48 protein-coding genes (2 of these 48 only partly in view) are annotated in these 57671 nt (G+C 44.9%); 25 read left to right on the forward strand and 23 right to left on the reverse strand.

The window, feature by feature from the left end:
* The 7 genes from FEM55_RS03900 to hisS form a co-directional block, all read right to left on the reverse strand.
* Window positions 1-2187, reverse strand: partial view of a response regulator gene (locus tag FEM55_RS03900; RefSeq protein WP_138279986.1) — the 5' portion only. It extends 1233 nt beyond the left edge of the window; the window shows 2187 of its 3420 coding nt (coding positions 1-2187); its start codon is at window positions 2185-2187; the stop codon falls past the left edge of the window.
* A 193-nt stretch (window positions 2188-2380) separates the two neighbouring features.
* Entirely contained in the window at window positions 2381-5707 is a 3327-nt protein-coding gene (locus FEM55_RS03905; protein WP_138279987.1) for a UvrD-helicase domain-containing protein, read from the reverse strand.
* Window positions 5708-5928: 221 nt separating this feature from the next.
* On the reverse strand, window positions 5929-6450 hold the full coding sequence (locus FEM55_RS03910) for a hypothetical protein (RefSeq protein WP_138279988.1): 522 nt from the start codon (window positions 6448-6450) through the stop codon (window positions 5929-5931).
* A 48-nt stretch (window positions 6451-6498) separates the two neighbouring features.
* Entirely contained in the window at window positions 6499-7572 is a 1074-nt protein-coding gene (gene hisC, locus FEM55_RS03915) for a histidinol-phosphate transaminase (RefSeq protein WP_138279989.1), read from the reverse strand.
* Between the two features lie 63 nt (window positions 7573-7635).
* The gene (hisD, locus tag FEM55_RS03920; protein ID WP_138279990.1) at window positions 7636-8907 is read right to left on the reverse strand and encodes a histidinol dehydrogenase; all 1272 of its coding nucleotides are present in this window, start codon (window positions 8905-8907) and stop codon (window positions 7636-7638) included.
* Window positions 8908-8949: 42 nt separating this feature from the next.
* Window positions 8950-9813, reverse strand: a complete 864-nt coding sequence (hisG, locus tag FEM55_RS03925; protein WP_138279991.1) for an ATP phosphoribosyltransferase — start codon at window positions 9811-9813, stop codon at window positions 8950-8952.
* Window positions 9814-9862: 49 nt separating this feature from the next.
* Window positions 9863-11233: a histidine--tRNA ligase gene (gene hisS, locus FEM55_RS03930; protein WP_138279992.1), complete on the reverse strand. Its 1371-nt coding sequence runs from the start codon at window positions 11231-11233 to the stop codon at window positions 9863-9865.
* 222 nt (window positions 11234-11455) lie between these two features.
* Between hisS and FEM55_RS24855 the strand changes: the two genes are divergently transcribed.
* Window positions 11456-11608: a hypothetical protein gene (locus tag FEM55_RS24855; protein WP_166444435.1), complete on the forward strand. Its 153-nt coding sequence runs from the start codon at window positions 11456-11458 to the stop codon at window positions 11606-11608.
* A gap of 26 nt (window positions 11609-11634) precedes the next feature.
* On the opposite strand, the gene FEM55_RS03935 is transcribed toward FEM55_RS24855, so the two are convergent.
* A complete protein-coding gene (locus tag FEM55_RS03935) occupies window positions 11635-12018 on the reverse strand; it encodes a hypothetical protein (RefSeq protein WP_229209079.1) in 384 nt (127 codons plus the stop codon).
* A 58-nt stretch (window positions 12019-12076) separates the two neighbouring features.
* On the opposite strand from FEM55_RS03935, the gene FEM55_RS03940 reads away from it, so the two are divergent.
* Entirely contained in the window at window positions 12077-12847 is a 771-nt protein-coding gene (locus tag FEM55_RS03940; RefSeq protein ID WP_138279993.1) for a class I SAM-dependent methyltransferase, read from the forward strand.
* A gap of 9 nt (window positions 12848-12856) precedes the next feature.
* Here the strand turns inward: FEM55_RS03940 and FEM55_RS03945 are convergent, their stop codons facing one another.
* The 5 genes from FEM55_RS03945 to pyrG form a co-directional block, all read right to left on the reverse strand.
* Window positions 12857-13867 carry a glycosyltransferase family 2 protein gene (locus tag FEM55_RS03945; protein WP_138279994.1) on the reverse strand — a complete coding sequence of 337 codons (1011 nt, stop codon included), beginning with the start codon at window positions 13865-13867 and terminating at the stop codon, window positions 12857-12859.
* Between the two features lie 21 nt (window positions 13868-13888).
* Window positions 13889-15184: a glutamate-1-semialdehyde 2,1-aminomutase gene (gene hemL / locus FEM55_RS03950; protein ID WP_138279995.1), complete on the reverse strand. Its 1296-nt coding sequence runs from the start codon at window positions 15182-15184 to the stop codon at window positions 13889-13891.
* Window positions 15185-15203: 19 nt separating this feature from the next.
* Window positions 15204-16919, reverse strand: a complete 1716-nt coding sequence (locus FEM55_RS03955; protein WP_138279996.1) for an ABC transporter substrate-binding protein — start codon at window positions 16917-16919, stop codon at window positions 15204-15206.
* A gap of 122 nt (window positions 16920-17041) precedes the next feature.
* Entirely contained in the window at window positions 17042-18868 is a 1827-nt protein-coding gene (yidC, locus tag FEM55_RS03960) for a membrane protein insertase YidC (RefSeq protein WP_138279997.1), read from the reverse strand.
* A 79-nt stretch (window positions 18869-18947) separates the two neighbouring features.
* Complete coding sequence (gene pyrG, locus FEM55_RS03965) at window positions 18948-20612, reverse strand: CTP synthase (RefSeq protein WP_138279998.1); 1665 nt, start codon at window positions 20610-20612, stop codon at window positions 18948-18950.
* 305 nt (window positions 20613-20917) lie between these two features.
* Here pyrG and FEM55_RS03970 point away from each other — a divergent pair, with 305 nt between their 5' ends.
* Window positions 20918-21808, forward strand: a complete 891-nt coding sequence (locus tag FEM55_RS03970; protein WP_138279999.1) for a PIG-L deacetylase family protein — start codon at window positions 20918-20920, stop codon at window positions 21806-21808.
* A gap of 91 nt (window positions 21809-21899) precedes the next feature.
* On the opposite strand, the gene nspC is transcribed toward FEM55_RS03970, so the two are convergent.
* Window positions 21900-23057 carry a carboxynorspermidine decarboxylase gene (gene nspC / locus FEM55_RS03975; RefSeq protein WP_138280000.1) on the reverse strand — a complete coding sequence of 386 codons (1158 nt, stop codon included), beginning with the start codon at window positions 23055-23057 and terminating at the stop codon, window positions 21900-21902.
* A gap of 122 nt (window positions 23058-23179) precedes the next feature.
* Between nspC and FEM55_RS03980 the strand changes: the two genes are divergently transcribed.
* The 7 genes from FEM55_RS03980 (at window position 23180) to FEM55_RS04010 (ending at window position 33036) form a co-directional block, all read left to right on the forward strand.
* Entirely contained in the window at window positions 23180-23767 is a 588-nt protein-coding gene (locus tag FEM55_RS03980) for a 3'-5' exonuclease (RefSeq protein WP_138280001.1), read from the forward strand.
* Window positions 23764-24645, forward strand: coding sequence for a bestrophin family protein (locus FEM55_RS03985; RefSeq protein WP_138280002.1), 882 nt, complete (start codon window positions 23764-23766; stop codon window positions 24643-24645). Before FEM55_RS03980 ends, FEM55_RS03985 begins: the two co-directional genes overlap by 4 nt.
* A 315-nt stretch (window positions 24646-24960) precedes the next feature.
* Entirely contained in the window at window positions 24961-25383 is a 423-nt protein-coding gene (locus tag FEM55_RS03990) for a hypothetical protein (RefSeq protein ID WP_138280003.1), read from the forward strand.
* A gap of 742 nt (window positions 25384-26125) precedes the next feature.
* Entirely contained in the window at window positions 26126-27037 is a 912-nt protein-coding gene (locus tag FEM55_RS03995) for a helix-turn-helix domain-containing protein (RefSeq protein ID WP_138280004.1), read from the forward strand.
* Window positions 27038-27220: 183 nt separating this feature from the next.
* Window positions 27221-28570: a TolC family protein gene (locus FEM55_RS04000; protein ID WP_229209080.1), complete on the forward strand. Its 1350-nt coding sequence runs from the start codon at window positions 27221-27223 to the stop codon at window positions 28568-28570.
* A gap of 61 nt (window positions 28571-28631) precedes the next feature.
* The gene (locus tag FEM55_RS04005) at window positions 28632-31892 is read left to right on the forward strand and encodes an efflux RND transporter permease subunit (protein WP_138280006.1); all 3261 of its coding nucleotides are present in this window, start codon (window positions 28632-28634) and stop codon (window positions 31890-31892) included.
* 16 nt (window positions 31893-31908) lie between these two features.
* Window positions 31909-33036 (forward strand): efflux RND transporter periplasmic adaptor subunit, encoded by a 1128-nt coding sequence (locus tag FEM55_RS04010; protein WP_138280007.1) that lies wholly within the window; start codon window positions 31909-31911, stop codon window positions 33034-33036.
* Here FEM55_RS04010 and FEM55_RS04015 read toward each other — a convergent pair.
* Complete coding sequence (locus FEM55_RS04015; RefSeq protein WP_138280008.1) at window positions 33029-33664, reverse strand: DUF6134 family protein; 636 nt, start codon at window positions 33662-33664, stop codon at window positions 33029-33031. The two genes, FEM55_RS04010 and FEM55_RS04015, sit on opposite strands and share 8 nt — an antisense overlap.
* A 224-nt stretch (window positions 33665-33888) precedes the next feature.
* Window positions 33889-35394: a serine hydrolase domain-containing protein gene (locus tag FEM55_RS04020; protein ID WP_138280009.1), complete on the reverse strand. Its 1506-nt coding sequence runs from the start codon at window positions 35392-35394 to the stop codon at window positions 33889-33891.
* 336 nt (window positions 35395-35730) lie between these two features.
* On the opposite strand from FEM55_RS04020, the gene FEM55_RS04025 reads away from it, so the two are divergent.
* The gene (locus tag FEM55_RS04025; RefSeq protein ID WP_138280010.1) at window positions 35731-36894 is read left to right on the forward strand and encodes an MFS transporter; all 1164 of its coding nucleotides are present in this window, start codon (window positions 35731-35733) and stop codon (window positions 36892-36894) included.
* 365 nt (window positions 36895-37259) lie between these two features.
* Here FEM55_RS04025 and FEM55_RS04030 read toward each other — a convergent pair whose 3' ends face one another.
* Entirely contained in the window at window positions 37260-38180 is a 921-nt protein-coding gene (locus tag FEM55_RS04030) for a sugar phosphate isomerase/epimerase family protein (protein WP_138280011.1), read from the reverse strand.
* 230 nt (window positions 38181-38410) lie between these two features.
* Here FEM55_RS04030 and FEM55_RS04035 point away from each other — a divergent pair, with 230 nt between their 5' ends.
* From FEM55_RS04035 to FEM55_RS04080, 10 genes are all read left to right on the forward strand, one after another.
* Window positions 38411-39088 (forward strand): hypothetical protein, encoded by a 678-nt coding sequence (locus FEM55_RS04035; RefSeq protein ID WP_138280012.1) that lies wholly within the window; start codon window positions 38411-38413, stop codon window positions 39086-39088.
* A 22-nt stretch (window positions 39089-39110) separates the two neighbouring features.
* Entirely contained in the window at window positions 39111-40124 is a 1014-nt protein-coding gene (locus FEM55_RS04040) for a hypothetical protein (protein WP_138280013.1), read from the forward strand.
* 46 nt (window positions 40125-40170) lie between these two features.
* On the forward strand, window positions 40171-41199 hold the full coding sequence (locus tag FEM55_RS04045; protein ID WP_138280014.1) for an acetate and sugar kinases/Hsc70/actin family protein: 1029 nt from the start codon (window positions 40171-40173) through the stop codon (window positions 41197-41199).
* Between the two features lie 136 nt (window positions 41200-41335).
* Window positions 41336-41836: a hypothetical protein gene (locus tag FEM55_RS04050; RefSeq protein ID WP_138280015.1), complete on the forward strand. Its 501-nt coding sequence runs from the start codon at window positions 41336-41338 to the stop codon at window positions 41834-41836.
* A complete protein-coding gene (locus FEM55_RS04055) occupies window positions 41818-42480 on the forward strand; it encodes a hypothetical protein (protein WP_138280016.1) in 663 nt (220 codons plus the stop codon). Before FEM55_RS04050 ends, FEM55_RS04055 begins: the two co-directional genes overlap by 19 nt.
* 75 nt (window positions 42481-42555) lie before the next feature.
* A complete protein-coding gene (locus tag FEM55_RS04060) occupies window positions 42556-44034 on the forward strand; it encodes an HsdM family class I SAM-dependent methyltransferase (protein WP_138280017.1) in 1479 nt (492 codons plus the stop codon).
* Between the two features lie 126 nt (window positions 44035-44160).
* The gene (locus FEM55_RS04065; RefSeq protein ID WP_138280018.1) at window positions 44161-44400 is read left to right on the forward strand and encodes a hypothetical protein; all 240 of its coding nucleotides are present in this window, start codon (window positions 44161-44163) and stop codon (window positions 44398-44400) included.
* 19 nt (window positions 44401-44419) lie between these two features.
* Entirely contained in the window at window positions 44420-45682 is a 1263-nt protein-coding gene (locus FEM55_RS04070; protein ID WP_138280019.1) for an MFS transporter, read from the forward strand.
* A 340-nt stretch (window positions 45683-46022) separates the two neighbouring features.
* The gene (locus FEM55_RS04075; RefSeq protein WP_138280020.1) at window positions 46023-46787 is read left to right on the forward strand and encodes a ParA family protein; all 765 of its coding nucleotides are present in this window, start codon (window positions 46023-46025) and stop codon (window positions 46785-46787) included.
* Window positions 46788-46791: 4 nt separating this feature from the next.
* Window positions 46792-47094: a hypothetical protein gene (locus FEM55_RS04080; protein WP_138280021.1), complete on the forward strand. Its 303-nt coding sequence runs from the start codon at window positions 46792-46794 to the stop codon at window positions 47092-47094.
* Between the two features lie 61 nt (window positions 47095-47155).
* On the opposite strand, the gene FEM55_RS04085 is transcribed toward FEM55_RS04080, so the two are convergent.
* Complete coding sequence (locus FEM55_RS04085; protein WP_138280022.1) at window positions 47156-48976, reverse strand: M64 family metallopeptidase; 1821 nt, start codon at window positions 48974-48976, stop codon at window positions 47156-47158.
* Window positions 48973-49473: a hypothetical protein gene (locus FEM55_RS04090; protein ID WP_138280023.1), complete on the reverse strand. Its 501-nt coding sequence runs from the start codon at window positions 49471-49473 to the stop codon at window positions 48973-48975. Before FEM55_RS04090 ends, FEM55_RS04085 begins: the two co-directional genes overlap by 4 nt.
* A 372-nt stretch (window positions 49474-49845) precedes the next feature.
* On the opposite strand from FEM55_RS04090, the gene FEM55_RS04095 reads away from it, so the two are divergent.
* Window positions 49846-52398: a TonB-dependent receptor gene (locus FEM55_RS04095; protein ID WP_138280638.1), complete on the forward strand. Its 2553-nt coding sequence runs from the start codon at window positions 49846-49848 to the stop codon at window positions 52396-52398.
* Between the two features lie 42 nt (window positions 52399-52440).
* Complete coding sequence (locus tag FEM55_RS04100) at window positions 52441-53157, forward strand: outer membrane lipoprotein-sorting protein (RefSeq protein WP_138280024.1); 717 nt, start codon at window positions 52441-52443, stop codon at window positions 53155-53157.
* Between the two features lie 76 nt (window positions 53158-53233).
* On the opposite strand, the gene FEM55_RS24860 is transcribed toward FEM55_RS04100, so the two are convergent.
* A complete protein-coding gene (locus FEM55_RS24860) occupies window positions 53234-53410 on the reverse strand; it encodes a hypothetical protein (RefSeq protein ID WP_171036456.1) in 177 nt (58 codons plus the stop codon).
* 271 nt (window positions 53411-53681) lie between these two features.
* On the opposite strand from FEM55_RS24860, the gene FEM55_RS04105 reads away from it, so the two are divergent.
* Window positions 53682-54419, forward strand: coding sequence for an MBL fold metallo-hydrolase (locus FEM55_RS04105; RefSeq protein ID WP_138280025.1), 738 nt, complete (start codon window positions 53682-53684; stop codon window positions 54417-54419).
* Between the two features lie 81 nt (window positions 54420-54500).
* Here FEM55_RS04105 and FEM55_RS04110 read toward each other — a convergent pair whose 3' ends face one another.
* Window positions 54501-55106 (reverse strand): alpha-ketoglutarate-dependent dioxygenase AlkB family protein, encoded by a 606-nt coding sequence (locus tag FEM55_RS04110; protein WP_138280026.1) that lies wholly within the window; start codon window positions 55104-55106, stop codon window positions 54501-54503.
* 246 nt (window positions 55107-55352) lie between these two features.
* On the opposite strand from FEM55_RS04110, the gene FEM55_RS04115 reads away from it, so the two are divergent.
* Window positions 55353-56276, forward strand: coding sequence for a Nif3-like dinuclear metal center hexameric protein (locus FEM55_RS04115; RefSeq protein WP_229209081.1), 924 nt, complete (start codon window positions 55353-55355; stop codon window positions 56274-56276).
* Window positions 56277-56466: 190 nt separating this feature from the next.
* On the opposite strand, the gene FEM55_RS04120 is transcribed toward FEM55_RS04115, so the two are convergent.
* Together FEM55_RS04120 and FEM55_RS04125 are read right to left on the reverse strand one after the other, a co-directional pair.
* Window positions 56467-57252, reverse strand: a complete 786-nt coding sequence (locus FEM55_RS04120; RefSeq protein WP_138280027.1) for a mechanosensitive ion channel family protein — start codon at window positions 57250-57252, stop codon at window positions 56467-56469.
* Between the two features lie 218 nt (window positions 57253-57470).
* A protein-coding gene (locus FEM55_RS04125; RefSeq protein WP_138280028.1) for a VOC family protein crosses the window boundary here: on the reverse strand, window positions 57471-57671 show its end. The gene runs 243 nt beyond the window's last position; only the last 201 of its 444 coding nucleotides appear in the window; its start codon lies off the right edge, out of view — the gene reads right to left on this strand; its stop codon occupies window positions 57471-57473.

Below are 57671 nucleotides of genomic sequence, written 5' to 3' on the forward strand. Positions count from 1 at the left end.
TGATTCCATGGATTTTACAGGTTCTGCAACAGCTTCCGAGTTATCCGATCCATTCTGAACGGGAATTCTCAGCGTAAATTCGGAGCCCTTTTCGGGTTCGCTGACCAGGGAAATGGAGCCTTTAAACAAGTTGGTCAGTTCGCGGCTGATGGACAAACCCAATCCGGTACCGCCGTATTTCCGGCTTGTGGAACCATCGGCCTGCTGGAATGCTTCGAAGATCGATTGCTGTTTGTCGGCAGGAATCCCGATGCCGGTGTCGGCTACTTTGAAATACAGGTCATTTTCTTTCCGGCTGATGGTCAGGGAAACGGTTCCCGGCGATGAAGTAAATTTGATGGCGTTGGAAAGCAGGTTTCTCAGGATCTGCAGTAACCGTACCTGATCTACATAAATCGTTTCAGGGCAGGAAGCATCTTTCTCTATCTTCAAAACAAGACCTTTGTTTTCCGCTACTTTCTGAAATGTATTTCTTACCTCCGAAAGCAGCAGTTCGGTTTTTATCTGCTCATAAACCAGCTCGATTTTTCCGGATTCCACTTTCGCCAGATCCAGAATATCATTGATCAGTGTAAGAAGATCGTTGCCGGAATTGAAAATTACCGAAGCGTAACGCTGTTCATCATTGCTCAGTCGCGCCTCTTTGTTTTCGCTCAGAATCCGGGATAAAATCAGAATGCTGTTCAGCGGCGTACGCAGCTCGTGGCTCATATTGGCCAGGAACTCACTTTTAAAGCGGCCGCTCTTTTCCAGTTCATCCGCCTTCAGCTGAATCTGATCGCGTGCTTCCTCAATAGTTCTTTTCTGTTCTTCAAGCATGAACGCTTTTTCCTTCAGTTCCGTATTGGTCTGTTTCAGTTCTTCCTGCTGGATGCGGAGTTCCTCTTCCGAAACCTGAAGCAAAGACGACTGACGGGTAAGTTCTTCATTCGTAACCCGCAGTTCTTCCTGCTGGCTTTCCAGTTCTTCGGCCTGAAGCTGTGTTTTTTCAAGCAGTTCATTGGTCATGAGCCTCGCTTTGGAGGCCATAATGGCCACGGCAACATTGTCTGAAATCATTTCGAGCAGTTTGGCCAACTTTGCTCCCGGGTTGTTCAGAAACCCGATTTCGACAACGGCCGTCACAAAATCCTCGAAAATAAAGGTTTTCACAAATACAATTCCTGGCTCGGTACTTCCCGTACCGCTCTGGATTTTAAAATAACCCGGTGCAACTTCCAGCCTTTTTATACTGGTTTTATCCGCAGCAAGCTGCCCGAGCATGCCATTGCCCATAGGTATGATTTCAGCAAGAGGCTCACTTATACCGTAGCTGGCAGAAAGTTTGAGAATTTCGCCTGTCTGGTTCACCAGGTACATGGTACCCACAGCGGCATCCGAAACGCTGACCAGCTTGGACAACAGGTTTTTTGACAGTTCATTCGGTGTGGGTTCACCCCGGATTGCTTCCGAAAGTTGTACCGCAGCGTTGAGAATCCAGTTCTTTTCCTGATCTTCACAGGCAAGCTCTTCCAGTAATTCATTGGCTTTAAGTGCATTCTGCTCGGAAATTATCTGTGCGTTATAGGTTTTCTTAACCAGATAATACAGCATAAACACGACCAGTAAAAAAATCAGCGTTCCGAAAACAATGTATTGCTTGGCTTCATTGGAGCTTGTCAATGCATTCTGCTCGCGTTCGGTAAGCAGCCCTTCTTCAAGGTTTTCCACCCGCCTGAAATAAAAATCAATTTGCGACGACAAGTCTTTGCCTTTCAGGATCAGGGATTTGATCGTATCCTCCGAGTAACTGCCCGTCTTGACCAGTTCATACTGAACATTCATCGTCTGAATACGCGATTGCATCAGCGGCATCAGCGAATCGATTCTGCTGGCCTGCAGGCGGTTATCGCTGACCAGATTGCGCAGTATATCCAGTTGCGACCAGATTTGCTCGGAGGCCGTCTTATAATTGTATTCGAAAGTCGGATTGCGCGTTATCGTAAAACCACGCACATTGGATTCAGCTTTCAGCAAAAGGTTTCTGACCGAAGTGGAAACGAGAATAACCTGTTTGGTGTGATTGACCCATCCGGCATTTTCCTGCTGCATCCGGATGGCATTGTAGGAAGTAAGCCCCACAATAAAGACCAGAATGATCGAAAACGAGATGCCGAACAGGACTTGTCGCTGAAATGTAAGGCGCATAAAGGTTCGAAAGTAGCTGAATGAATTTGATTATAACAGAAATTAAATTGTGAATATCACAAAAAATTTTTCATTACTAGCTTAAATTCGACACATCTTTGTTAAAAATTTTAAGTTTTGGTTGCACGTTTAATAAATTTAATTCGACATACACTAAAATTACTTTATATTATTGTATGCATAATGCAGTTAGCTATCCTTCAATCCACTCAATTGACTCGTCTTCGAGGGTTATCAATACGCCCCGGGATTTCTTGCCGGCATTTTCGTAGGTTTTGATGAGCTTTTTCAAGTGCCTTTTCGGCTCTTCCGAACTGCTTCCTCCGATAAACGTCATAAAAACAAATTCGCCATCCGGGCGTTGAACGACCCGGTCTATATGTAATAACTTTCCGCCGGGTACGAGTAACTGCGTGTCTGTCTGAATCTTATTCTCGTCGCTGTACAAACCCTGCAGCAATGGATCGCTCAGCAAGGCATAGGCCTGTTCTGTAATCTGTCCGCTTTCCGATTTTGTAAACATTCCTTCGCTGACCAGCTTTTCCAAAGCCTGCGGCAACTCGGAAACGGACTTCAAACGGGTTACCAGATGTCTGATCTTTTGCAGCCGGTCATGCTTCTGCTCAAAGGTATGCACGTCGAAAATGCGGTCGGCCATGCGGCGCAGGCGCAACGATTCCGTACGGTCGCTGCTCAGGATATCTTTGACGATGAAAGGTTTGGAATCTGTTTTAACATGGGCATGCCGCGGATTGCTGTCACCTTGTGAAACAATGTATTTTGTTTCGTTCACGCTCCACTCCGATTTGAAATCCTGCGTATGAACATACTCATGCAGCCAGTTGCTCACCTGCTGGCCCGCATCCCACTTCTTTTCACTTTTGGCCAACACATACAGCCGCTGCACCGGCCTTGTAAATGCAACGTACAAGAGATTCAGGTTTTCTACCAGCGTTCTAGTGCGCTCGTCCTGATACTGTGCTGAAACAGAAGTACTTTCAAGATCCTTAACCACGGAAACCAGCGAGCTGCGCAGCCTTTTGTCCGAGTAGGACGGCTGATCCTTCAAAACCAGTTCATCATAGCGGATACCGTTCAGATCAAGCCATATTTTATCGAGCCTGGCATTCGGTGTAACTTTCCAGTGTGCGTACGGAACAATGACAACGGGATATTCCAGTCCTTTTGACTTGTGTATGGTTGTAATCCGCATGGCATCTGTTTCCGCAGGAATGGTTATCGACAGCTTGTGCCGCGCCGTTTCCCAGTGAATCAGAAAATCTCCGAGATGATTGCTTTTCCGGTTTCCGTATTCCAGTACAACATCCAGAAAACGGAACAAATATTCATTTTCATACTGGTTTTTGAACAAACCAAAGCGCTGCATAAGCTGCTCGCTCAGCTCGAATACCGAAAGCTGCCGCATCCGGAACGAAGGAAGAACGATGTTCCACCTTTTGAAATAACCAAGAAAAGAATCCAGCCCGCGTTCTTCACATAAAATCCGGATCTGCTCGTATTCAGACGCAGCCGGATTTTCACGGCGGACTACATGATGAAAAAGATAAGCCGCTTCGTAACGTGCCAGCCGGTTGTCGGAAGTATGCAGGACTTTCATGAAAGAAATGATGAAATGCACGGATCGCGAATAGCTCAGCAGCAATGCATCATCCGAAATCAGCGGAAATCCTGCTTCTTTCATGGCATTGGCAAGTGCAGCGGCTTCGTTTTTCTTGCGGCAGAGAATGGCGATGTCGCGCCAGAAGTAACCTTGCTGCCGCAGCCCGGAAACCAGCTCCAGAGCGCGCAGGATCATGGCATCCTTGGCAATTTCCCCTTCGGAAATTTCGTCGCTTTCTTCATGCATGTTCAGGAATTCGACTTCAACATGTCCGCCACCTTTTGCATGTTCCGGAATTTCCTGCTGAAAATTATGGTCATAAACGTCTTTAACCAACGGAAATTCATTGCCTGTCGTATTGGCTATAAACTCAAAGAATTTATTGTTAAAATCGGTAATTTCCCGGCTGCTTCTGTAATTAACTTTTAAATGACTGATCTCCAGGTAATTGTCAAGGCTCCATAATCTTACAGAATTATAACTGTCGCTTCCAAGCAACTCGGCAATCTGCATCACCTGGCTTTGGGCCATGTGCAGGATCAGGTCCATGTCTCCGCCACGAAAACGGTAAATGGATTGTTTGGCATCACCAACAATGAGGTTGAAGTAACCGCTGCCCAGCGCATTTTCCATTAACGGAAGCAGATTGGCAAACTGCAGTTTGGAAGTATCCTGAAATTCATCAACCAGAATGTGATTATATCGTTCTCCAAGCCTTTCAAAAATGAAGGGCACCGGTTCGCGCGACACAATTTCCACGATTTTCCGGTTAAAATCAGAAATATGGACCTGATTATTCTGTTTCAGAAGTGCGTCAAATTCCTTGCGGATTTCACCCAGCAACGAAAGATTATAAATGTGCCTGTCGAGCTGGCTGAAAAGCATGATCTTTTCAGATTCTGTGAGCCGGATGTTCTCGATCCGATGAAAATGATTTTCAAGTTCCGTCCGGATCTGCTCAATGGAATCCTTGATCAGTACGGCCGTTTTAGCGCCATACCAGGTTCCTTCTCCAATTGTTTTGTACACGTAGGAATTCGGTTCCGCCCAGATCTTCTTCTCTTCAGAACGTTCACGGAAATAGCCGTAAATGCCTCTTCCGCCCTGATGAAAATCTTTCTCCGTCAGAAAAGCGGACTGAATCAGCCCAAATGCTTCTTTGGAATGGCTGACAACCGCAGCTTCTCTTTCGCGCACGAATGCACGCATCTGGTTCCGGATCGCAACCCAGTCTTCCATTTTGAGATCCGCCACACGTTTCATATGCATGTAGCTTTGCTCGCTCAGCAGCGTACCGGAAGTCTCACGGATCTGCATGGGCAGTGCGCCCCAGCTTTTTCCTTCATCTGCGCTTTCACGGTAATATTTTTCAACGATACCCGTCAGGATTTCTTCGCCTTCCTGCCCTATTCTGGCCAGTAACCGGTCCACCGCCTGATCCAGCAGCTCACCGTCAAGCTGGGTTTCAAAAATAAAAGGAATACCGAGTTCGTCCGTAAAACTGCTGATCAACCGCTGCGTAAACTTGTCAATCGTCATCACCGAAAAGTCGGAATAACGATGCAGAATCTGTCGGAAAACCTGATGAGCCCGGCCCGCAATGAGCTGGCATGCGCCTGAAAACAGCGCCGGGTCGTGGATTGCATCCGGATACATTTCCGTTACTACTTCTTTCAGCATGGGATGCGGCGGGACATCGGTATCAAAAGACCCGGCAAACGTTCGCAGCATCAGTAAAATACGGTCTTTCATTTCATTGGCCGCTGCATTGGTGAATGTCACAGCCAGTATATGCCTGAAATACGTTTCTGAGTTGGAATGTAATGCGAGCTTTAGATATTCTTTGGTAAGCGTGTACGTCTTCCCCGACCCCGCTGATGAACTGTAGACTTTAAACACTTTTGCTGAAAATTGGAAAGTACTATAAATATAGTAAACGAACGACAGATCAATTTACATAAAAAAAGCAGGCACAAACCTGCTTTTTTCTGATCAGTAAATGGAAATAAGTAATTACCTGAAACCTGTTGCGGTGATTTGCTTTACAAATTACTCATAATTAGAAATTTATCTTTCCCGCAGCCTGATGCCAAATGCTGAAAGCTGCTGATCCGGGCTTATTACAGATTAAACCGGATTCCGCCCGAAAAATTAGGACTCAGATAAAACGGCCTCGGCAGCAACTCAAGATAAGTTCCGGCCTCGATAAATACCGAAATGCGGTTGTCCGGAATATAATATTCAAACCCGCCGATGGCAGAGCCGCCGAGCGATATATTTTTTTCATAATTCCCGAGCAGGCGTTTCGGATACGACCTGCGGCTGTTGATCTGCCCGCCCAAGCCGTAATAAACATGAACTGCCTCGGAATTGAACAGCGGCGTATGCCATAAATAATGCACCTGAAGAGAAACGCCGGCATTTTTGTAAATTCCTTCATCCCCTCTGTACTTGCGGTCATTGGACAAGATTCCGCCGTACGTTCCGACGGTAATATCCAGCGCATGAATGTTATTGAAGTATTTGCGGATATTTATACCGGTCGGTTCCCCAAGCTTGAAACCGACGGCCCAATTATCATACTGCGCTTGTGCCAATCCAAAATAAAGTGTACAAATAAATGTCAAGGCTAGTTTCTTCATATCAGTAACAGGTAAAATTAGTTGGTTAGAGCTATTATAAAAACCGTACTAGACAGCAACATTCTTCTGCTGGTATTTTTTTAAAGATTCAATCAGGGTCGTGTTTTCTTCCTGCGTACCGATTGTAACTCTGAGGCATCCCTCACAAAGTTGTACTCGGGAACGGTCCCTTACAATGATGGTTTCCTGAATCAGATAATCCATTACGGCCTTTGCATCTTCAAATTGAACCAGCAGAAAATTGGCGTCCGACGGATATACTTTTATCACCAACGCTAGATTTTCCAACATGTTACACAAAGAGGTCCTTTCTTTAAGGATGTCGGCAACCATACGGTCTTTTTTATCAACGGACTGCAATCCTTCCAGCAAGGCTTGCTGCGCGGGCTGACTGATATTGTAAGGCGGTTTGATCTTGTTCAGAATACGGATCAGTTCAACAGATGCAAAGCACATTCCGACCCGGATTCCGGCCAGTCCCCATGCCTTGGAAAAGGTCTGAAGAACAACTAGGTTCGGGTACTGATCCAGATGCTGAATCCACGACGGCGTTTCGGTAAAATCAATATAAGCTTCATCCACAACGACTAAACCGTTGAAATTTACGAGAATGGATTCAATGGCTTCCTGCTGCATGACATTTCCCGTCGGGTTATTGGGCGAGCATATCCAGATGATCTTGGTATCCGGGGTAACAGCGTCCAGTACGGCTTTTACATTAATCTGATAATCAGTGGTCAGTAATACTTTGTCCACTTCAACATCATGAATGGAAGCACTTACTTCATACATTCCGTACGTAGGCGGCATGATGATCACGTGATCTTTCCCGGGCGTGCAGACTGCGCGCGTCAGCAGATCAATGGGTTCGTCACTTCCGTTTCCGAGAAAGATCCTTTCCGTTCCAATGTTTTTCAACGGAGCCAGCTTCTGTTTGATGTCATGCTGGTGCGGATCGGGGTAACGGTTGAAATTCTCCAGAGTAACCGAGCCGTACGGATTTTCATTGGCATCCAGAAAAACACCGACATGCCCCGTGTATTCATCTCTGGCAGAAGAATATGGCGCAAGCGACAAGATGTGCGGACGAAGAATTTTATTTAATTCAAATGTATTACTCATGCTGTAAACGGGCGTTTGCTGAAAACCCTTTTAAATAGATGATGCTAATTAATGGTCTGGAAATTACTGCAGCAAGCTTTCCAGTCTGATACTTACGGCCATTTTATGTGCGTCCAGCGATTCTGCTGCGGCCATGGCCTGCACGGTCGGTCCAATGTTTCTGATCCCTTGTTCCGTAATGCTCTGAACAGTGATTTTTTTCACAAAACTATCCACAGAAACGCCGCTGTATGCTTTTGCATAGCCGTTTGTAGGCAATGTATGGTTGGTTCCGGAAGCATAATCACCGCAGGATTCGGGCGTATAATTGCCCAGAAAAATAGAACCTGCATTGATGATTTTCTCGGAAACCGCTTCTGCATTTTGTATGCTCAAAATCAAATGTTCCGCCGCATACCGATTCAGAAGCAGAATGGCTTCTTCTTGTGACCGCACCAGAATGGCTTTGCTGTTTGCAATGGAGCGCGCGGCCAGTTCTTTTCTTGGCAGTTTTTCAAGCTGCGACTGCAAAGCGGTATTGACAGACTCAAGCAAAGTCAAACTTTCGGAAACCAGAATAACCTGACTGTCCGGTCCGTGCTCCGCCTGTGACAACAGATCGGCTGCCACAAAATCAGGAACGGCGGTATCGTCTGCATAAACGGCTACTTCCGACGGGCCGGCTGGCATATCAATGGCAATGCCTTCCTTGCTGATCAGCATTTTGGCCGTGGTCACATACTGGTTCCCGGGACCGAAAATCTTGTACACTTTCGGTACGCTTTCGGTTCCGTAAGCCATGGCGGCAACCGCCTGCGCACCGCCGATCCGGAACGCTTTGGTAACACCGACCAGTTTGGCTGCGTAAAGAATCGCAGGATGATCCGAAGGCGTACAAAGCACAACTTCCCGGCAGCCGGCAATCTGTGCCGGAATGCCGAGCATCAGTACGGTACTGAACAATGGCGCTGATCCGCCGGGAATGTAAATCCCGACTTTCTCAATTCCCACACTGCGCCGCCAGCATGTGACGCCGGGCATGGTTTCAATTTTTTCGGAAGGCTGAAGCTGTGTTTTGTGAAATGCATATATATTCCGGTAAGCCTGATGAATGGCTTCTTTCAGCTCATGATCCAGTTTTTCTTCTGCCGCCGCCATTTCCGCTTCTGAAAACGCAAGGTCCGAAAGTTCGGTCTGATCAAATTTCCGGGCCAGGATCCTGATTCCCTCGTCGCCCTGTTCTTTCACCTGCGCAAGAATGGGAAGTACTTTTTCTTCAATATCCTTTGCTTCAAAAACAGGCCTTGCCAGTAATGCAGGCCATTGTTCTTTTTCAGGAAATGAAATTATATTCATAAAATAGCAGTCAAATGCATCCGGCGGACAGCCTCATGCATATTACAAAATCATTTTCTCAATCGGTATCACCAGTATGCCTTCCGCACCGGCCTGCCGGATCTTTTCAATATTTTCCCAGAATTCATTTTCATTGATTACCGAATGCAGTGAGCACCAGCCTTCTGTTGCCAGCGGCAGAACAGTCGGGGAACGCATTCCGGGAAGGTATTTAATGATATTTTCAACAGCTTCCGTCGGGCAGTTCAGCAGAATGTATTTATTGTTTTTGGCAACCTGAACCGATTTGATGCGGAACAACAGCTGATCCAGCAGATTTTGCTGAACCTCCGAAAGCTGCTTGCTTGCAATCATAACGGCTTCGGAGCGGAAAATGGTTTCCACTTCCTTCAAACCGTTGCTCAGCAGCGTGCTGCCCGAACTCACAATGTCACAAACGGCATCCGCAAGCCCGATGCTCGGTGCAATTTCCACCGATCCGCTGATTTCATGGATTTGTGCAGAAACGTTGTTTGCCTTTAAATACTGACCCAGTAACCGCGGATAAGTGGTTGCAATGCTTTTTCCTTCCAGATCCTGCACGCCGGTATAATCGTGCTCCCGAAGCACGCCGATGGAAAGCCGGCATTTGGAAAAACCCAGTTTATGAACCGTATCCACATTTCTCGAGGATTCTTCGGAAACATTTTCACCGACAATCCCGAGATGCGCCACGCCGTCTTCAACGTATCCGGGTATATCGTCATCGCGCAGAAAAAGGATTTCGGCAGGAAAGTTGGTGGCGTCGGTTTTCAGTTTTCCGGCCCCGTTATCGAAACGGATGCCGCATTCCTTGATCAGTTTCAGGGAATCTTCGCTTAATCTTCCCGATTTTTGTATGGCAATTCTTAACGTATTATTATTCATATAGTTATACTTCTGTAAACGGCTTTTGGGTCAATTGTCAGGAAAAAAATCAGGAACGTTCGGCAGTCAGCAACGCAATGATGTCGGATGCATTCCGTTTTTGCTGTTCGCCGCTTTTCATGTTTTTCAGTGTCAGCAGGCCCGATTGAATTTCATCCGAACCAATCAGGATCACGAACGGAATATTCTTGCGGTCGGCATAATCCAGCTGCTTTTTCAGTTTTACCGAATCCGGATAAATTTCTGCATTGATCCCGGCATTTCTCAGCTTCGGCAAAACAGACAAACCGTACAAAAACGCTTCTTCATCAAAATTGGAAATCATCACCTGCGTGCTGGTTTTCCGGCTTTCCGGAAAAAGGTTCAGTTCTTCCATCACGTCATAGATCCGGTCAACGCCCAGGGAAATGCCGACGCCCGAGATGCCCGGCACCCCGAAAGTACCCGTCAGATTGTCGTAACGGCCTCCGCCTGAAATACTTCCGATCTGAACGTTATTGGCTTTCACTTCGAATATGGCACCGGTATAATAGGAAAGTCCTCGTGCAAGCGTAACATCAAACTGGATTCTTGCATTTTCCAGTCCGAGCGTTTTCACCAGCTTCCATACCGTTTCCAGCTCGTCAATTCCTTTCATGGCAATTTCAGAACCGGAAAGCCAGTTTTTTAATTCTTTAAAAGGCGCAGTGCCGTCCGAAAGGCTGAAAACAGGTTCCAGTTTTAAAATGCTTTCGCTGGTAAAACCGCGCTGGATCAGTTCTTCTTCCACTTTCTCCTTTCCTATTTTATCCAGTTTGTCAATAGCAACACAAAGCGGTCCTTCCATTCCGTGCGCACCGATCATATCGGCAATGCCGGTCAGGATTTTACGATTATTTATTTTTATCGTAAAATCTTCAATTCCAAGCGCAGGCAAAATATCGTGCAACAGCATAACGATTTCCGCTTCACAAAGCAGCGAATCGGTTCCAACCACATCTGCATCGCATTGGTAAAATTCGCGGTAACGTCCTTTCTGCGGTCTGTCTGCACGCCATACAGGCTGGATCTGGTATCTTTTGAAAGGCATGGCAAGCGTTCCGCGGTTCATGACTACATAACGTGCAAAGGGAACCGTAAGGTCATACCGAAGCCCTTTTTCCGAGATTTTACCGGTTAATGCCTTATAACCTTCGTTCCAGTCGGGGTCTGTCAACTTGCCGCTAAAATCGCCCGAGTTCAGTATTTTAAACAAAAGCTGATCGCCTTCCTCGCCGTATTTGCCCATCAGAACGGACAGGTTTTCGAAAGCAGGCGTTTCCAGCGGGAGAAATCCGTAACGCTGGAAAGCGCGCCGGATCGTATCAAAAATAAAAGTACGTTTTGCCATCTGTTCGGGACCGAAATCTCGGGTTCCGCGGGCAAGGGATGGTTTACTCATTATATATACTGTCAAATATGCGCTGCATCATTGCTGCGGCGTGCCTGAATGTACTAACAAAAACATCAGGCTTTTGCCGGCGTATGTCAGCCTGAAAAGAATGGCGAACACGCCATAGAAACCGTAAAGTTAGGCAGGCAATGCAATATTTGTGATTATTATCTGCATTATTTACGCGGAAATGATTAATTTTGCGGCTCTTTCACAAAACAATATTTTACAATGGGAGTTACGGAATTAAAACGTAAAGGTCGCAGAAACAAGGCAGTAGCAAATAATCGCACAGCGAAAATTAAAGATCTTTTACGCAAACCAGAAGTACGCAACGTTGATGTTGAGGCAATAAAGGCTCAGTTTGAAGCTAATAAAAAATAAGCAAGCCTCTCCGGAATGTTATTCAACTAGTCCCTGTCAATCTGTTTTGGTAGGGCTTTTTGCTTTTTACCGGACTTGGATTTCCCTGAGGATTTGGTGTTTACTTTTCGTAATAACTGACGCATGCTGCGGCGTGCTTCCCGGCGGACGTCCAGCAAAATCCTGAAGCGTAGTGCTTCGCTGAACATAACCAGTCCGCCGTTGATGAGCACAAGGCTGTACAATCCCAGCACAACCCAAACCTGTGCCGGCTCACCGATCCGACGCTGATGCGTAGCTTCGCTGAGTACTGTAAGGCCAAAACTGAACAGCAGCAAACCGCATGGAGCGAGAATCATCCATTTGGTGCGTGTAGACATTTTTTTAATCAGCCTTTTTCCGGGTGGTTTTGGATCAATGGATGGGATCATTTAGTCATCTTTTCCTTGTTATGATCCTAAAATTATTAATTTTTACTCAATAGATTGAATGAAGTCCATTATAAGTTTGGTATTAAGATTTATTCCGCGTCCTTATCTGCAGCTTACCGGACACTGGGTTGCGCGTATGCTTGGTTTGTTTTACACGGGAAATAATGTGGAATGTCCTGTCTGCGAGAGCAAATACCGGAAATTTCTTCCATATGGACGTAATACATCCAGCCGTGAAAATGCCCTCTGCCCGCACTGCCTTTCCCTCGAACGTCACCGGCTGATGGGACTGTACCTGAAAAGGAAAACCAACTTCTTTACTGCAAAGCTGAAAGTGCTGCACGTAGCGCCGGAATACTGCTTTATTGACCGGTTCGAGCAGATGAAAAATCTGGATTACATCACGGCCGACATCGAATCGCCGCTTGCCAAGGTGAAAATGGATATTCACCGGATTCCGTTTCCAGACAATACGTTTGACGTTGCTTTCTGTAATCACGTTATGGAACATGTAGACGATTACATTCTGGCCATGAGCGAACTGCATCGTGTGCTCAAACCCGGCGGATGGGCGCTGATCCAATCACCGCAGGATATGAAATATGCGGTTACTTACGAAGATGCCTCCATTACGGATCCGCGCGAAAGGGAAAAGCACTTTCTGCAGAATGACCATTTAAGGCTGTTTGGAAGAAATTATGGCCGTGAACTGGAAAAAGGCGGTTTTCGTGTGAAAGAAGATCGTTTTGTAATGGACGAACTTTCAAGGGAGGAAGTGGAACGCTATGCCTTGCCGTCGGAAGAGATTGTTTATTTCTGTGAGAAGTAAGATATTGTTTCAGGATGGATATTCGATGGACGCTCCGGTTTCGCGGTGCGTCTTTTTTTCCCATATTCTTTTCCAGCCTTCCTGCAAAAAGCCGGTACCGTAACCAAAAAGCTGAACAAAGGCGGCTGCTATGCTCAGCAATGCCACTTTCGTACTTTCGGTTTTTCTCAATGCATCTATAAACAGTAACAATACATATAAACCGAGCGCACTGATTCCGGCATAAAAAAAAGGTTTGAAAATCAGCAGCCACAGCGGAAGGCTGCATACGCCGAGTGTAAAAAGCAACGGAAATGTATGCACCAGTTTCAGTTCATCGGGATAAAATCGGGCAATGTTGATTCTGGCCCGTCCGAAAAATTTCAGCTGTTTGAAAAACGGGATAAACTTTGTTCTTCTTTTGTGATAAATGAACGCTTCCGAAATCAGTTCGGATTTAAATCCCATGCGTATGGCGCCAATGCTGAACAGAATATCCTCTCCCATTCTGCTCGTCAGAAAACCGTTTGTGCGTTCCCAGACTTTTCTGGAAAGCCCCATATTGAAGCTTCTCGGATGAAAAGTTCCGCCCATATTGTTTTTTTTACCTCGAATTCCGCCTGTTGTAAAGACGGAAGTCATGGAATAACTGATGGCCTTTTGTACAGGCGTAAATGACGGATGATCCGTATCCGGACCGCCGTAAAGATCTACGTAACTTTTGTTCAGCTTGTTTTCGACGATTTGCAAATAGTCCGGCTCGATCAGTGCATCGGAATCCAGCAAAATAAAGTAATCGCCGGAAGCTCTTTCAAAACCGTGATTTCTTGCAAAACCCTGACCGCCGTTTTCTTTGTAATAATACCGTATGTCAAGCTTGTTCTGGAAATTTCTGACAACTTCGTCACACTTTATTCTGGAACCGTCTTCAATGATGATTACCTCAAAGTTCCTGTAAGTCTGCAATGCCAAACATTCCAGCAACTCCTGCAATTCATCGGGACGATTGTAAACCGGAATGATGACGGAATATTTGCGCATTGATTACTGCTGATTTGGTGCTTAGATACTCAGGATTTCTTTAAGGGATTCTTCATTGGCACTGACAATGGTGTCGATATGACCGTCGGTCAATGCTGTTGACAGGAACATGCTTTCAAACTGCGACGGTCCCATGTAAATGCCTTTGTTCAGCATGGCATGGAAATATTTCCCGAAGAGGATCAGATCGGAGGACTTGGCAGCAGAAAAATCGGTTACCGGCTGATCGGTGAAAAACAGCGTGTACATGGAGCCGATCTGGTTGAGGGTATAGTTCAGACCCAGTTTTTGCATGGACGTTCTGAAACCTGAAGCCAGTCTTTTTCCGGCTTCTTCCAGTCTTGTATAAACTTCCGGATGTTCGTTCAGGTAATTCAGCATGGCCAGACCGGCGGCCATCGCAATCGGATTTCCGGAAAGCGTTCCTGCCTGATAGACAGGTCCTGCCGGGGAAACCCAGTTCATGATTTCGGCTTTGCCGCCATAAGCGCCTACGGGCATCCCTCCGCCGATTATTTTCCCCAGCGTTGTCAAGTCCGGCGTTATTCCGAATCTTTCCTGCGCTCCGCCTTTGGATAATCGAAAGCCGGTCATTACTTCATCCAGAATAAGAACGATTCCTTCTTCGTCACAGATTTTGCGCAAGCCCTGCAAAAATCCTTCTTCCGGAAGTACGCAGCCCATGTTTCCTACGACGGGTTCCAGGATCAGTGCTGCTATATGGTTTTTATTCGCGTCAACAAGCTGCTGAACGGCATTCAGATCATTATAGGGTGCGGTCAACGTGTCATTGGCAACGCCTCTGGTTACGCCCGGACTGTCCGGCGTACCAAACGTAACGGCTCCGCTCCCGGCAGCGATCAGAAAGCTGTCGCCATGCCCGTGATAGCAGCCTTCAAACTTGATGATTTTGTCACGTCCTGTAAATCCTCTTGCTACCCGGATGGCCGACATCGTGGCCTCCGTCCCGGAATTCACCATACGTACTTTTTCAATGGAAGGAACCATGCTCACGATCTGCTCGGCCATTTCCACTTCGCGGCGCGTTGGCGCACCGAAAGAAAATGAATGCTGAATCGCGTCCTGAACCGCTTTCTGAATCAGTTCATGCGCATGGCCGAGAATCATCGGGCCCCAGGAATTGATCAGTTCAATGTATTCGTTGCCGTCTTCATCGTAAATGTAAGGGCCTTTTGCCGATTTGATAAAAACCGGAGAACCTCCTACTGCCCGGAATGCGCGTACAGGCGAATTAACGCCACCCGGAATATAATGCTGTGCTTTCTCAAAAAGCTGCTGACTGGTTAAAGTATTCATTTCGTTGATTCAGTTAATTTTACCTGTCTATCGGAACCCATTTGGAACCGTTGAATTTTATTACAGGCGTAATCTGGTTTTCATTGGACCTGGAATAATCGAAGCCGGAAAGCAGGTATTCCTGCCCGCTGTTTCTGCCGGAGCGCAGTCCGCTGCTGAACTTGTCCTTGTAAGTATGCAGCATTCTGGCAAAATACAGCAGCTGATCATAGCCCTGATAAGAATATACGGATGGAAATGTGTTGTTTCTGGCAAAATAATCTTTCTGGAACTGACGGATACTTTCCTTTTCCCGATCCACATAATCCGCATTGATTAGGAACAGTCTGGAACCGTATTTCGAAAGCCTTGATTCCTGCTGATTAAAACTGGTTGAAGTTGCAAGCACCGGAATACTGGAAAGTTTACGACTTTTAAGCACTTCCATGACCATTGTTCCCGTTCCACCGTCCGAAGTAAACAGGGCAACATGCGCCGGTTTCATCGACTCTGCAATCAGAATACTGCTTTCCAGCCATTCCCGGTCAGGCTGGATTTTAATCATTTCCAGCACTTTGCCGCCTTTGCCCGTCCATTCCGCAACATAGGAAAATGCCATAGCTGAATCTTTTGCCGTACTTCCGTAATAAACAGCTGCCGACAAGCCTGAGGACTGTGTCTTGATCCATTGTACTGCTTTTTGCGTCTGAAATGTGACAGAAGGATGTGCAAGGTAAATGCCGGTTGCGGATTTGATCAGATTGCCGTCGGTAGAAAGCGGATTCAGCATGACCATTCCGGAGCGGTTGACAAATTCGGAAGTAACATTAAACGTTTCAGAATACAGCGGGCCTACAACCAGGTCGGATAGCTGGAAATTTTTGTTATCCACAATGGTTTTCATAGACCTGGCATCATTCACAACATCATAAGCCCAGATATTGACCTGAATTCCTTCTGTAGCAAGCAGCTCTCTGGCCATTTCCATACCCAGATAATAATCGTATGCAAACTGGTTTGAACGGCGTTTGGCCGTATTGAATTCATCCAGCCGGAACGGCAGCAATACGGAAACATCCAGATATCCTTTGGTCCACTTGCCTTCAGACCTGGGCGTGCTTCGTTTGCCCGTTTCTTCTGTAACGGCCACTTTCTCCTTTTTACTGAACTTGAACTGCTTCTGAAGCTGCTCGTCCAGGAGCTTATCCGACTGCGTTGCCGACGGGTTATTTTCAATAGCCATGCTCAGGGCCCGTGCAATTTCACGATCGGAAGCATATTGCCTGTGCAGATCTTTCAGAATGGCTATATCACTGATATTTTCAAGATGAAGCTGCTTTAAAGCTGCAACATCTTTATTGAAGGCAGAATCCTTGATTTTCAGAAGATAATCCAGACCTTCCTTGTAACGGCCGTTTTCGAACGCAATCGTGCCAAGCAGATAATACACGTCATTGATCCTGTTCCAGCCGGGATACGAACTCAGCAGCTGCAGGAGCATTTGCTTGCTTTCCGGATACTGTTTCAGCTGATATGCAGAAAGAGCGTAATAATATTGCGAGTAAGTGGAATAAGGTGTTTTCAGATTAGGGTTTGTCAACGGAGAAAGTTTCTCCATCGCAGCGGCATATTTTTCATGCTTATAATCATCTACTGCCGACTTATACCTGCTTTCAGTTTGTGCAATGTTCTGAGCGTTCGTTACATGACAGAAACTGCAAACGGTTATCAGCATCAAAAAAAATATAACTCTCATCAATATAGCGGGTTAAGATTATTTTGACCGGTCAAATTACAAAAACCGTTTAAAGAGAAAAAAACGGGCAATACTTCCTTGCGGAAACATTGCCCTTTATATACTACGAAGTAATAAAACAATTATTTCTTTTTGGTACGTTTCTCGAGTTCAGCCTGCTTCTTTTTAGCTTCTTCGGCAGCCTGCAACGATTTTTCAAGGTACTTCTGAAATTTGGTCTGTTTCTTTTCTCCGTTCGCGTTCTTCTTGCGGTTCTCTTCCAGAATGTTCCGGATCTTGTCTTCGTTTACAAACTTTTTAATAAGCAGCTGTTGCGCAATGGTAACAACATTGGAAACGAAATAATAAAATGTAAGACCTGCCGGAAATGAATTCAGTACAAACATGAACATCAACGGCATGATGTAGCCAAGCACTTTCATATTGACCGGTCCGGGCTGGGTTGGCGTAATCTGGTTGTTATAGTACGCATAACCGATGCTGGAAGCCGTCATCATAACTGTAAAAAGACTGATGTGATTTCCGACCCCGAAAGGAACTGTAAACGGTAGCTTGATGAACGAATCATACGTTGACAAATCACTTGCCCAAAGGAATGACTGCTGCCTCAGTTCTATCAGATTCGGAAACAGGAAAAACAGCGAAAAGAGGATCGGCATCGTAGCCAGCACCGGAATACAGCCACTCAGCGGACTTACGCCGACCTGCTGATACAATTTCATCTGATCCTGCTGCTGCTTGGCCATGTCGTCCGGGTTCTGCTGACGAATCTGTTCCAGTTCCGGCGCAAGCAATTTCATTTTGGCCATGCTGATGTACGACTTGTAAGTAAGCGGTGTAAGCAGCGTTTTGACAAACAACACAAGCAGAATGATCAGAATACCGTAATTGCTGACAAACTTCTCCAGAAAATTAAACAGCGGCACGAGGAAAAACTTGTTGATCGGTTTCAGAAAGGCATAGCCCAAATAGACATTCTGATCAAAATTCTCGGCCTGTACTTTATCGACAAGATGATAATCGTTCGGGCCCAGGAAAAACTGGTAGTTCGCCTCCCCTTTCTGGATTGCTGACATCGGGATGTTTGCCGCAACGTTCATTGTTTTTACAATAGTCGAATCGTTCGGGTTCACGTCCGCACGCATGGCAACGTCGCTGAACGGATGCTTTTGGGCAATCAGACCCGCAAGAAAATACTTGTGCTTGATCGTAAACCATTTTACCGGCTCGGCAGCTTTGGCTTCTTCATTGGCCGTCGGGCTGGTCGGAAGGCTTTGCAGATCGTCCGTAAAGTAATTGATCGTCACCACCTCGCGGTTTTTGTGCATGTCGTTTTCCAGCTGAAGCAGATCATTGTTCCAGTCAAACTGCACCGATTTGTCGCCGAGACCGATTCCATTGCTTTTTATTCCGTAATCAATAACATAACCGCTTCCGTGCACAACATAAGTTTGTTCCACATACTGGTTATTTTTCAGATCGATACGGTACGTAACGATGGCCGAATCTTTTTCAGCCAGCACCTGATCTTTGGAATCAGTTGTAAAAAAACGATCTGTAAGCCTTACATCGCCGGTTTGTGTCGGAAAATCGATACGGAACCGGTTATGGTTTTCGGCGATCAGATACAGCGGTTTGTGGTCAAAGGTTTTGTATTTCTTTAACATCACCTCTTTCATGATACCGCCTTTATTGGAAAAAACGATTCGGGTATCCTGCGTCTCGATGGTCAGATCCTTGGGCGTTTCCTGCGTCACAGCGGCTGAATCGGCTATTCTGGAACCTGATCTGACGGAGTCCGGAACTGTTGATGAAGTAACAGAAGCTTTTGAGTTGTTTTGTTTAACTTGTGCTACAGGTGTTGGTTCCACAGGTTTCGGAACCAGTATCTGATAGCCTATCAGCATTAGCATAATAAGCACTAAGCCGATTATAAAATTTTTATCCATTATTTACTACAATTGTTGAAACAGTTTACCCGAACGGGACGGCAAAGGTAATAAGATTTTCCTTATTGCCCTTTTTAGCTTAATGCATTGATGTGTTTAAAGCCTCTACGGATCTTTTTTCCTGAGAATAAGTCAATGCGGCACTGACGAAATGTACAAAAAGCGGATGCGGGTTCATCACAGTGCTTTTCAGTTCAGGGTGAAACTGAACGCCGACATAGAACGGATGTCCCGGCAGTTCGACCATTTCTACCAGGTTGTTATCGGGATTGATACCGGTGGCCAGCAAACCTTTCTCTTCAAAGTCCTTCAAGTATTTGTTGTTGAATTCGTAGCGGTGACGGTGGCGTTCGCTGATATTGGTTTTACCGTAAATATGGCTTGCCAGCGAATCCTTTTTGATCCTGCACGGATAAGCACCCAGACGCATCGTTCCGCCTTTGTTGGAAATATCCTTCTGATCTTCCATCAAATGGATAACCGGATGATCCGTATTGGTGTCCATTTCCATGGAATGCGCTCCTTCCCAGCCGATGACATTGCGTGCATATTCAATAACGGCCATCTGCATGCCGAGGCATATCCCGAAAAACGGAATCTTGTTTTCACGTACGTACTGGATAGCCGCAATCTTTCCTTCAATGCCTCTTTCTCCAAATCCGGGTGCCACGAGTACGCCGTCCAGGTTTTCCAGCTTTTCAACCGCGTTTTCCGCCGTCAGGTTTTCAGAATGGATCCATTCAATACTTACCTTGCATTCATTGGATGCACCGGCATGAATAAATGATTCCACAATGGATTTGTAAGCGTCATGCAATTCCACATATTTTCCGACAAGCCCGATGCGAACTGAATCAATCGGATTTTTCAGTCTGGACAAAAACATTTTCCATGCATCCAGATCCACGTCTTTGTCGTTGTAAATATCCAGCATATACAATGCGCGCTGATCCAGCCTTTCTTTCAGCATCAGTAACGGAACGGCATAAATGGTGTCCGCGTCCATGGCTTCAATCACCGAATTCACCTGAACATTGCAGAACAAGGCGATTTTCTTGCGGATATCGTAAGGCAAAGGATGCTCGGTGCGACAAACCAGGATATCCGGCTGGATACCCGCTTCCTGCAGCATCCGCACCGAATGCTGTGTCGGCTTGGTTTTCAGTTCACCCGCAGAATTCAGATATGGAATCAACGTCAGATGGATCACGAGTGTGTCGTGCTCTTCCATCTCAAATTTTACCTGACGAACTGCTTCAAGAAAAGGCAGTGATTCAATATCGCCTACGCAACCGCCTATTTCAGTGATTACAATGTCGTAATCACCCGTTTGGCCGAGCAAAAGCATATTCCTTTTCAGTTCGTCCGTAATGTGCGGAACAATCTGAACGGTTTTTCCCAAAAAATCCCCGCGGCGCTCGGCGGTAATGACATTATGATAAATCCGGCCCGTCGTAACGTTGTTGGCCTGCGAAGTGCGAACGTTCAGGAAACGTTCGTAGTGGCCAAGATCCAGGTCTGTTTCGGCTCCGTCGTCCGTTACATAGCATTCGCCATGCTCGTATGGATTCATGGTGCCGGGATCGACATTCAAATATGGATCAAACTTTTGAATCGTGACAGAAAGCCCTCTGGCTTGCAGCAGTTTAGCTAATGATGAGGCAATGATTCCCTTGCCAAGTGAAGATGTTACACCGCCCGTAACGAAAATGTACTTCGCGGTCTTTCGTGCTTTGGAAGCCATAAGACGTTGCTTTTTTTCTATGATTACGGGATACAAAGATACAGGATATCCGGAAGAACTTCAGCAGGCTTTCTTTAAATATTTACAATTTGCACTTTAAGGAGTTGTTGCTCTGGGAGATTGCCTGTTTAATTTTTTGCGCTGAAAATGCCTTTTATCCGTTTAATTCTTATTTTGCGGTATTTGATAGCTTGCAATCACGCCATAAACAGCTTTTGCAGGTGCATTAAAAATCCTTCGTGTCGGTCTTTTCCGTTAAATACTGCCTGGATTAAAATTCTAAACCTAATCTCAATTCCTTTCCGATGAAAATTCTTGTCCTCACCTTTTCCTTGCTGTGTAATTGCCTGGTTTTTGCACAGACGAACAAGCCGCAATCCGGCAATCCTTTAAGAATTATTGTTTTCGGTGCACATCCCGATGACTGTGACCTTGGCGCCGGCGGCGTGGCTTCTATTTATTCTTCTATGGGCCACAAGGTAAAATTTGTTTCGCTTACAAACGGCGACAAGGGACATCAGGAAATCGGCGGCGGCGAACTGGCGAACCGTCGCCTGAAGGAAGCCAAAGAAGCAGCCCGCAGATGGGGAATTGAATACGACGTGCTGGACAACCATGACGGAGAACTTCTACCGACGCTTGAAAACCGCATGACTGTCATCCGTTTGATACGGGAATGGAACGCGGATCTGGTTATTGCACCGCGCACAAACGATTATCATCCCGATCACCGCAATACCGGCGTCATTGTTCAGGATGCAGCTTACTTAGTAATTGTGCCCAATATTGTTAGCAGTACGCCTCCACTGACTAAAAATCCTGTTTTCCTGTACTTCCGCGACCGTTTCCAGCGACCGAACCCTTTCCGCCCGGACATTGCCGTAGATATTACGCAGGCCATTTCCAAAAAAGTAGAAGGGCTTGATGCACACGTTTCCCAATTTTACGAATGGCTTCCATGGACTAATCAGGATCTTGAAAATGTACCGAAAGGTTTGGAAGAAAGGAAAAAATGGCTGCTTGCCGCAACGGAAAAACGCTCTTCTGTAACGCCTGAAATCAAGCTTTCGCTGGATAAACTATACGGCCCGGACAAAGCGGCTGCGATCCGGTTTGTGGAAGTTTTTGAAATCTGTGAATATGGAAAGCAGCCGACAACAGAAGAAATCAAGAGGCTCTTTCCCATGATTCCATAAGTTTTTAGCCTGATAAACCTATTAAATCAAAAAAAGCGCCCGGTTAACCTATTTATCCGGGCGCTTTTAATATTACAAACATTCTAATTTTTCACGAAAGCCGGTCCTTGAAACTTTCATAGCCGTAGGAACGGATCAACTGAAACTGCTGATTTTCCTTCCAGATCCCTATCGAAGGCAGATTGACACCGTTAAAAGTGGTCGTTTTTACCATGGTATAATGGATCATATCTTCAAAAATGATCAGATCGCCTGAATTTAAAGGTTTGTCAAACGAATAATCACCTATAAAGTCACCGGCCAGACAGGTCATCCCGCCGATTCTGTAAGTCGGTTTTCCCTGAACAGGCTCGTGGTATGCACCGGAAATAACGGGCTTGTACGGCATTTCAAGTGTGTCCGGCATGTGTGCGGCAAAGGAGCTGTCCATAATTGCGACATCAATTCCCTGGCTGTCCATAACGTCCAGTACAGTTGTAACCAGCACGCCTGTACGCCATGCAATGGCGGATCCCGGTTCCAGGATGACATCCAGATTATACTTCGCTTTGATGTTGCTAACTAACTTTATTAGTTTGTCGATATCATATCCTTTGCGCGTCATCAGATGTCCTCCGCCCATATTAAGCCATTTGGCCTGTTTCAGCAGATCACCAAATCTGGATTCCAGTGCAGCAAGCGTTCTTTCCAGCGTATCCGAGCCGTTTTCACACAAGGTATGAAAATGGATTCCGTCTATCCCTTCGGGAAGCTGGTCGGGCAACTTGTCGCGTGTTACGCCCAGTCTTGAACCCGGAACACACGGATTGTACATATCCGTTTCCACTTCCGAGTATTGCGGATTGACGCGAATGCCGCATGAAAGTTCGTGTCCGGGATTAGCCGATCTGAAATTTTCCACCCGTTCCCGGAACCTTTCCCACTGGCTTAACGAATTGAATGTAATATGGCTGCTCCTTTCCATGATTTCCTGAAACTCCTGCTCCGGATAAGCCGGCATGTAGGTATGCGCCGGACAACCCATATAATCATTGATGAGCTTCACTTCATTGAGCGAACTTGCCGTAGCGCCTTCCAGATATTCCCTTACAATCGGAAAGGCACTGAACATGGAAAAACCCTTTAATGCCAGTATGATTTTACAGCCGGCTGCTTGCTGTACCGAATCGATCAGGCGAAGGTTTTTACGCAGCAGAGCTTCTTCCAGAACAAAACAGGGCGATGGTATTTGGCTATAGTCGATGGGCATTTTAATATTGAATGATGAATAAAACAGCTGGAATGTAATGTTTATCTAATTTTGTACACAAAAATACCGGTTTGAGTTTCTAAAATCACGATGAAATTTTAATTAACAACACAGTTCACCTTATGTCCTTTCTTGTTTTAGATATAGAAATGACCGGTCCGGAACCGGGCTGGAATGAAATCATACAGATTGGCGCCGAGTTCTTCGACGAGCAATGGCGCTCGCTCGGAACTTATCTGCAGAATGTTTATCCGGAAAATGAAGAAGCTTTTTCGACCAAATCGGAAGAAGTACACGGACTTTCGCTGGACGATCTGGAAGATGCGCCGATGATTTATGATGTTCTGCCGGAATTTGAACGCTGGATCAAGAAAATGAACGCCGGCAAACCCAACTTTTCAAATGTCATCATTTGCGGACAAAGTGTTATCAACGACATCAACTTTCTGCGGTTTGCTTACCGCCATGAAAAAATGAAATGGGGTTTTTCCAATAAAATGATTGATCTGCATACGGTTTCCTACCTGTTTTTTCAAATTCTGGAAAAGAACGGCAAAAATGTGCCGCGTTCGCTGAGCCTGGGTTCCGTAGCCTCCTATTTCGGTTTTGAGCGTGAGGAAGAAACGCATAATGCGCTGGAAGATGCAAGATTAACGGCCAAATGCTTCAAAGAATTCTTCAAATTGATTGATAATGTAAAACTGGTATGATCGATTACAATCCGAAGGAATGGTTCCGTTATATTTTCTACTTTCAAAAAGCGGATACGGTCAGGAAACTGAGCCCGCTTATCATCACCATCGGCGTGTATTCGGCCGTAGTGGCGTATCTGATCCTGATTCACTGGAATCTGGGCCAAAATACGGACCTGAAGAACATTTCGCTGATGCATTCGCTACTCGGATTTGTCATTTCCATGCTGCTCGTTTTCCGGACAAACACTGCTTACGACCGCTGGTGGGAAGGACGCAAGCAATGGGGTTCTCTGATGAACAGCAGCCGGAACCTGGCTTTGAAAGTCGATGCAATGCTGGGAAATGACAATGAAAAAGAACGTGCGTTTTTCCGGATCATGATCCCGAATTTCGCATTTTCACTAAGGAACCATTTGCTGAACCGGTACAGACCGGAAGACTTGACCGATACCGAACTTTTTACCAGAAATGACCTGCACGTTCAGGAACATATTCCGAACCAGATTGCCGCGGCTATATTTGGCAAAGTCATCGAACTGCAGAAAAAGAATGTTTTACTTCCGGAACATACGATATTGCTAAACCACGAACTGGAATCTTTTACCAATATCACAGGTGCCTGCGAACGCATCAAGAACACGCCTATTCCTTTGTCTTACAGTTCTTTCATCAAAAAATTTATTTTTACGTACTGCCTTACCTTGCCGATTGGCTATGTTTTCAGCCTGCATTTTCTGGTAATTCCGTTTGTGATGTTTGTCTTTTATATCCTGGCGAGTCTGGAAGTAATTGCTGAAGAAATCGAAGATCCGTTTGGTGAAGACAGCAACGATCTGCCGATCGAAAGGATCTGCCTCGGAATACGCAATTCGGTATATGCGCTGCTGAAATGACCCTATTTATTAGAGATTGGTTAGAAAAGAATTACAAAGTCATTAAATTTTTATTTTTTTCATTTTTCCTGCTTGCATGCGTTTAACACGCGTTTTTGGATTAAAAACAGGTTCTGTATAAAAGTCGGTTCGTTTCTGAATCTGTAATTGTAAGAAATGAAAATTTACAGTTGGAAAATTGCGATTTTTAAACCTGAATTCTGAAAACTTGCATTTTCAGTAAAAAACCAGCGATTAAACTCAATTGTAAAAAAGTTGTTACTTCATGTATCCAGATATGGATTAATCCATTAATGAAAGTAAAAGATTGCAACCATGAAAAAAGCAACTGTATTATCAGCGTTGATTTTGGCAGCAGGTTTGTTTTCCATGCAGGCAAAATCGCAATCCATTGTTGATCCAGGCGTATCGGTTCACAATTATAAACATCCCAATAAAGCGGCAAAAGCAAAGGCGCTTGAAGCAGACAGAAACACGGTCCGGGTTCCAAGCATGGGCACGGTTGAAAGATACAGCAAGCAGCAGCACCGCCAGCATATCAGTACGACGCCCAAATATGCGCCTCGTCCGGCTGCATTAGTAGTTACACGAAGGTATAATGTGGAAGGAATTGAAATCAATCCGCTGAATTCTCCGAGAAATTACAAAACCCCGCATAGCAAGGTCAAAGTTGCGAATTCGGAAATCGCAGATTACCACAAAAATTCAGACAAAACCATTTACCCGACCGTGGACTGAATCTTGTGACTTTTTTTTATGCTAAGCCGGCCTGTGCCGGCTTTTCTGTTTCACAGACTTTCAAATCAAGGTATGCGTTGAATATTACAATCGGTAAGATCGCACCACCCAGTTCAGGAAAGCTGGATCCACAAACTACATTGTACATTCAACCAGCTGGGTATACTCAAAATCAAATCCTAATAATAGTAATAAGGTTGAATATAACCGTTCAGACAATCTGCAACTTCATCTTTGTTTTGCATCGTTCAAAGCATACTGCTGCTTAAAATAACTCAATGTTTCATTTCATCGTGATAACAAGTTTTCGGATCTATTTAAATTGCATGAATATTATAGCTGAATGTTTGAAAACCATATTTCCAGTAACGGATCGGACTTGTAATTTTTGAAAGACAAGTACAAAATACACAGAATAACTTGGTTATAGAAATCAAGTCACTTCTACCATTAAAATCATTAAACTTCGCTTTTTTCCTGAACCGTCCAATCCTTGCACAAACCATTTGGCCTGCAGACCGGGGCATTTCAGCGCATAACTATAAACAGCCCGGCAAAGCGGCCGTTCAGCATTGCTGAAATCCGGACGAAAAGATTCTTTTGTGGCTGCGCTCTAAACAGGCGAAGCAACTTTAATCACTTATATCCGAAAAAGTATAACAATAATAAGTACAGCAAATACTTAACGACATTTTAACATCATACTGTTGCCGGGGATATTTGAATTTCATAATTTCATCCTATGATACCGAGCGAAAGCATAGAACATTTTTATCAGACACATCCTGCGGCAAAAGGATCTGCAGGTCCGAATAATGTGACTGGGGATGAGGGACATTTCAATGTTTTCTCAAGGGTATTCTGCAGCAAGTATACTTCCTACTCAAGAAGGGATTTTTATAAAATTTCACTCATTATCGGCAAAGGCAGGCTTTCTTACGGAAATCACCAGATCGAAATCAATCAGAATGCACTTGTATTTTTTAACCGGAATGTACCGTATTCCTGGCAGGCAGTTTCCGAGGAACAAACGGGTTATTTCTGCCTTTTTACAGACAGTTTTCTGAATACGATCCATCGTTCGAAAACAGTCAGCGACTGCCCTATTCTTCGCAGCGACAGCATTCCGGTTTATTTTGTCACGCAGGAACAGCAGGATTATCTGCTGGGCATATTCAGGAAAATGTACGAAGACAATGAATCCAGTTACATTCACAAATATGATCTCATGCGTAATTACGTGAATGTAATCGCGCACGAAGCCATGAAAATGCAGCCTTCGGAACTCAATAACGCATATGTCAACGGTTCCGAAAGATTATCTTCTCTTTTTTACGAATTGCTTGAAAGACAGTTTCCCATCGAATCGCCGGAACACAAACTGAAACTGAAAACAGCCAAGGATTATGCGGCCAAGCTGGGCGTGCACGTAAATCACCTGAACCGCACACTGAAGGAAATTTCAGGCAAAACCACTACGGAACATATTATAGAGCGCATTCTGGCACAATCCAAAATCATGCTGCGCCATTCCAACTGGAGCATTGCCGAAATTGCCTTTTGCCTGGGTTTTGAATATCCGGCCTATTTTAACAATCTTTTTAAAAAACAAATCGGGGTTACGCCCAAATCTTACCGCATACACGAACGGTAGATATTTGAATTTTATAGTTTATTGTTTGAAGTAATGAATCTTTGCCCCGTTTTCACGATTACCTTTGTACAATGATTTAAAGAATGCCCGAATGCAGAATGTGCAGTATTCAAACCGCCATTCTAAATTCCAATTACGATCTATATGTGGAATAAACCTAAACCCAGCCTGCTCCTTTTTACAATGTTGTTTTCTTTAAGCCTTTCCTTGTCAGCGCAGGTACTGACTCTGAATGAAGCGGTTGAAACGGCTCTTGTCAATTACGGAACCATCAAGGCCAAGAATAATTACCTGAGTGCGTCAAAAGCCACGTTACAGCAAAGCAAAAAGGAATACTTGCCCAATCTGAATTTATCCGCACAACAGGATTACGGCACGGTCAACGGCCAGAACGGTCCGCTTTACGGAATGGGCTTGTCAGTGGCTTCTTCCGGTCTGCCGCTTCCGCAGCAAAACTGGAATGCTGCATTCGGTGCGCTGTATCTGACCAATGTAAACTGGGACTTTTTTGCTTTTGGACGCGCCAGAGAGCGTATCCATGTTTCAGCATCCATTGTAGAACGTGATCTGAGCGATCTGGAACAGGAAAAATTTCAGCATAGCATCCGCGTGGCAGGCGCGTATCTGAATCTACTCGTTGCACAAAGGCTTACGCAATCGTGGGAAAACAATTTTGAAAGAGCTGCTGCATTAAAAAATGTGGTTGCCACGCGCGCGAAAAACGGGCTGATACCCGGCGTGGATTCGTCTCTGGCCAATGCGGAGGTTTCCAATGCAAAAATCAGCATTACGCAGGCAAGGGATTTCGAGCAGGAACAAGCCAGCGTACTGGCCCGTTTGATGGGGATTACCAATCAGCAATTTACGCTGGATACACTTTTTATCACCAAAATGCCGCAGTCCATTGATGATTCCGCTACGGTTTCCAAAAACCATCCGCTGCTGAAATATTATTCAAACCGGGTGGCCGTGAGCAATCAGCAGGCGAGGTATTTTCAGACACTCGGGCTTCCGGTTTTTTCGCTTTTCGGCGTTTTCCAGGGCCGCGGCGCCGGCTTTTCTTCTACTTACGCTACGGATCAGCATGCTTACACGCAGAATTATTTCGAGGGCATCAAGCCGGTAAGAGCCAATTATTTGCTCGGGATCGGAGCAACATGGAATATGACCAATTTGCTACGGACGCGCCAGCAGGTTTTATCGCAGGAATTTATATCGAGTGCCCTGAAAGAAGAATATCAGGTAATAGACCAGCAGATTCAAAACCAGCTTATCCTTTCCGGAAATAAAATCAGAAATGCTGTTGCCAATTTCCGTGAAGCACCAATTCAGGTACAATCGGCATCGGATGCTTATCTGCAGAAAAGTGTTCTGTACAAAAACGGTCTGAGCAATATTGTAGACCTTACGCAGGCGCTTTATATCCTTAACCGTGCTGAAACCAACCGCGACATTGCATTGAGCAATCTCTGGCAGGCCTTGTTGCTGAAAGCAGCCGCAGCCGGGGATTTCGGTCTGTTCCTGAACCAGTAATACACACCTCCTTTACTGAATTATTCCTTAAACCCTGAGCAAATTCTTTTCCCGGTAAAATATGGATTTAATACGTTTTGCATTACGCAAGCCTATCACCATCATGGTTTTGGTAGCCGGCTTGTTCTTTTTCGGTATCAATGCAGTGCGGAACATCAAAGTGGATATTTTTCCGAAGCTGGACCTCCCTGTGATGTACATCGCGCACCCTTTCGGAGGATATACGCCTACGCAGATGGAAACTTTTTTTGCCAAGCAATACATCAACATTCTGCTGTATGTAAACGGTATCAAAAGCATTGAAACCAAAAACATTCAGGGACTGACGCTGATGAAGATCAACTTTTATCCCGGTACCAACATGGCGCAGGCCTCTGCGGAGCTGAGTGCTTTTACCAACCGTGCACAGGCCATATTTCCGCCGGGTTCCAATCCGCCGTTCATCATCCGTTTTGATGCATCCACTTTGCCCGTCGGACAACTGGTACTGAGCAGTGAAAAACGGACCAATAACGAATTGCTGGACATGGCGAACGTTTACGTTCGTTCCACATTTACATCCATTCCCGGCCTTGTGTCTGCGCCGCCGTTCGGAGGGAACATCCGTACGATTGTCGTAAAGGCAGATCCGGATCTGCTGCGTTCGCATAACCTGACGCCGGACCAGCTTGTGGAAGCGTTGCGGATCAATAACCAGACGGCACCTTCCGGCAATGTGCGGATCGGTGATAAAAACTACATTACGCCCACCAATACAACGGTGCGAAATATCAAGGATTTTGAAAATATCCCGCTTTTTAAAGGTACTGTCCAGAATTTATACCTGCGCGACGTGGCGACCGTGGAAGACGGCGCGGACATAACGGCGGGTTACGGACTGGTAAACGGAAAGCGCTCTGTCTATCTGAGTATCGCCAAAGGTGCTGATGCCTCCACATGGGAAGTGGTGCAAAACCTGAAAAAAGCAATGCCCCGAATCCAGAGCACCTTGCCTGAAGACGTAAAAATCAGTTACGAATTTGATCAGTCTACGTATGTAATGAATTCCGTTATGAGCCTTTTGACCGAAGGCGCAATCGGTGCCATTCTTACGGGTTTGATGGTTTTGCTTTTTCTGGGCGACCCGCGCGGCGCGCTGATTGTCATTTTAACGATTCCGACATCCATCATTTCCGGTGTTTTGTTCCTGAACCTTTTCGGGCAAACGATCAACATCATGACGCTGAGCGGACTTGCACTTGCAATCGGTATCCTTGTGGATGAAAGTACGGTTACGATCGAGAACATTCACCAGCATTTTGATATGGGAAAACCCAAAGCGCTGGCAATCTGGGATGCCTGTCAGGAAATAGCTTTTCCGAAATTGCTGATCCTTTTTTGTATTCTGGCCGTTTTTGCTCCGGCGTTTACGATGGGCGGCATTCCGGGCTCTTTGTTTCTGCCGCTTGCGCTGGCCATTGGTTTCAGTATGATCGTATCCTATTTTCTTGCCCAGACATTTGTTCCGGTCATGGCCAACTGGATCATGAAAGTAAAACATCATAAAAATAAAGACGGTGTCGATATGACCGATGCGGAAGAATTTGCAGCTTCGGGCCTTTCCAGAAATAAAGAAGCGCAGAAAGAAGCATTGCTGCACAAATCGGATCATACCGAAAACGGTAAAATCAGCCGCTTTGATCGCATCAGATTACGCTTTTCAAGATTTATTGCCCGTATGATTCCTTACCGGAAACCGATTGTGATTGCATATCTTGTTCTTTCTACGGTTACGGCCGGGTTCCTACTGACTCACATCGGAAAAGACGTTTTGCCAAAAGTGAATGGCGGACAGTTTCAGGTCCGTTTGCGTGCGCCGGAAGGTACGCGCATCGAAAGAACCGAAGAGAAAACCTTGGCTACCATTCAGGCGATCAAGGATATTGTCGGCACTAAAAATGTTTCCGTTACTTCGGCTTATGTCGGTCAGCACCCGGCCTTGTTTTCGGTCAATCCGATTTATCTGTGGATGGCCGGTCCGCAGGAAGCCGTTCTGCAGGTCGCACTGAAAGAAGGTTTTCATACCAATCTGGATGAACTGAAAGAAAAAATCCGTAAAAGGATCAGTGAAACAGTTCCGAACCTGGCGCTTTCGTTTGAACCCATTGAACTTACGGATAAAATCCTGAGCCAGGGCTCTCCCACTCCGATTGAAGTCAGAATGTCGGGAAGGGATAAAAAACTGAATGAGAAATATGCGCAGCTTGTCATTGAGAAGTTGAAGCAAATCAGCTACTTGCGGGATATCCAGCTGGGACAATCCAACAAATATCCTTCTATCAATATTGAAGTAGACCGGGTTCGTGCCGCACAACTTGGCGTGGATATGAATGACGTTTCCAAATCGCTGATCGCATCTACTTCTTCTTCGCGCTATACGGACAAAAATATCTGGGTGGACGAAAAAGGCGGTTTCAGTTATTCGGTACAGGTTCAGGTCCCTGAAAACAAAATGAACAGCATCAATGAAATCGGAGAAATTCCGTTACTCCGAAATGCAAGCCGGCCGGTTTTGAACGATATAGCCACCATAACGCCCGATACAACATACGGTGAAAACGACAATCTGGGCTCCATGCCGGTTTTGTCCGTAACCGCTAATCTGAACAATACCGATCTGGGCATTGCAAAGTCGGATGTAGAAGCGGCGCTTGCTTCCTTGGGTGAACTACCGCGCGGGCTTACGGTTGAGCTTGTGGGATTGAGCCAGACACTGACCGATACGCTGGACAGTCTTCAGAATGGCCTGATTGTTGCCATTGTGGTTATTTTCCTGATGCTCGCCGCCAATTTTCAGTCATTCAAAGTTTCCGCCATTGTACTTGCAACGGTTCCTGCCGTAGTGCTCGGTTCGCTGGCGTTGCTGATGATGACCGGTTCCACGCTTAATCTGCAGTCTTATATGGGCATTATCATGTCGGTGGGTGTTTCCATTTCCAATGCGGTCTTACTGATTACCAATGCGGAACAATTAAGAAAGCACAGCGGCAACGCCATTGAAGCTGCAAAGGAATCCGCCAGTTTAAGGTTACGTCCGATTGTGATGACGGCGGTCGCGATGGTCGTCGGAATGATTCCGATGGCGAGTGGCCTGGGCGAAGCCGGGGATCAGTCTTCGCCGCTGGGACGTGCAGTGATCGGCGGATTGATTGCTTCCACCTTTGCAGCACTGTTTATTCTGCCGCTTGTATTTGCCTGGGGCCAGGGCAATGCAAGTACACAAAGCGTTTCGCTCGATCCTGAAGATGAAGAAAGCAAATTTTATATTCCTATGACCAAATAATCAAGCATTGAAACAAATGAAAAATCATCTTAAAATCGTGATTGCCTTTGTATTTGCAATCATTGCAGCCGGACTTCAGGGGTGCGGTTCATCCAAGGCTGAAGAGGAGGAAGAAAATGCCAAAGCACCGGCTGAAGCGCCCGCGATGGAAACATTTGCGCTGAAAAAACAGCAACTTTCGTCTAATCTGAAAATTCCGGGTGAACTGATTGCTTATCAGCAAGTGGATCTTTATGCCAAGGTGAGCAGCTTTGTTAAAAAACTGCACGCAGATGTTGGTACCGAAGTACAGCAAGGCCAGTTGCTTGCTTCGATGGAAGCGCCGGAACTTACCGCACAATTTGCAGGGAGCCAGTCCAGACTGGCAGCGCAGGAAGCTATTTATGAAGCAAGTAAAGCTAATTACGAGCGTTTGCTGGAAACAAGCAAAACGCCGGGAACGGTTTCTCAGAATGATCTGGATGCTGCTCTGGCAAAACAAAGGTCAGACTTTGCCCAACTGGAAGCAGCCAAATCGGCAACGCGTGAGATTACGGATACCCGTAATTATCTTGAAATCCGTGCGCCGTTCAGCGGTGTCATCACTGCAAGGAATGTAAGTGCCGGTGCCTATGTAGGTCCTTCCGGAAAAGGTTCGGAGTTTCCGCTATTTACCTTGGTGGAGCAGCGTAAATTACGTTTGGTCGTGAGTGTTCCAGAGGCTTATACCAGTTATTTAAAGAACAAAAGTGCCATTACATTCAAAGTCAAGTCGCTTCCGAATGAAGATTTTTCTGCAAAGGTAACCAGGCTTTCCGGAGCACTGGATACCCGATTACGCTCTCAAAGGACAGAAATGGACATATTTAACGGTGATAGAAAACTTCTTCCTGGTATGATTGCCGAAGTTTCCATTCCTCTGGGCGGAAATTCCAAATCATTTGTCATTCCGAAGACGGCTTTGCTCAATTCACCTCAGGGAACTTATATCATCAAAATAGTGGATCACAAAGCCGTCTGGGTTCCCGTAAAAACAGGAAGCAACAACCAAGACAAACTGGAAATTTTTGGTGAAATCAAGGAAGATGATGTGATTGTCAAATCGGCAAACGAGGAGATCCGGAACAATTCAGAAATCAAAAATACCAAAACAGTTACTATCTGAGCACCGTTTTCGGGGAAGAAGTCTTTTCAGCATTCAGTACAATGCGCAGCTTGAAACCGGCCAGATCCGTTTTGACTTCCTTGCAAAGACCGTTTTGATATGTGTAAATTCCCTGTTTGCCATCCGGTAAAGAAACAGCGTATTTGCCTTCCGAAAGTTTTTTGACGCTGCACATTTTTCCGTACCGCTCGGAATAGACTTCCTGAATGTTAACCGGTTCTTTATAGTACAAACTTGTAATGGTAGAAAGAATCGGTGTGTTCAGCTCGATCTTGGCTTTATCCTCTGCATCTTCTCCGGAAAACATGACTTCATATAATGGTCTGACAGTACTTCTGGTTAAAGTTTTTTCCTTCAGATCACCGTTTACATGATGCGAGCAAGTAGCTGAAACCAGTTTTCCGTGACTGTAATTGGTCTGTGTGGAATATTTCCCTTTATAGAACATGATTTTAAAATCCGATTCAATCCGGTGTGTTTCGGTATCGTCTTTTCCATTGTCATCGAATACTTTCAATGAACCTATTGTCCTGCCGGCAACAATGACATCATAAACGTTTGTTTGGGACATTGCCACATGAACTGAAAGAAACAGCATTCCGAATACGATCAAACCTAAAATTCTCATTTGTATATAGTTTACGCTTTAAGTAGCTGCGATCTATATAACAGTATAACTTTCGTGCCTATTGTCCTATTCTTAAGATAATGAACCCATTATATAGTTGCTGCGCCATTTTAAAGAAATTCTGAAGAACCAAAAAAGAATAGTTCGCAAGTGGCTGATTTTTGACTTACCGGTATTGTCCTGATTTCTTGATTAAAGGTTAATGGCTCAATCAAAGCTGCTTTTTACTTTGCTTCGGAAAAATCAAGCTGCTGAATCAATGCCGGGTTCTCCGGCGACAACGTAAAATACACTTTTATGCTGCCTTTGTTACCGTTCATCCGAAAAGTACCCCGTAACTGGTTTTCCGCGATAATTTCAGAAACTCCGGTTATGGTACCCGTTTGGGCAAGCAACAGATCCAGTTCCTTTTTGCGGTGTGCGACTGATTTGTCGGGGAAAAAATTTTCAGCAAAGATGCCGCTTTGTTCCGCATTTTTCCAATCTGGCAATAATTTGAGCAATGCATTTTTTCTCTGATCCAGAACATTCGATACCTTAACAGGAAGCGGTGTCAGGCCGGCCATTGCAATAATGGTATCCAGCACAGCCGTATTGATCGTCGCCATTCCGGCGTATGTACGGTTTGCATGCGCAATGATCCCGATCCCGTATTCAGGTAAAATTTGCCACTGACTTCCGAATCCCGGCAATCCGCCCGTATGTCCGATTCCGGTTCTTCCTTCACAATCCTTGCTCCATCTCAATCCATAACCATAGGCAGAAACCATTGCACACGGGCGTCCGCCCGGATATTTGTAGCCTGCATTGAGATTATTGAAATTCCACGGCATCTGCATTTCCCTGACATCGCTTCTTGCAACTGGCCCGGTTTCCGGCACTGAACTTGGAGGCCATGCAGACAAATGAAATGTAACATACTTGCTGAAATCTTCAATGGAAGTAATCAGTCCGCCCATGGCGCCGTACGTTCCGTCGTGCAGCAGTTCTTCTTCTTTCCAGATGTCATCTTCGTAGCGGTAACCATGTGCAAGCAGTTTTGAAGGTGCTTTCGAATATTCCCAGATGGTGTTGTTCATTCCCAATGGTTTGAAAATCGCCTCATCGATGTATTGTTGGTAAGGCTTGCCGGAAACATTGCTGATTATTTTTCCTAGCATCGCAAAACCAAGATTGCTGTATTCGTAAGTGATACCCGGCACGTTGGAAAATGAAATTCCTTTTTTGATCAACGCAATCAGTTCTTCGTCCTTCGAATCCAGCTGGCGGTCGCCCCATGGATTGTCTTCAGGGAAACCTGCGGCATGCGTCAGCAGATGCCGTATCGTTATGTCAGGTGCATCTTTTGTCAGCGGAGGCATGGATTCAAGCTCGGGAATATACAGGGACGCCGGATCATCCAGTTTCAGTTTTCCTTCTTTTCGCAATGCAAGAACAGCCATGGCGGTAACGCTTTTGGACATGGACGCTATTCTGAACAGCGATTGTGGCGTAGCCTTTGTCGAAGTTGCAATTTCGGAAAAGCCGCTAGCGCCGGAAAGCAGCAGTTGTCCGTCAACAACCAATCCGAAAGCAAGCCCTGGAAAATGGTTTTTTTCCGCATAATCCTGGTATAGTTTCTCAATGACGGGCAAAGTTGCCTTGATTTTGTTGATTCTGTCTGTTTTCGCAGGCTGTGCCCCAGATGAAAAAAACAGCAGCACAAGCAAAAAAGTAAATCCTGATCTCATAAGGGCCTTTTTTTATGAATGCATGAAAAGTGAATATAGCAATTCCCTGCGATTTTCCAGACACTTTTCCTGAATTCCATAGAGTGCAAGAATAATAAATAATTTCTAAAATCATTTTCTATAAATAATACAATACTTACTTTTTAATATTATTAAAAAAGTACAATTTTCATGAATTAAATATTGATAATATCCGTTAATTTTGAAGCTGGAAGCATATTATTCTGGTATCATATAAATTATATTACCAGCAAATAAAATCAAGAACTTAAAAAAGTTATAATATATACACATGAATTAACAGTCTGGAAATAGCCGGACTTTATTTTCACTCTTATGAACTATTCAATTTTTGCACCCTCCGATTCCAGAAAGTACCTGCGCATGGCCGTTGCTGCTTTCTTTTTTGTCCAGGGCCTGAGCTTTGCAGCCTGGGCCAGCCGTATCCCTGATATCAAAAACATGCTTCACCTGACCGAAGGCGGTCTGGGCACCGTACTGCTTGCCTTACCGATCGGACTGATGGCCAGTCTGCCGATTTCCGGCTGGATGGTTACGCATTACGGAAGCAAGAAAATGGTGCTGATCGGCGCAGTCCTTTATGCCATTACACTGGCCTTCATCGGCTTTGTAACCCGTACAGAACAGCTTGTCATTGCGCTTTTTGCATTCGGACTTTGGGGAAATCTTACGAACATTGCTGTTAATACACAGGCAGTTGCCGTAGAACAGGAATATGGCAAATCCATTATGGCATCTTTTCACGGCTTGTGGAGCCTTGCCGGATTTGTAAGTGCCATGATCGGTTCGTTCTTTATTTCAGTCCATATTCCTCCGTACATCCATTTCAGCGTCATTGCGCTGGCTGCTTTTGTCATCATTTTTACGGCTTACAAGCATACGATGCCGGATAGTGAAAGGAACAACGGAGAAGCGCAGCCGCTTTTTGTAAAACCGGATCGTGATTTACTGACACTGGGCCTGATCGGATTTTGTGCCATGGTTTGTGAAGGCGTCATGTTCGACTGGAGCGGCGTTTATTTTCAGGAAGTCGTACATGTTCCGGCTTCCATGACCACACTTGGATATGTTGCTTTTATGGGAACCATGACTGGCGGCCGTTTTGCAGGCGACTGGCTTGCCAACCGTCTGGGCAGAAAAAAAATGCTTCAGATCAGCGGCTGTCTTATGGGCATCGGACTTGCAACGGCTGTTTTATTTCCTTTTATGATTCCGGCAACGTTGGGATTTCTGCTGGTGGGATTTGGCGTTTCATCCGTTGTACCGCTGGTTTACAGCGCAGCCGGAAAGTCCAATACCATGTCGGCAGGCATGGCGCTGGCAGCCGTTTCATCCATCAGTTTTATCGGATTTCTGATCGGGCCGCCATTGATCGGTATCGTTGCACAGTTTGCTGACCTGCGCTGGTCATTTGCCATCGTCGGAATTCTGGCATCTTTGACCGCTTATTTGTCAACAAAAGCAAAACTGATCAGTTAAGATTCTGATACTTTATCTCCCTTCATTAAAAAAGGATAACTGCATGGTTATCCTTTTTGCATTTAAATAGCTTTTCAATGAAAAAATCTGCATTTGCAATACTCTTGCTGATTTTTGCAGACTGTGTTCAAGCTCAAAAATCCTTGCATCCGAAGAAGTCAGAAAAAACTCGAAAATGACACAGAATTTGGAAAACAGACGAATGTCAGAATTAAAAACGGTAAACCGGTTGAACTTGACCAAACCGGCCAATTACCTCATCCGGAAGATTTCGACAGGTTCTTCGTTCCGCTGAAAAACTTTCTTGCCAAATAAATTTATAGTAAAACAGCCGCCACGTTATGTTCTTTGTGGCGGCTATTTTTTCAACCAAGGAATTGTTTCAGATAGTTTCTGCTTGTCAGAATAGCGCTTTGAACATCCGTAATGTTTCCTTCATAAGCTTTGTCTTCCACTTCAATGACCACAGGCCCGCGGTAACGCACGTCTGTTAATGCCGCGAAAAACCCCCGCCAGTTTACATCACCCAGTCCGGGCAGCTTGGGAGAATGAAATTCCAGCGGATTAGCCAGAATACCGACGCGGTCCAGCTTGTCTTTATAAACCTTGACATCTTTCAGATGGATATGGTGCAAGCGATCTTTGTAATTGTAAATCGGCTTGATTTCATCCATCATTTGCCAGACCATATGCGACGGATCATAATTTAGTCCAAACAAAGGACTTGGAATAATTTCAAACATCCGGTCCCAGATTGCCGGGCTGAATGCCAGGTTTTTACCGCCCGGCCATTCATCATCTGTGAAAAACATCGGGCAGTTTTCAATGGCAACTTTAATATTATTTTCTTCCGCAACCCTGATAACGGATGGCCACACGTCTGCAAACCGCGCCAGATTGTCCTTGATATTTCGGGACTGATCTCTTCCGATAAAAGTCGTAACAACCGGAATGCCCAGCTTTGCAGCTCCGCGGATCACTTGCTTGATGTGTTCGATAAAAAACTCGGAACGGTTCGGATCGGGATCAAGCGGATTGGGATAATAACCCAATGCGGAGATAAAAATATTTGCTTCATGAAGCCGGTGCTTTATTTCAGAAACGCTCTGATCTGAAAGATTGCTTACATCAATGTGCGTAACACCTGCATAGCGGCGGCTATCGGCATTATTGGCAGGCCAGCACATCATTTCCACACAGGCGAAACCGTTGTTTCCGGCAAAATTCACAACATGTTCCATGCCGAAATCAGCAAGGATTGCACTGTTAAAACCTAATTTGAGCATAAGGATTTAGTATTCTTTTATTGGTAATAAATATACAGGCACAATAATTCTGTGTTTGTAAACTTGCGTAAAAATCAGGCAGGATTCAAGAACATGGTCAAATTCATCCAGACATTATGTGGATTTATCAATGCAGGATACCGCTGGTAACGATCACACCACACTATATTCTTTTAATTTTAGTAATATTGACTTAATAAAATCAATGAATCTTAACATTTCACAAGCTTATGGCAGATTCTGAACCGAGTATAGGAAAAAAAATACTCAGCTTTTTTATCAAAGAAAATGAAGAACCTGTAAGACAGGCTGCGATAACCAGTAATGCACCGGAAATGCCTAAAACGGCTGTGGCCCCCAAAGTCCCGAATGTAGCGGGTACGGCAGAAATCGACCGTAAATTTGTTGAACATTTTGCTGGTCTGCTGGAAAAAGCCAACTTGCCCGGCCCGGATTATTTCGAATACAAGCAGGCGCTTAAAAGCATGGAAGGGCTTGGCCTTGGCGAGGAAAAACAGTTTCAGGCAGCATGGGCAAGTTTCAAGGCTATGGGCGGGATTTCTGATTCCACGGTCCTCAGCTCGACGGCTAATCAGTACCTTGCCATTCTCGACAAAGACCGCGAATCCTTCCTCAGGGATGTTGAAAAAGCAATCAAAGATCGTGTCGGTGCGTTGCAGGAAGAACAGAAACGGCTCGAAGATTCCAATGGTGCCATTGCGCAGCAAATGGCTGAGTTACAAAAGAAAATGGATGAAAATAAAAACCGGCTCGGTCAGATTTCCGGCGAAGTTTCAGAGCAAAGCGCCAGAATCAATGCCAACAAGGATAATTTTGAAATTACATACCGGAGTTTTGTTGAACAGATCAAATCGGATCTGATCAAGATCAATCAATACCTGAAATAACCTAACCATTCGATCCACTACAATGGCAACACCAGATTTTTCACAGATTGGCGGTTCTCAGGAAGACGGCTCAAAGCGGTCCTACTGGAGTAAACCCGAAGGAATTACATCCCTGCTTTTCCTTGGCGCCGGCGGAGCTTTTGCTTTATATTACTGGAACAAGATAGCAGCATTCCTGATTGAAGTAACACAAAATACGCTTTACCTCGGGTTTTTGATGGCTATTCTGGCACTCGTCATTTTTCTATTGACGAGCAAGGACGTCCGTACTGCCGTTTTCTTCCTGTTCAAAACGTTGATGCGCAATATCACCGGACTGGTCATCAAGCTGGACCCGATCGCCATTATGAAAATATACATTGACGATCTGAAAGAGAAAAGAGAAAAAATGCAGGGTCAGATCAATACGCTTGCAGGACAGCTTGTAAAACTCAACAAGAATATCAATGAGAACAACGAGCAGATCAAGCAGAAATTTGCCGAAGCCAACAAGGCAAGTACGATGCTCGACAGACCGGGCATGAAAGAAACTGCTTCGCTGGCAACGATTGAAGGAGCCGGTCTTCAGGAAATGAACGAAAAGCTCTTTCCGTTACAGCGTAATATGAAAACGGTTCTTGAATTTATGGAAAAGGTCAATAAAAGCGCCGATTACATCATTAAGGAAACCGAAATCAAGGTAAAGCTGAAAGAAGCGGAATACCGAATTGTAAAGGAAAGCTCCAATGCACTGCGTACTGCGATCAGTATTTTCAAAGGAAATCCGGACAAAAAGTTTTATTTTGACGAATCCATGGAATACATTCAGGACGACATGAGCCAGAAACTGGGTGAAATGAAAAGAGCCATGGACCTTTCGCTGGATTTCATCAACGGCGTGGATGTTCAGAACGGACTGCTTTCGGACAAAGGCCAGGCCATGCTGGAAGCATATAACTCGGGACAATTCAAACTGATCCAGCTGGATTCGCCTCCATCTCCGAGACGTTCCGTTGATGTCCCGAAAGATTCAAGCTACAAAGGGCTGCTGGATTGATTTTATCTCCTGACACTATAAACCATTCATTTTACACCCAATATCAATGAAAAGACTTACAGTTGCCGGCCGGTTAATAATTACCGCCATTATCTTAGGGGCCCTATTCCTGGGTTACAAATACCTTGGCGGCCAGAAAGCTTTAAACCAGATGGCTGAAAATAATACAAATCAGACATCGCAGACGGAGAATACGGGCAATTCGGAAAATACGGAAACGGATGCTGAAGAAAGTAATTCCGGCAATCAGGAAGCCACGGATAATACACCCACTTCGTTCAATTATACACCGCCGGCGCCGGTTAACGGAAAGCTGCGGGGCGTGGTGGAACTTGGCGCCAGCGGCTTCAACTCATTCATCATCAAAGTAGATGACCAGAAAAGATGGAGCCTTGAAAAATCGGAGTTCGGAAACAGCCTTGTAACGGAAAATATGGCAACGGACGAAGATGTACGCATCGGTCTGAAAAAGTACATCGGCGGCATGCTTGACTTTGGCGTAGGCAGCAAGGACATTCACTTTGTTGTGAGTTCCGGCGCAGCAAAAGCAGATGTTACCCAGAAGATTACACGCGTTTTGAAATCCATAGGTTATGTTGTCAATCAGGTTACACCGGAACAGGAAGGACAGCTTGCACTGAAATCCGTGTTGCCGGCCGAGTATTCGGACAAGGCTTTTGTTGTGGACATCGGTTCAGGAAATACAAAAATTTCATGGATGAACGGCAGCAGGATTTCAGCGCTGGAATCGTACGGTGCCAAGTATTTCCAGGAAGGACTGGACGACAGCAAAGTTTATCAGGAAGTTACGGATAAAGCCAAACAGGTCCCGAGTGAACTGACAAAGACCTGTTTTATCATTGGCGGAGTTCCCTTTGAAATGGCGAAAGAAGTAAGAAAAGGAAAAGAGCGTTATACCACTTTGAGTGCACCGCTTGCTTACTCCAAATTATCCAATGCCAAATCAAAAGCCGGTGTAAACATTTACAAGGCAATCGCTGATGCAACCGGCTGCAACCAGTTTGTGTTTGACTGGGACGCCAACTTCACAATCGGTTTTCTGCTTGGCTTATAGCCGATTTTGATTACAAAGTTCAGGAAAGAGGAAGAGGATTTACGATTGTAAAAAACTCTTCCTCTTTTTTATAACGCTTAATTTACTGAATTTTATCGTTTGAATTTCCTTCATTTGCATTCACTTTTTACGTTAAATGACACTATTTCAGCTTTTTCAGTATATATCTGAGAATCCCTGGCCGCTTGTATTCTATTTTTTACTGCTTCCTTTCCTTGCCTGGATCGTCGGCATTCTGGCCAATGGAAGCCTTGATGTAAAGTTCTGGAGTTATGTGTACGCCGTACTTGTTTATGCTGTTTGCATTCCGGGAATTTTTGCAGTAACGCTGAACACATATCTTTTTCTGTTTGAAAGACAAAGCATCTGGCAGGCCAATATCATCATGCAGTTTTTGCCTGTTATTTCCATGGCCCTTACGCTAATGCTGATCAAAAGTAAGATTCCGTTCTCATTAATACCCGGTTTTGGCAGAATTTCCGGTTTTCTGACCTTGATCGCCGCACTTATCGGAGTCATGTGGTTTGTAGACAGAATCCACTTAGTAGCATGGACTTACGTTCCATTTTCTGCCATTTTAATTGGGTTTGTACTCACATTGATAGCGATTAGATTTGCATGGAGCAAACTCTTCTGACCAAAGGTACGTACATTCAAATCTCAGTTGCTGAAAAGCAAAAGCTTTTGGCGCGCGAACTCGTCGAATATTCGCTGAAACATCATCCTGTTTCCAACATTTGGGACCGGCATGCTGAAAAGCTTTCCCAAACCCGCATGTTGCGCTTCACCGGAACTCTTGGTGAAATCCTGTTTGCGGACTGTTATCACCTACCCCGCCCTTTCCGCTCGTTTGGCGCATCGGACGGACAGGATTGGGGACAGGATTTTTTGATAAAAACTGAAGAACACACATTTTCTGTCGACATCAAATCCATGAAACGAAAATCAGGAGTACTTGGTCCGGATTACGTCCTGAACATACCCGCATCCCAACTGAACAAGCACGGCTCCAGAACTTCACATTATTTCTGTATTTCATTTCACCAATGCGAAACAAACGGGACAATTGCATCGCTGCTGGGCTTTGTCGACAAACTTGCATTGGAAAACGGACACATCGGGCAATTTTATAAATACGGCACAAAGCGGGTGCGGACAGACGGAAGCTCGTTTACTTTTAACGAAAGTACTTACGAAGTGCTTTTTCATGAAATGGACCCGCCGGTTATTACGTCATTCATCCGACGGCTTAAAGGTTTCCGGATATGTATGCTGAAGTAATTTATTATGTATATTTGATGTAAGTCCGTACTGCAGACTGATGTCAGTCATTTCGCAAGGCAAAGAATCAAGTCAATGGCTTCACAAACGCGCACTTACCAGAAAAAAAAACTGCTTGGGCAAGTTTACACTCCTTTTCATATTGTAGATAAAATTTTTCTTGATTCGGGATTTTACGATGCTGACCTGACTTCCTGCAAAATTCTCGACCCGGCTTGTGGCGACGGCCGGTTTCTTGTTCCGCTGGCAGCGTATATTTTGAAAAAGGCATCCCCGGAAACGGTCGTTGAAAAATTACAGAATCTGGAAGGCTGGGATATTGATCCGGATGCCATCGAGAGCTGCCGTAAAAATCTGGATGAACTGATCAAGCCCTTTGAACTGAAAGTAAAATGGAACCTGCATCGACGCGATGCACTCAAACAATATTATTCCGGAAAGCGGTACGACTTCATTTTCGGAAATCCGCCTTATATCAGAATCCAGCATTTGTCGGAAAAGCAGCGGAAGTATATTCAGAACAAATATTCTTTCTGCAGTTCCGGTTCGACTGATACGTTTATTGCATTTTTTCAGCTGGCGGTCACATTGTTGTCCCAGAAGGGCATATGCGGATTTATTACACCCAATTCCTATTTTACATCGGAAACCGGAAAACCGCTGCGCTCCTATTTTGTTGAAAGTCAGCAATTGATAAGGATTACGAATTATGCTGCGTATCCTGTTTTTGAAAATGCATCAACTTATACGGCCATTACGATTTTTGGCAAAGCCAAGCAGCATGAATTCCGATATGAGCAATGCATGGACCGTGATTTTTATTATCAGCAAAGAAAAATTGCCTATTCCGAATTAAGTGGCCAAAATCAGTGGAAATTGTCAGTAAACGTTGTCCAGCCTGAAGATGGATTGAAGCTTGGTGAAATCTGCCGTATTTCGGTCGGGATTACAACCCTTGCGGATGGATTTTATTTTTTTACCATCATTGAAGAACTTGACGGGATTGTTTATGCCAAAAGTAAAAACGGCATTTTTACACATCTTGAAAAAGATCTGCTGAAACCTGCTATTAAAGGTTCAAGGCTGAAAACGGCGGATGAACCCGTTACGGAATATGTGCTGTTTCCGTATTACAAGGATGATTCGGATAAGCAGCGGATTATTGCCGAAAACAGACTAGCTGAAAATTTTCCGTATGCATATGCGTATCTGCTTAAAGTAAAACCGGCGCTCGATCGTCGTGATAATGGAAAGCCCAACGCGGTAGCATGGTATGCATTTGGAAGAGCGCAGGCACTGGACACATCTTTCGGAAGAAAAATCATCTTTTCGCCCATGAACCTTTACCCGAATTTTGTTTTGTATGAAAATCCTGAAGTTCTGGTATACTCCGGGTATTTTATAAAATATGAGGGCGATTATGAATTTTTACTTGCGCAACTTAACTCCAAACGCATGGCGGATTTCATTGCCGTTGCCGGAAGGGATTTTCAGGGCGGATACAAAGGTTATAACAAAAAAATTCTGGAAAACTTTATCATGACACATTCCTGATACTCAGCATTAAACGTTCGGCATTATTAATTCAGGGTGAGCACGAACAATTCCCAAAAATACAGATTCCCCCATTTTGATTACTGGCATAAAGATTGGCTCCATCTATAGACCTTTATATTGATTATGAATGACAACCTTCTGAATCAAGCATTTATACTTGTTTTCCGAACGAGTATAAACCGAAAAAAAGATGTACGATTGCTGATGCCAATGCTGAATGCCTGTCCGGAAATCATCAACTGGCATGTGGACATCACAGATATAGACAACGTGCTTCGCATCGAGTCTACGCATCCGGACTGTCTGTCGGTGATAGAAAAAATAAAGCAGGCGGGCTATATGTGTGAAGAACTAAATTATTGAAACTTAACAGAATTTCTATATGACAGACCAAAAAACCAGTGTTTTTACCGGTTATGAAAAATTTATTATCGCTATTATCGCCACACTGCAGTTTACCGTAGTACTTGATTTCATGGTCCTTTCCCCGTTGGGTTACATATTGCTTGACGAGCTTTCCATCAGTACAAGTCAGTTCGGGCTCGTTGTTTCGGCTTATGCCTTCAGTGCCGGAGCGGCCGGATTGCTGACAGCAGGTTTTGCGGATAAGTTTGACAGAAAAAAGCTGCTGCTGTTTTTCTATACCGGTTTTGTTATCGGTACATTTCTTTGCGGCATTGCTCCGGATTATCATTTTCTTCTCATGGCCCGGATTTTCACAGGCTTGTTCGGCGGCGTAATCGGTTCCATTACCTCGGCTATTATTACGGACCTGTTTGCTATTGAAGTGCGTGGAAGGGTAATGGGTTTTGTTCAGATGGCATTTGCAAGCAGTCAGGTTCTCGGCATTCCGATCGGCTTGTACCTTGCTAAAGTGTCAAGCTGGCATGCTCCTTTTTTGATGATTGTCGGATTGAGTATCGTTGTCGGATTGCTGATTTTCAAATACATGCAACCAATTAACGGGCATTTGAAAATGCAGACGAAGAGCAATGCATTCAGTCATCTCGGAAAAACTTTATCGCGGCCGGAGTATCTTCAGGGATTTGCCGCAACGATATTACTTGCTACAGGCGGGTTCATGCTGATGCCTTTTGGTACGGCTTTCGGTGTGAACAATCTCGGGATCAAGGAAGACCAGCTTCCGACTTTATACATGATTACCGGAATCTGCATGCTTGTTTTCAGTCCGTTTATCGGGAAGTTAAGCGACAGGATCGGGAAGTATAAAGTATTTCTGGGCGGTTCGGCCATTGCATGCGCCATGACACTGATCTATTGCAATCTTGGGATTACGCCGTTATGGATCATTATCACGTTGAATGTTTTACTTTTTGTCGGGATTACGGGAAGGATGATTTCTGCATCTGCACTGATGACTGCAGTGCCGGAACCTCAGGATCGCGGTGCTTTTATGGGTGTAAATTCTTCTGTCCAGCAAATCGCAGGCGGGATTGCTTCGCTGATCGCGGGATTCATCGTTACGGAAACAAGTACGGGTTACATTAAAAATTATCCTACTTTGGGTAATGTGGTCGTTTTTGCGATTTTTGTCACTGCTCTACTGATGTACAGAATTCACAAATATGTGACGGCCAAGCTGAACCGGGAAGCAGTTGCTAGCGCCGCCAGTGCATCGGTATAAAAAGAAGTACATCAAATTTGAAATTTCAAGGAGCCGCATACCGGCTCCTTTTTTTGTGGAACTGCGAATTGTCCTTTCTGAAAATGGTAAAATTTGTTCCTCAGCCTTACAGCACGTTTCTGTAAACGTACTCATTATTAATCGTTTATACATTATAAAGAAAAAGAACTATTTACAAGCATTTAATACATTTTAAACTTTTAATACATTCTATATTAATATACTATAAAAAAACTTTTAACACTTATCATTTATAATATTAGCGTTAAAAATATTTTACGTTTATTTACATACCAAACAGGAGATAAACCTTTTACTTTTTATTTATATAATACTTTTAATGAAAATCATCAGTATAGTCAACAACAAAGGCGGTGTAGGAAAAACTACTTCGGCTCAGAGTATTGCTGCCGGTCTCAGCAAATTTGCCAATGCAAGAGTGTTGGTCATTGACCTTGATGCGCAGGCCAGCCTTACCAAAAGTTTCGGCATCACGCATGCGGGACTTAAAAAAGACAGCGGTTCGTTTATCACAGGTGAATTTGAATTTGATGAAATTGTAAAGCGCGTTGGCGACATAGATGTATTGCCGGGATCAGCGGAAATGATCCATCGTGAAGACACGATTAAATCAGCGCCCGTATTTCCTTTTAATTTAAAAATTGCACTCGAGAAAGTCAGGGACCGGTATGACTTTGTGATCATTGACTGCCCGCCTGCGCTTTACGGAAATACAAGGCTGGCGCTGGTATCCTGCCATCAGTATTATGTTCCGCTTCAGGCGGAGTTTCTGAGTTACGAAGGGTTGCGCAACTTTCTAGTCTATTCGGCAGAAATCAAAAAGATCAGTCCGAATACCAACCTGGGCGGCGTTTTTGCAACACGTTACAATCCCAAGATCCGGAAGAAAATCAGCCATGAACTGATATCGGCAACGAAAGAACAACTTGGTGAAGTATTTATGGATTCGTACATTCGTGATAATATTGCCCTTTCAGAAGCGCAGGCAAACGGAACAACCATTTTTGATTACGCACCAAACAGCAACGGCGCCGAAGATTATTACAAGCTGACCAAAGAAATTTTAGAACGAATCAATAACTGATACTATGGCAAAGGAAAGGAAATTTGATTTTGCACCTCTTCCACTGGTTTCTGACGTACATGAAGAACCTGAAATCATCAAAACCAACGAGGTTCCGGAAGGTGCTCCAACCAAAGTTACCTTCGACTGCGACTATATCCTGATGGAAAATATGAAGGATTACGGTTATTGGGAAGGTCTGACACAAAAAGATATAATCCTGGAATCATTGAAGCTTTATTTCCAGGACAAGGAAATACGTCCCCGCCCGGACAAGATCCGCAACCGTACCAAAGTCGGACGCAAGCCGAAATCTGTTACTGAATAAACCTCTGCTTACCTTTTCAGACTGGTTTTAACCCGCTGCATGAAATCTGCTGGCCGGGATTTTAATGCAGCAGAAGTTTGCCTGAAACCTCTTTCGGACCGTTGGTAAATTTATATATATACAAGCCGGCACTGACATTCAGGTTAATTTCTGTTTCAGAATGGAAAGAACGGGAAGCTACTTTTCTTCCGTTCAGATCATAAATATCCAGCTGCGATTCGCCATGCAATGCCGTTTTTACACGAATAAAATCTTTTGCCGGATTGGGTGAAATCCGGACCCATGCTTGCAGATCCTGACCAGTTGCAAGAATGGGATCCACTTTTACTTCCGTTTGCGCTGTTGCACTGCAGCCATTGGCATCCGTAACTTTCACCTCGTAAATACCGGCATTGCGGGCTGTGGCATTTTCAATAACCGGATTCTGGAACAAGGAACCGAATTGCTCCGGCCCGTTCCACAGGAATGCAGTTCCGCCGTCTGCCTCCAGTTGAATCGCAGAACCTTCGTAGTACGGACCGCCGTTGACAGCCGTTGCAGTTGGCAGCGGCAATACGGTGATGGTTGCATCCAGCGTTTGTAAAGGCTGGCCATCCATACTGCAGGTTGCGGTGTACGTGGCATCATGCACCGGCTTAACCGTAATGCTTTCAGCACTTTCACCGGTTGACCAGCTGACTGTTCCCATGCACCCCGCAGCAGTAATCATGCTGTACGAACCCAGACAAATACGATTTTCACTTACTTTTAACCTGAATACCTGCGCTGCATTGCTGCTGGCAAGCTGCCATTGCACAGCATGCGTTCGGATAGTTCGGGCTTCCTCTTGCCTGCTCAAAAAAGTGGAATCAAACACCGTTGCCGTAAGCACGGCATTGTCGGCCGGCAGGTCTTTTACGGACAAGTTCAGTTTTGAATGCTTGTTTCCGATCGGTTTACCGTTCAGTTTCCATTCAACCTTCAGTGTATTTGGTTCTGGATCAAGTAAGCCAAGTTCAAACGTTTGGTCACTTTCCGACAAAATCACGGCTTCCGAAGTATCCGGCAGCACCTTTTCAACCGGATTTACAATCTGAAGAATGCGTTCCGTTGTTCCTTCCCGGCAAACTGCACAAAATGGCTGATCCAGAAATTCCATCAGACAACTCGAACTGGAAGGTTTAAACCAACGTGCGGCGTCCCCTTCCTCCCCATAACTAAAAACCCCAATCCTAGTTTCATTAAGCCAGTTTTTCCATTTTACCGCTTCCCTCCGGCTTTCTGCAGTCATGTTTTGCGCTTCTTGTCCATACGCAGTGCCTGCCCAGTACTCATCGCTGAGGCTGGAAAACGTATGCCCGATTTCATGTACGCCAATGGTATTTGCAAGCGGATGCAGCGTGTACACCGCATAGGAACCGCCGGAACCGCCGTAAAAAGGCGTATTGACCAGTACAACCGTCAGATCAACCTGCGGCATGTTCAATGCAAGCACATTTTCAATTACGGATGACTTTTCTACTGTAACCAGCCTGTGAATAGTTCCGCCAAAACTGGCGCCGTAAAAAGTATCCTTTGTTTCAACAGGCTGATCCGGATACGCGTCCGGTGCTGTACCCGGATTGGTAACACCGCTTTCTTTGGAAGGCGTCGGGATGGCAAAAAAATTGAAGTAATGCTTATAGTGGTTATATGGTTCGTAGGCAAGGATAAAATCGGCAAAGTTTCTGGCTTCGGCTCTAAATTCCGGTAACTGACTTTCGGTAAAGCCATCTCCCAGAATAACCACGTTAATGCGTTTTTCCAGCGGTCCAGTTTTGTATATGGTATCGACCGGGAATTTCTGTGCGTAAGAATGATCGAAGATCAACAAAGCAAAAAGAAAACAAACTGTTCGGATCATGGCTGAAAATACACGGTATAAATTTTGGTAGTTCCTTTGTCGGGAGTCAGGCTGAATAACTCAATCCTGTCCAGATCGGCATTTTCCTGTATCCGCACGGAAAGCATTCCCTGTTTTGCAGCAATGGAAGCTTTACTTAATGTGCCGCCCGGGCTTGCAACTTCGACAGACCTGAAAAGCGGATGTTCATAGTAAAATTCTTTTTCCAAAGCATTGGACCTGTAACGCGGTACCATCATAATCCGGTATGGCCCATGAACCGGACTGTTCAGCCCCTTCGTTCTGCCGTTTCCGGCCACAGCACGAACCAGTTTTACTTTCTCCTGTCGTCCTTTGGCACCTGTTCTGATATCAAATTCCATAAACAGGATATGCTCCTTCACAGCTTTGTCATAATTGGCAACCATCCCTTTTTTCAAGGTGGATTGTACCGGTCGGCAGTTCATGAACTGAAAAGCCATCCAGAATAAAAACAGTGAACTAAGAAACCGCAGCATATTTACCCATTTACAATTGCATATCGGTAAATTTAGCCGGAGTGACCATTGGTACAAGACCAAAATGATTCAATGGTCAGATACTTCGTGAATGGTCATTGCCGCAGCTTGCTTTGTACCTTACACAATAAGTCATGTACTGCAGTTTTGCCGTTTGGACGGGCCGATTGCCTAATGTTTGTCCATCCGGTATTTTGGCAGAACGGATTATTCCAGCCGATTCCGGTTTCATCTTCTTTTCTGCTACGGACCGAAACAGGTTGTCGGCTTCTGGCAATCGTCCATCCGGGTATTTCCTGCATTTGTCATATTTTTCTTTCCGCAGACACATTTACGTGGCAATTTTAATCTGTTAAATTAAAAATCTTCATGATGAACAAATTTTTGCTTGCCACTTCTATCCTTCTGACCGTTTTTGTGACGCCGACTTTTGCACAGTTTCCAGGTGCCGGCGGAACAGCGCAGCCCAAAGCCCTGCCGGGAACTGCCGGTGACCAAAGCCCGAAAGGAACTTCCAGAATCAGTGGTTCCATCGTAGATTCCGTCTCCGCAAATGCCATTGAATTTGTAAGTATTGCGCTATATAATAAAAGTACCGGACAGGCCATTGATGGAACGGTGGCAGATGAAAAAGGAAAATTTGAGCTCAACAAACTTGTTGCCGGCGAGTATAAGATATTGATTTCCTTCATCGGTTACAGCAATAAATCACTCGACAATATCAAACTTGAAAAAGGCCAGCAGCTGGACCTTGGCATTATCAAACTGGGCTCCAACATCAAGACCCTTAATGAGGTAACAGTGACCGGACAAGCTGCGCTGATCGAGGAAAAAGTGGACAGACTGGTTTATAATGCGGAGAAAGACATTGCTGCCAAAGGAGGCGACGCTACGGACATACTGCGCAAAGTACCATTGCTTTCTGTGGACCTGGACGGCAATGTTTCGTTAAGAGGCAATCAGAATATCCGTGTACTGATCAATAACAAGCCCAGTACCATCGTTGCCAGCAGTGTTTCCGATGCTTTGAAACAAATTCCTGCGGACCAGATTAAAACAGTGGAAGTAATAACAAGTCCTTCTTCCAAGTACGATGCCGAAGGTTCCGGCGGTATCATCAATATCATAACGAAGAAAAACAGCCTGCAGGGTTTAAACCTGAATGTGGATTCGGGAATTGGTAACCGCGGTTCCATGCTTTCACTCAATGGCGGCTACCGCAAGGGAAAAGCCGGTTTTACCATCGGCGGGTTCGGACGCGGCATGTACAATACGATTACCAAAACAAGTCTTGAGCAAACCAGTATTGTAGCCGGAAATGCGACCACCACCACGCAGACCGGAGACGGAAACAGCAAAGGGCTTTTCGGAAATTATAATCTTGGGTTTGATTACGATCTTGCCAAAAACCAGAGCCTGACTGCCGGCGTACGTTATGGCGTCCGGAATATGATCAGTGAACAGGACCTGATTACGCGCCTGACCAAAAGCAGTGCGTCGGATGAAATTTCAAAACGGAATGTGGATGCGAAAAACCTTTCAGGAACGGTGGACGTCAATCTGGATTATCTGCATACTTTCAAGCCGCAGCAGGAATGGAGCATTTCCACGCTTTACAGCCGCAACGACCTGACCAACAATTTCGATGCAAACCTGCTGAACGGCAGTGACCAGCTGACCAATCGCCAGCGAAACCTGAACAAAAACCTGAATCAGGAATTTACATTCCAGTCCGATTACCAGACTCCTGTTAAGAAAAACCAGTTGCTTGAATTCGGCGGCAAGGCCATTTTCCGGCAGGTGAACAGTGATTACAGTTTTCTTATTGCTGAACCCACAGGCGGATTTGTTCCTGAAAAAGACCAGCCATCGGGTGAGCTACTTTATCACCAGAACATTGCAGCCGGATATACATCTTACACGTACACTACCAAAAGCCGCTATACCCTGAAAGGCGGGCTGCGGTATGAACACACTTTCATTGATGCGAGCACCAACGAAGGTTCCGTCGGAGTCGGCAATTACGGTGTGCTTGTACCGAGTATGAATGCGTCCAAAACGGTAAAAGGAACGACGATCAAGCTGGGTTACAACCGCAGGATTCAACGCCCGGGCCTTCAGCAGCTGAATCCGAACTTCAATTCGGCGAACCCGCAGAACATTACCATCGGAAATCCGGAACTGCGTCCCGAACTGACCAATAATTTCGAGCTCGGATTAAGCAAGAACATCAAGAAAACGTTTGTAAATGCCACATTCTTCGGCCGCGTGACCAATAATGCCATTTCCCAGGTTCGCCAGCCGTCGGATACGCTTGCCGGTGCCATTGTTACAACGTATGAGAATATCGGAAAACAGCATGCTTACGGTACCAATCTGTTCGCCAACATAGCGGCAACAACTAAAATCAATTTCGGGATATTTGCCAACGCATTTTACACCACACTCACCGGACAAACGATTGAGAACGGCATAAGCAAAGAAATTACAAATTCCGGTTTCAACGTAAGCGGCGGTATATTTTCACAGGCTACTTTCAGGAATGGATGGGGCGCTCAGGCTTTCGGTTTCATGCAGGGAACGCAGGTACAGATTCAAGGAAAGCAGGGTGGCTTCGGATTTTACACGATTGGTGTGAAAAAGGATTTTGCCAACAAGAAAGGAAGCGTCGGACTTGCTGCTGAAAACTTCCTGAGCCGCCGTTTCAATATTCATTCGCAACTGGATTCACGGAATTTCAGCCAGGTTAATGACATTTACCTCTACAATCGCGGCGTAAGGCTGACATTCACTTACAAAATCGGAAAAATGACCATGGACGCTCCGAAAAGAAAGGCCAAATCGGTTAATAACGATGATGTAAAAAGTGAAGGCGGTGCCCAGCAATTGGGCCCTGCTCCCTCCGGTGGAAATGCACCGCGCTGATTTTCAGTAATCCAAAATAATTAACAATAAAACCAAAGCCAAATGAAAACAAACTCATTTTTTTACACGCTGGCTGCCATGTTCATCTATGCCGGCTCTTTCGCACAAACCGTGGACGAGATCGTGGACAAGCATGTTGCTGCACTCGGCGGATTGGACAAAATCAAATCCGTCAATACGCTGGTTACGGAACGTTCGCTTGCGGTAAATGGCATGGAAATCCCTACCAAGACAACGGTTATTATTGGCAAATCGCTAAGAAATGAATCTACAGTAATGGGTAATTCCATGATTCAGGTTGTGGATGATTCCAAAGGATGGATGATCCGTCCTACGCAGATGGGCGGTACCGGAGAGCCGGAAGATATGCCGGCTGACTTGCTGAAACAACAAATGAGCACACTGGATCCGTTTGGCGGCCTGGTCGATTACAAGGAAAAAGGGAACAAAGTGGAACTGGTCGGAAAAGAAAAACTGGACAAGAAGGATGTTTATCACGTCAAGGTAACTACCAAAGACGGCACAAGCTACGATGAATATCTGGATGGAAACACGTTTCTGGTGAACAAGGTCAAAATGGTTATGAACGGTCAGGAAGGTGAAATAGAATTCTCGGATTACAAAGAAACAGAAGGCATCAAATTTCCGAATGCAATGGATATCAGCAACGCGCAAATGGGAACAATTACCTTTATAACCAACAAGATAGCCATCAACACACCGGTGGACAGCAGCATTTTCAAAAAACCAGTAAAATAAAACGCAGTGCGATTTAAGCAGGATTTCAGAAAGGCACCGGCAAGTTCCGGTGCCTTTCCGGTTTATATATGTTTGTTCAGTTACAGTTTCTGATCACTGCAAAGGCTGGATGCTTTTCATAATCTTTTGTAATTCCGGAAGCGGCTATTTCTTTATTCATCTGATCATCCGCAGATGTTTCGGCCAGTTGCTGTGTTGTGTTGCCGGTGTTGATGGAAGTCACTGCAAGCAGTAACAGTACGGTTATTTTCATGGCTAACAGGAACGGGTTATCTTGTTATTTCTGATCAAAAATCCGTCTTTCATGCTTTCAGAAAAAGCAGTTTTCTCATGAACTGGTAATTATGAAACCTGAACTGTTCCAAAATCCGTTTGATTTATTTTAAGGCTTTGTCAAAGTAAAATAAGCGGGTTCCTGCAGGAGTAGAGGAAATACGAAATTTGTATGTTGCACATTCAGGAACAGTATTTTAAACAAATCAATACCATGGGCACGTTGCCGTAAACTAAAATCCTCATGACGGATGAAACCAGTGGAATTGACCGTAATCGGATGTTCAGACGCATTTGGAAGCGGCGGCAGAAGAAATACCTGTTTTCACATTAAAACAGCATCGAACCAGTTTCTGATAGATTGCGGAGCCAGCGCCTATCCGGGGCTTAAAGAATTGAATATCAATCCAGAGGAAATCAGCACCATTATCATTTCACATTTTCATGGTGATCATTATGGCGGTTTGCCTTTTTTCCTGCTCGAAGCCGCTGAAAAACAGAGAACAAAGCCGATAACCATTGTAAGTCCGCCCGGATGCAGCGAAAAGATGCATCCGTTGCTGGCATTGCTTTATCCCGGCAGTAATATCATGGAAAAACTGAATCTGAGGTTTATGGAATTTTCAGATGAGCAAATGATTGTCAATGACGATTTGGAACTGATTGCCAGGCCGGTTGTTCATTCCTCAGCATCGCTTCCGCATGGCATCCGGATTTATACAGCCGGCAAGATCATTGCCTATTCCGGCGATACGGAATGGACCGATCAGCTGATTTCACTTGCTGAAAACGCAGATCTGTTTATTTGTGAATGCACCTTTTTTACAGGAAAAGTCAAAGGACATCTGAATTATGCTGAACTTAAAAGCCATCTTCCAAAAATGAACTTCCGGAAGATTCTGCTAACACATCTGGACAAACAAATGCTTAAAAACCGGCACAAGATTGTACATGCCTGTGCGGAAGACGGCATGAAAATTCTTGTTTAGCAAGTCCGCAACTTCTTTTTTCCACGCACTGAACTCCGGCAATGCAAGTTTAAGTAATCCGGTATAAGCGACATTCTGTTATTACATAATTGTTCTGAAAGTCAAATTGATACGTTCGCCGGTATCTTTGGCTGACTTGGGAATCCGGTGTTCCCAGTGATGCTGAAGATCCCCTTTCATGATCAGCAGCGAACCGTTTTCGAGGCGCAGTGAATATTTGCCGGAATGATCTGTCTTATGCCGGAAATCAAATTGCCTCGGCTGCCCCAGACTTACGGATACAATGCACGGATTGTTGCCAAGCTCTTCTTCATTATCGCTGTGCCACGCCACAGAATCATTTCCATTGCGGTAATAATTCAGTAAGACGCTGTTAAAGTTCAATCCGGTAAATTCCGCTATTTTTTCTTTGAGATTTGACAATTCCGCAGTCCATGGAAGCGGTTCAAATGTTGATCCCGAAAACCGGTATGCTTTGCCTTTGTCACCATACCAGGCTGTTAATCTTGGCGTAAGAAGCTGTTTTCCATACATGCGGATTGTTTGCTGAGTCCAAGGAACCTCCTCGGCAAGCTGGTGCATCAGACTTCTGCCTTGCTCTTCATGCAGAAATGCAGCGTAATATTCCAGCAGGTTCTGCGGGAAAACCAGGTTTTTATCTGATCCGAAAAGATTCAACTGGCTCATACTTTGGTTCTGATACTTTTATTTACCGGACATTTATTTATTTAACAATAGATGAACAGGTAAAATTTCGTAATGGAATGCTTGTTGAATAAAAAAAGCTGCCACAGAAAAGCTTTGTAAACGGGCTTTTGGCGGCTGTCTTTGTACGGTCAGCTTACAGCTGCCTGCTTTAAACTTTTCAGTTCATACATTTATAGTAAAAAATACAACGCATCGTTTCAACTGATTTCAAGAAATTCCATACTCATGAAAAATCCTGCCTTATCCGGATTTTCCGGCCTCACCAGAAGAAACTTTCTAGACAGCAGTTTTAAAGCCGCAGCCGGAATTGCCCTCGCGGGCATGAAACCCGCATTTGCCGCTGAAGAGCAGATTCTGGATAAAACCTTTACGGTTCAGGATGTAATCAATCTTGTTCTGAAAGAAGGTGCGCTGGCACCGATCAAAAATACGGTGGACACCCTGAAATCCGGAAATGCAAATCAGCCGGTGACCGGAATTATAACGACTATGTTTCCCACCATTACTGTGATCGAGGAAGCTGTAAAGCGCAATGCCAATTTTATCATTGCGCATGAACCGTCTTTTTATAATCACCGCGACGACGTAAATCTGGTTAAAAACAACACGGTACTTGCCAGGAAACTGCAGTTACTGGAAAAGCATAAAATAGCGATCTGGAGATTCCATGATTATTGTCATTCCATCAACCCGGACATCATCAGCTACGGCGTAGCCAGAAAGGCAGAATGGCTTCCTTATTACAAAGCCGAAAGTCCGGTACTTACCATTCCGAAAGTTTCCCTGAAGCAACTTGTACAGCATCTTAAAACTACATTGGGAATCAGCAATCTGAGGATAATCGGCGATCCGGAACAATGGTGTGAACGCATTGCTTTGCTGCCCGGTGCAGCCGGCGGACAATTCCAGATCAATGCCGCTTCTTCAGAAAAGCCGGACGTGCTTGTTGACGGGGAAGTTTCCGAATGGGAAACGGCAGAATATGTACGCGATTTGCGCCTGCTCGGTGGAAATATGGCATTGATCGTTCTGGGACATGCCGTCAGTGAAGAACCGGGAATGGAATGGTTTGTGGAATGGCTTCAGCCAAAACTTCCAGCCGTCAAAATCACGCACATTGCATCTGGAAACCCCTTTACATGGATGTGATATACTGACTACCAATCAGAAATATAATGGCAACAGCAGCCTGTGTTTTAATGTAATTTACTTGATCCAAAGCTTATTCTTCTGGATCAAGTAAATGCTAAATCTTATTATCTGCTTCCTCAAACGTATAATGAAGAACGTAAGAATAAAATGTTTCTTATTCCAGATTAATCAGGTTTACCGATGCCACTTACATGCCCGGCAATTTTAGTCCGGATGATTTTAATCCTTCCATAATTTCTTCCTGGATCTGCAGTTTGGAATCCACAAACCCGTGTGAATTAAGCCACACATTAACCAGCACTTTATAACCGTCCGTTTCAATGGATGAAATACCGATTCTTCTTTCCGGCGATTTCAATGCGTGCTGCGAACTGTTCAGCACTTCCTCAATCCTGGCTTTAACGGCTGCATATTCAATACTGTTGCTGAATTTCAGTTCAATATCCAGACGACGGCTGCCTGATCCACTGATATTTACAATGACTTCATTCGAAAGTTTGCTGTTTGGGATCACAACTTTCCGGTTATCGTAGGTAGTCACAATCGTATAAAAAATTTTGATTGCGGAAACGGTTCCCTCCTGCCCTTGCGCCAGAATATTGTCACCGACTTCAAAAGGTTTCAATACAAGAATCAGAATGCCGCTTGTAAAATTCTGCAAAGTGCCGGAAAGCGCAAGTCCTGCCGCCACACCCAAGGCACCGATCAATGCGGCAAACACCGTCATTTGTATGCCTACGATCTGCATGACGGTGACAATCAGCAGAACTCTTAAAGCGGTGATTGTCAGGCTGAGAAAAAAAGGTGTGAGCGAAGGATCAATGTTCTTCCTGTTCATATGGCCCGACATCCATCTTGAAAGAACTTTAATAAGCCAGAAACCGACGATCAGAATAATAATTCCAAGTAAAACAGACGGGCCGGTATTCAGAATCCAGGTGTAAACCTTGTTATAAAACTGATTAATCTTCATTTAGAAACGTTAAAAATTTCAACGCAGAACAAAAAATTTCATACCAGTACAGCTCATTGCCACTGATTTTTCTTTCCTGCTTGTTTTCCGACAACTGGCATGTATGTACAAACCAATAATAAGTACAACGCCTGGCGCAGCAATAAATCCCTGATTATGAACACTAGGATTTAAAAAATCAACATTAGATTTCCTGACTTACTGCCATCAGCAAAAACTTACTTTTTCTGATTTACTTCGATCAGGTACCCGTCTGGATCAGCAAAATAAATCTGTGTTACGCCGTCAAACCGTACTTGTTTGTGGAACGGGGTTTTGCGCGCACTCAGGAACTTTTCAGCCGCTTCAATCGAACTGACGAAAATTGCAAAATGACCGCCGTTTTTATCATTGACAACCGGCGTAGTGCGGCCGGCAAG

Source organism: Dyadobacter sediminis (assembly GCF_005860765.1).
In the GTDB taxonomy this organism is placed as follows: domain Bacteria; phylum Bacteroidota; class Bacteroidia; order Cytophagales; family Spirosomataceae; genus Dyadobacter; species Dyadobacter sediminis.

Coding starts and splice junctions, on each gene's coding strand:
- FEM55_RS04045 (WP_138280014.1), top strand. CDS start 40,171: ATGAAAAGACTTACAGTTGCCGGCCGGTTAATAATTACCGCCATTATC.
- FEM55_RS24860 (WP_171036456.1), bottom strand. CDS start 53,410: ATGAAAATAACCGTACTGTTACTGCTTGCAGTGACTTCCATCAACACC.
- FEM55_RS04005 (WP_138280006.1), top strand. CDS start 28,632: ATGGATTTAATACGTTTTGCATTACGCAAGCCTATCACCATCATGGTT.
- hisS (WP_138279992.1), bottom strand. CDS start 11,233: ATGAGTAAACCATCCCTTGCCCGCGGAACCCGAGATTTCGGTCCCGAA.
- FEM55_RS04080 (WP_138280021.1), top strand. CDS start 46,792: ATGGCAAAGGAAAGGAAATTTGATTTTGCACCTCTTCCACTGGTTTCT.
- FEM55_RS04065 (WP_138280018.1), top strand. CDS start 44,161: ATGAATGACAACCTTCTGAATCAAGCATTTATACTTGTTTTCCGAACG.
- FEM55_RS04105 (WP_138280025.1), top strand. CDS start 53,682: ATGAAACCAGTGGAATTGACCGTAATCGGATGTTCAGACGCATTTGGA.
- FEM55_RS04060 (WP_138280017.1), top strand. CDS start 42,556: ATGGCTTCACAAACGCGCACTTACCAGAAAAAAAAACTGCTTGGGCAA.
- FEM55_RS03985 (WP_138280002.1), top strand. CDS start 23,764: ATGATCGATTACAATCCGAAGGAATGGTTCCGTTATATTTTCTACTTT.
- FEM55_RS04050 (WP_138280015.1), top strand. CDS start 41,336: ATGACACTATTTCAGCTTTTTCAGTATATATCTGAGAATCCCTGGCCG.
- FEM55_RS04055 (WP_138280016.1), top strand. CDS start 41,818: ATGGAGCAAACTCTTCTGACCAAAGGTACGTACATTCAAATCTCAGTT.
- FEM55_RS04095 (WP_138280638.1), top strand. CDS start 49,846: ATGAACAAATTTTTGCTTGCCACTTCTATCCTTCTGACCGTTTTTGTG.
- FEM55_RS03935 (WP_229209079.1), bottom strand. CDS start 12,018: ATGATCCCATCCATTGATCCAAAACCACCCGGAAAAAGGCTGATTAAA.
- FEM55_RS04085 (WP_138280022.1), bottom strand. CDS start 48,976: ATGATCCGAACAGTTTGTTTTCTTTTTGCTTTGTTGATCTTCGATCAT.
- FEM55_RS04110 (WP_138280026.1), bottom strand. CDS start 55,106: ATGAGCCAGTTGAATCTTTTCGGATCAGATAAAAACCTGGTTTTCCCG.
- FEM55_RS03995 (WP_138280004.1), top strand. CDS start 26,126: ATGATACCGAGCGAAAGCATAGAACATTTTTATCAGACACATCCTGCG.
- FEM55_RS03955 (WP_138279996.1), bottom strand. CDS start 16,919: ATGAGAGTTATATTTTTTTTGATGCTGATAACCGTTTGCAGTTTCTGT.
- nspC (WP_138280000.1), bottom strand. CDS start 23,057: ATGCCCATCGACTATAGCCAAATACCATCGCCCTGTTTTGTTCTGGAA.
- FEM55_RS04100 (WP_138280024.1), top strand. CDS start 52,441: ATGAAAACAAACTCATTTTTTTACACGCTGGCTGCCATGTTCATCTAT.
- FEM55_RS04035 (WP_138280012.1), top strand. CDS start 38,411: ATGGCAGATTCTGAACCGAGTATAGGAAAAAAAATACTCAGCTTTTTT.
- FEM55_RS04115 (WP_229209081.1), top strand. CDS start 55,353: ATGAAAAATCCTGCCTTATCCGGATTTTCCGGCCTCACCAGAAGAAAC.
- FEM55_RS04090 (WP_138280023.1), bottom strand. CDS start 49,473: ATGCTGCGGTTTCTTAGTTCACTGTTTTTATTCTGGATGGCTTTTCAG.
- yidC (WP_138279997.1), bottom strand. CDS start 18,868: ATGGATAAAAATTTTATAATCGGCTTAGTGCTTATTATGCTAATGCTG.
- FEM55_RS04040 (WP_138280013.1), top strand. CDS start 39,111: ATGGCAACACCAGATTTTTCACAGATTGGCGGTTCTCAGGAAGACGGC.
- FEM55_RS04075 (WP_138280020.1), top strand. CDS start 46,023: ATGAAAATCATCAGTATAGTCAACAACAAAGGCGGTGTAGGAAAAACT.
- FEM55_RS03945 (WP_138279994.1), bottom strand. CDS start 13,867: ATGCGCAAATATTCCGTCATCATTCCGGTTTACAATCGTCCCGATGAA.
- FEM55_RS04025 (WP_138280010.1), top strand. CDS start 35,731: ATGAACTATTCAATTTTTGCACCCTCCGATTCCAGAAAGTACCTGCGC.
- FEM55_RS04030 (WP_138280011.1), bottom strand. CDS start 38,180: ATGCTCAAATTAGGTTTTAACAGTGCAATCCTTGCTGATTTCGGCATG.
- FEM55_RS04070 (WP_138280019.1), top strand. CDS start 44,420: ATGACAGACCAAAAAACCAGTGTTTTTACCGGTTATGAAAAATTTATT.
- FEM55_RS03940 (WP_138279993.1), top strand. CDS start 12,077: ATGAAGTCCATTATAAGTTTGGTATTAAGATTTATTCCGCGTCCTTAT.
- FEM55_RS04000 (WP_229209080.1), top strand. CDS start 27,221: ATGTTGTTTTCTTTAAGCCTTTCCTTGTCAGCGCAGGTACTGACTCTG.
- hisC (WP_138279989.1), bottom strand. CDS start 7,572: ATGAGTAATACATTTGAATTAAATAAAATTCTTCGTCCGCACATCTTG.
- FEM55_RS03990 (WP_138280003.1), top strand. CDS start 24,961: ATGAAAAAAGCAACTGTATTATCAGCGTTGATTTTGGCAGCAGGTTTG.
- hisD (WP_138279990.1), bottom strand. CDS start 8,907: ATGAATATAATTTCATTTCCTGAAAAAGAACAATGGCCTGCATTACTG.
- FEM55_RS04010 (WP_138280007.1), top strand. CDS start 31,909: ATGAAAAATCATCTTAAAATCGTGATTGCCTTTGTATTTGCAATCATT.
- hemL (WP_138279995.1), bottom strand. CDS start 15,184: ATGAATACTTTAACCAGTCAGCAGCTTTTTGAGAAAGCACAGCATTAT.
- hisG (WP_138279991.1), bottom strand. CDS start 9,813: ATGAATAATAATACGTTAAGAATTGCCATACAAAAATCGGGAAGATTA.
- FEM55_RS03980 (WP_138280001.1), top strand. CDS start 23,180: ATGTCCTTTCTTGTTTTAGATATAGAAATGACCGGTCCGGAACCGGGC.
- FEM55_RS04015 (WP_138280008.1), bottom strand. CDS start 33,664: ATGAGAATTTTAGGTTTGATCGTATTCGGAATGCTGTTTCTTTCAGTT.
- FEM55_RS04120 (WP_138280027.1), bottom strand. CDS start 57,252: ATGAAGATTAATCAGTTTTATAACAAGGTTTACACCTGGATTCTGAAT.
- FEM55_RS04020 (WP_138280009.1), bottom strand. CDS start 35,394: ATGAGATCAGGATTTACTTTTTTGCTTGTGCTGCTGTTTTTTTCATCT.
- pyrG (WP_138279998.1), bottom strand. CDS start 20,612: ATGGCTTCCAAAGCACGAAAGACCGCGAAGTACATTTTCGTTACGGGC.
- FEM55_RS03910 (WP_138279988.1), bottom strand. CDS start 6,450: ATGAAGAAACTAGCCTTGACATTTATTTGTACACTTTATTTTGGATTG.
- FEM55_RS03970 (WP_138279999.1), top strand. CDS start 20,918: ATGAAAATTCTTGTCCTCACCTTTTCCTTGCTGTGTAATTGCCTGGTT.
- FEM55_RS24855 (WP_166444435.1), top strand. CDS start 11,456: ATGGGAGTTACGGAATTAAAACGTAAAGGTCGCAGAAACAAGGCAGTA.